General features: G+C 65.7%; 49 protein-coding genes and 2 tRNA genes (1 of these 51 cut by a window edge). 24 read left to right on the top strand and 27 right to left on the bottom strand.

The genetic code is table 11. From position 1 onward, the window contains the following. Both EPD66_RS14140 and mutS read right to left on the bottom strand, forming a co-directional pair. Positions 1-1260, bottom strand: partial view of a methyl-accepting chemotaxis protein gene (locus EPD66_RS14140; protein ID WP_142849159.1) — the 5' portion only. It extends 423 nt beyond the left edge of the window; only the first 1260 of its 1683 coding nucleotides appear in the window; the start codon lies at positions 1258-1260; its stop codon lies beyond the left edge, outside the window. Between the two features lie 143 nt (positions 1261-1403). After that, entirely contained in the window at positions 1404-4010 is a 2607-nt protein-coding gene (gene mutS / locus EPD66_RS14135) for a DNA mismatch repair protein MutS (RefSeq protein ID WP_142849238.1), read from the bottom strand. Positions 4011-4217: 207 nt separating this feature from the next. Here mutS and EPD66_RS14130 point away from each other — a divergent pair, with 207 nt between their 5' ends. Together EPD66_RS14130 and EPD66_RS14125 are read left to right on the top strand one after the other, a co-directional pair. After that, complete coding sequence (locus EPD66_RS14130) at positions 4218-4721, top strand: hypothetical protein (protein WP_142849158.1); 504 nt, start codon at positions 4218-4220, stop codon at positions 4719-4721. Between the two features lie 39 nt (positions 4722-4760). After that, complete coding sequence (locus EPD66_RS14125; protein WP_142849157.1) at positions 4761-7028, top strand: NADP-dependent malic enzyme; 2268 nt, start codon at positions 4761-4763, stop codon at positions 7026-7028. A 177-nt stretch (positions 7029-7205) separates the two neighbouring features. Here EPD66_RS14125 and EPD66_RS14120 read toward each other — a convergent pair whose 3' ends face one another. Both EPD66_RS14120 and EPD66_RS14115 read right to left on the bottom strand, forming a co-directional pair. Next, positions 7206-7571: a MarR family transcriptional regulator gene (locus EPD66_RS14120; protein WP_142849156.1), complete on the bottom strand. Its 366-nt coding sequence runs from the start codon at positions 7569-7571 to the stop codon at positions 7206-7208. An 88-nt stretch (positions 7572-7659) separates the two neighbouring features. After that, entirely contained in the window at positions 7660-9042 is a 1383-nt protein-coding gene (locus EPD66_RS14115; RefSeq protein WP_142849155.1) for a M17 family metallopeptidase, read from the bottom strand. A 98-nt stretch (positions 9043-9140) separates the two neighbouring features. Here EPD66_RS14115 and EPD66_RS14110 point away from each other — a divergent pair, with 98 nt between their 5' ends. Beyond that, positions 9141-9797, top strand: coding sequence for a glutathione S-transferase family protein (locus EPD66_RS14110; RefSeq protein WP_370511884.1), 657 nt, complete (start codon positions 9141-9143; stop codon positions 9795-9797). Here the strand turns inward: EPD66_RS14110 and EPD66_RS14105 are convergent. Further along, positions 9787-10836, bottom strand: coding sequence for a TAXI family TRAP transporter solute-binding subunit (locus EPD66_RS14105; RefSeq protein WP_142849153.1), 1050 nt, complete (start codon positions 10834-10836; stop codon positions 9787-9789). The genes EPD66_RS14110 and EPD66_RS14105 overlap by 11 nt on opposite strands. A 268-nt stretch (positions 10837-11104) precedes the next feature. Here EPD66_RS14105 and hyfB point away from each other — a divergent pair, with 268 nt between their 5' ends. From hyfB to EPD66_RS14065, 8 genes are all read left to right on the top strand, one after another. Continuing rightward, a complete protein-coding gene (gene hyfB / locus EPD66_RS14100; protein ID WP_142849152.1) occupies positions 11105-13105 on the top strand; it encodes a hydrogenase 4 subunit B in 2001 nt (666 codons plus the stop codon). Further along, positions 13102-14049, top strand: coding sequence for a respiratory chain complex I subunit 1 family protein (locus tag EPD66_RS14095; protein ID WP_142849151.1), 948 nt, complete (start codon positions 13102-13104; stop codon positions 14047-14049). The genes hyfB and EPD66_RS14095 overlap by 4 nt, the downstream gene beginning before the upstream one ends. A gap of 229 nt (positions 14050-14278) precedes the next feature. Continuing rightward, positions 14279-14944 (top strand): hydrogenase-4 component E, encoded by a 666-nt coding sequence (locus EPD66_RS14090; RefSeq protein WP_142849150.1) that lies wholly within the window; start codon positions 14279-14281, stop codon positions 14942-14944. Next, positions 14941-16413, top strand: coding sequence for a hydrogenase 4 subunit F (locus tag EPD66_RS14085; protein WP_142849149.1), 1473 nt, complete (start codon positions 14941-14943; stop codon positions 16411-16413). Before EPD66_RS14090 ends, EPD66_RS14085 begins: the two co-directional genes overlap by 4 nt. Before the next feature lie 4 nt (positions 16414-16417). After that, the gene (locus EPD66_RS14080) at positions 16418-17941 is read left to right on the top strand and encodes a nickel-dependent hydrogenase large subunit (RefSeq protein ID WP_142849148.1); all 1524 of its coding nucleotides are present in this window, start codon (positions 16418-16420) and stop codon (positions 17939-17941) included. Between the two features lie 148 nt (positions 17942-18089). Continuing rightward, entirely contained in the window at positions 18090-18611 is a 522-nt protein-coding gene (locus EPD66_RS14075; protein ID WP_370511885.1) for an NADH-quinone oxidoreductase subunit B family protein, read from the top strand. Between the two features lie 76 nt (positions 18612-18687). Beyond that, entirely contained in the window at positions 18688-19083 is a 396-nt protein-coding gene (locus EPD66_RS14070; RefSeq protein ID WP_142849146.1) for a VOC family protein, read from the top strand. Between the two features lies 1 nt (position 19084). Beyond that, positions 19085-19630, top strand: a complete 546-nt coding sequence (locus EPD66_RS14065) for a GNAT family N-acetyltransferase (RefSeq protein WP_142849145.1) — start codon at positions 19085-19087, stop codon at positions 19628-19630. Positions 19631-19785: 155 nt separating this feature from the next. On the opposite strand, the gene EPD66_RS14060 is transcribed toward EPD66_RS14065, so the two are convergent. Continuing rightward, positions 19786-20217: a hypothetical protein gene (locus EPD66_RS14060; protein WP_142849144.1), complete on the bottom strand. Its 432-nt coding sequence runs from the start codon at positions 20215-20217 to the stop codon at positions 19786-19788. A gap of 125 nt (positions 20218-20342) precedes the next feature. Between EPD66_RS14060 and nth the strand changes: the two genes are divergently transcribed. Continuing rightward, positions 20343-21014 (top strand): endonuclease III, encoded by a 672-nt coding sequence (nth, locus tag EPD66_RS14055; RefSeq protein ID WP_370511883.1) that lies wholly within the window; start codon positions 20343-20345, stop codon positions 21012-21014. 54 nt (positions 21015-21068) lie between these two features. Here nth and phoU read toward each other — a convergent pair whose 3' ends face one another. The 3 genes from phoU to EPD66_RS14040 form a co-directional block, all read right to left on the bottom strand. Further along, positions 21069-21797 carry a phosphate signaling complex protein PhoU gene (gene phoU, locus EPD66_RS14050; protein ID WP_142849143.1) on the bottom strand — a complete coding sequence of 243 codons (729 nt, stop codon included), beginning with the start codon at positions 21795-21797 and terminating at the stop codon, positions 21069-21071. A gap of 16 nt (positions 21798-21813) precedes the next feature. After that, the gene (gene pstB / locus EPD66_RS14045) at positions 21814-22623 is read right to left on the bottom strand and encodes a phosphate ABC transporter ATP-binding protein PstB (RefSeq protein WP_255448498.1); all 810 of its coding nucleotides are present in this window, start codon (positions 22621-22623) and stop codon (positions 21814-21816) included. A gap of 62 nt (positions 22624-22685) precedes the next feature. Then, complete coding sequence (locus EPD66_RS14040; protein ID WP_142849141.1) at positions 22686-24125, bottom strand: ATP-binding protein; 1440 nt, start codon at positions 24123-24125, stop codon at positions 22686-22688. 155 nt (positions 24126-24280) lie between these two features. Here EPD66_RS14040 and EPD66_RS14035 point away from each other — a divergent pair, with 155 nt between their 5' ends. The 3 genes from EPD66_RS14035 to EPD66_RS14025 all read left to right on the top strand — a co-directional run bounded on the left by EPD66_RS14035 (position 24281) and on the right by EPD66_RS14025 (position 26963). Then, on the top strand, positions 24281-24883 hold the full coding sequence (locus EPD66_RS14035; protein WP_142849140.1) for an HD domain-containing protein: 603 nt from the start codon (positions 24281-24283) through the stop codon (positions 24881-24883). 80 nt (positions 24884-24963) lie between these two features. Continuing rightward, on the top strand, positions 24964-25998 hold the full coding sequence (locus EPD66_RS14030) for a glycosyltransferase family 9 protein (RefSeq protein WP_255448497.1): 1035 nt from the start codon (positions 24964-24966) through the stop codon (positions 25996-25998). Further along, positions 25998-26963 (top strand): mitochondrial fission ELM1 family protein, encoded by a 966-nt coding sequence (locus tag EPD66_RS14025; RefSeq protein ID WP_255448504.1) that lies wholly within the window; start codon positions 25998-26000, stop codon positions 26961-26963. Before EPD66_RS14030 ends, EPD66_RS14025 begins: the two co-directional genes overlap by 1 nt. A gap of 4 nt (positions 26964-26967) precedes the next feature. On the opposite strand, the gene EPD66_RS14020 is transcribed toward EPD66_RS14025, so the two are convergent. The 5 genes from EPD66_RS14020 to EPD66_RS14000 all read right to left on the bottom strand — a co-directional run bounded on the left by EPD66_RS14020 (position 26968) and on the right by EPD66_RS14000 (position 31769). Further along, positions 26968-28668 carry a cation:proton antiporter gene (locus tag EPD66_RS14020; RefSeq protein WP_142849139.1) on the bottom strand — a complete coding sequence of 567 codons (1701 nt, stop codon included), beginning with the start codon at positions 28666-28668 and terminating at the stop codon, positions 26968-26970. Between the two features lie 114 nt (positions 28669-28782). Beyond that, positions 28783-30732, bottom strand: a complete 1950-nt coding sequence (locus tag EPD66_RS14015) for an acetoacetate--CoA ligase (protein WP_142849138.1) — start codon at positions 30730-30732, stop codon at positions 28783-28785. 189 nt (positions 30733-30921) lie between these two features. Then, positions 30922-30997: transfer RNA gene (locus EPD66_RS14010), tRNA-Ala, on the bottom strand. 174 nt (positions 30998-31171) lie between these two features. After that, positions 31172-31247, bottom strand: a tRNA-Ala gene (locus EPD66_RS14005). Positions 31248-31406: 159 nt separating this feature from the next. Then, the gene (locus tag EPD66_RS14000) at positions 31407-31769 is read right to left on the bottom strand and encodes a TIGR02300 family protein (RefSeq protein ID WP_142849137.1); all 363 of its coding nucleotides are present in this window, start codon (positions 31767-31769) and stop codon (positions 31407-31409) included. 222 nt (positions 31770-31991) lie between these two features. Between EPD66_RS14000 and aroA the strand changes: the two genes are divergently transcribed. From aroA to EPD66_RS13980, 4 genes are all read left to right on the top strand, one after another. Then, positions 31992-33329 (top strand): 3-phosphoshikimate 1-carboxyvinyltransferase, encoded by a 1338-nt coding sequence (gene aroA / locus EPD66_RS13995; protein WP_142849234.1) that lies wholly within the window; start codon positions 31992-31994, stop codon positions 33327-33329. Continuing rightward, positions 33329-33973: a (d)CMP kinase gene (gene cmk / locus EPD66_RS13990; protein ID WP_142849233.1), complete on the top strand. Its 645-nt coding sequence runs from the start codon at positions 33329-33331 to the stop codon at positions 33971-33973. The genes aroA and cmk overlap by 1 nt, the downstream gene beginning before the upstream one ends. A 135-nt stretch (positions 33974-34108) precedes the next feature. Then, positions 34109-35821, top strand: coding sequence for a 30S ribosomal protein S1 (rpsA, locus tag EPD66_RS13985; RefSeq protein ID WP_142849136.1), 1713 nt, complete (start codon positions 34109-34111; stop codon positions 35819-35821). Between the two features lie 507 nt (positions 35822-36328). Then, a complete protein-coding gene (locus EPD66_RS13980) occupies positions 36329-36919 on the top strand; it encodes an exopolysaccharide biosynthesis protein (RefSeq protein WP_221930988.1) in 591 nt (196 codons plus the stop codon). Between the two features lie 74 nt (positions 36920-36993). On the opposite strand, the gene EPD66_RS13975 is transcribed toward EPD66_RS13980, so the two are convergent. Continuing rightward, positions 36994-37971: a sensor histidine kinase gene (locus tag EPD66_RS13975; protein ID WP_142849135.1), complete on the bottom strand. Its 978-nt coding sequence runs from the start codon at positions 37969-37971 to the stop codon at positions 36994-36996. A 71-nt stretch (positions 37972-38042) separates the two neighbouring features. Between EPD66_RS13975 and EPD66_RS13970 the strand changes: the two genes are divergently transcribed. Further along, positions 38043-38402: a response regulator gene (locus EPD66_RS13970; RefSeq protein WP_221930987.1), complete on the top strand. Its 360-nt coding sequence runs from the start codon at positions 38043-38045 to the stop codon at positions 38400-38402. 198 nt (positions 38403-38600) lie between these two features. Here the strand turns inward: EPD66_RS13970 and ggt are convergent, their stop codons facing one another. Beyond that, positions 38601-40325, bottom strand: a complete 1725-nt coding sequence (gene ggt, locus EPD66_RS13965) for a gamma-glutamyltransferase (RefSeq protein ID WP_142849133.1) — start codon at positions 40323-40325, stop codon at positions 38601-38603. 46 nt (positions 40326-40371) lie between these two features. Between ggt and EPD66_RS13960 the strand changes: the two genes are divergently transcribed. After that, positions 40372-41376: a class I SAM-dependent methyltransferase gene (locus tag EPD66_RS13960; protein ID WP_142849132.1), complete on the top strand. Its 1005-nt coding sequence runs from the start codon at positions 40372-40374 to the stop codon at positions 41374-41376. Continuing rightward, positions 41373-42071, top strand: coding sequence for a pseudouridine synthase (locus tag EPD66_RS13955; RefSeq protein ID WP_142849131.1), 699 nt, complete (start codon positions 41373-41375; stop codon positions 42069-42071). Before EPD66_RS13960 ends, EPD66_RS13955 begins: the two co-directional genes overlap by 4 nt. A gap of 202 nt (positions 42072-42273) precedes the next feature. Here EPD66_RS13955 and EPD66_RS13950 read toward each other — a convergent pair whose 3' ends face one another. The 6 genes from EPD66_RS13950 to EPD66_RS13925 all read right to left on the bottom strand — a co-directional run bounded on the left by EPD66_RS13950 (position 42274) and on the right by EPD66_RS13925 (position 50088). Then, positions 42274-43905 (bottom strand): ABC transporter ATP-binding protein, encoded by a 1632-nt coding sequence (locus EPD66_RS13950; RefSeq protein WP_142849130.1) that lies wholly within the window; start codon positions 43903-43905, stop codon positions 42274-42276. Next, positions 43902-44930, bottom strand: a complete 1029-nt coding sequence (locus tag EPD66_RS13945) for an ABC transporter permease (RefSeq protein WP_185961422.1) — start codon at positions 44928-44930, stop codon at positions 43902-43904. The genes EPD66_RS13950 and EPD66_RS13945 overlap by 4 nt, the downstream gene beginning before the upstream one ends. Before the next feature lie 75 nt (positions 44931-45005). Continuing rightward, a complete protein-coding gene (locus tag EPD66_RS13940) occupies positions 45006-46100 on the bottom strand; it encodes a microcin C ABC transporter permease YejB (protein ID WP_142849128.1) in 1095 nt (364 codons plus the stop codon). Between the two features lie 17 nt (positions 46101-46117). Beyond that, positions 46118-48349, bottom strand: a complete 2232-nt coding sequence (locus EPD66_RS13935; protein ID WP_221930986.1) for an extracellular solute-binding protein — start codon at positions 48347-48349, stop codon at positions 46118-46120. A 104-nt stretch (positions 48350-48453) separates the two neighbouring features. Then, a complete protein-coding gene (hisN, locus tag EPD66_RS13930; RefSeq protein WP_142849127.1) occupies positions 48454-49242 on the bottom strand; it encodes a histidinol-phosphatase in 789 nt (262 codons plus the stop codon). 180 nt (positions 49243-49422) lie between these two features. Then, positions 49423-50088, bottom strand: a complete 666-nt coding sequence (locus EPD66_RS13925) for a cytochrome c family protein (RefSeq protein WP_185961417.1) — start codon at positions 50086-50088, stop codon at positions 49423-49425. Positions 50089-50259: 171 nt separating this feature from the next. Between EPD66_RS13925 and EPD66_RS13920 the strand changes: the two genes are divergently transcribed. Both EPD66_RS13920 and EPD66_RS13915 read left to right on the top strand, forming a co-directional pair. Next, positions 50260-51015: a 3-deoxy-manno-octulosonate cytidylyltransferase gene (locus EPD66_RS13920; protein WP_142849125.1), complete on the top strand. Its 756-nt coding sequence runs from the start codon at positions 50260-50262 to the stop codon at positions 51013-51015. A gap of 10 nt (positions 51016-51025) precedes the next feature. Next, positions 51026-51892, top strand: coding sequence for a prephenate dehydratase (locus EPD66_RS13915; RefSeq protein ID WP_142849124.1), 867 nt, complete (start codon positions 51026-51028; stop codon positions 51890-51892). Positions 51893-52220: 328 nt separating this feature from the next. On the opposite strand, the gene EPD66_RS13910 is transcribed toward EPD66_RS13915, so the two are convergent. The 5 genes from EPD66_RS13910 to EPD66_RS13890 form a co-directional block, all read right to left on the bottom strand. Further along, the gene (locus EPD66_RS13910; protein WP_185961416.1) at positions 52221-53015 is read right to left on the bottom strand and encodes an exodeoxyribonuclease III; all 795 of its coding nucleotides are present in this window, start codon (positions 53013-53015) and stop codon (positions 52221-52223) included. Beyond that, entirely contained in the window at positions 53015-53695 is a 681-nt protein-coding gene (locus EPD66_RS13905) for a fumarylacetoacetate hydrolase family protein (protein WP_142849123.1), read from the bottom strand. Before EPD66_RS13905 ends, EPD66_RS13910 begins: the two co-directional genes overlap by 1 nt. A gap of 253 nt (positions 53696-53948) precedes the next feature. After that, a complete protein-coding gene (locus tag EPD66_RS13900) occupies positions 53949-54725 on the bottom strand; it encodes a gamma-glutamyl-gamma-aminobutyrate hydrolase family protein (RefSeq protein ID WP_255448496.1) in 777 nt (258 codons plus the stop codon). 189 nt (positions 54726-54914) lie between these two features. Next, positions 54915-55577, bottom strand: coding sequence for an outer membrane lipoprotein carrier protein LolA (locus tag EPD66_RS13895; RefSeq protein WP_142849122.1), 663 nt, complete (start codon positions 55575-55577; stop codon positions 54915-54917). Positions 55578-55624: 47 nt separating this feature from the next. Next, positions 55625-57256, bottom strand: a 1632-nt coding sequence (locus EPD66_RS13890; RefSeq protein WP_185961415.1) for a DNA translocase FtsK, incomplete at its 5' end; no start/stop codon positions are given.

Here is a 57256-nt window from a genome sequence, read left to right as displayed (position 1 = left end):
CGCCCGCGCCGCCTCGATCGTGGCGTTCAGCGCCAGCAGGTTGGTCTGGCTGGCGATGTCGTTGATCAGGCTGACCACGTCGCCGATGCGCCGGGCATCCTCGTCCAGGCGCTGCATGATGGATTGGGCGCGTTGGACGTCGGAGACGGCGTTGCGGGCCGCGAGGTCGGAGCTTTCCACCTGGCGGCCGATCTCGCCTACCGAGGTGGCCAGTTCCTCGGCGGCCGAGGCCAGGACCTGCACATTGGCCGCCGCTTGTTCCGACGCCGCCGCGACGGCGGTGGCCTGCTGGGTGCTGGTGCCGGCGGTGGCCGACAGCTTCGCCGCCGCCTGCTCCATTTCGCCCGCAGCACTGCCCAGGGTTTCGACGATGGCGCCGATGGCGGCCTCGAAATCCGCAGCCATACGCTCGCGCAGGGCCTGGCGTTCCTGGGCACTGCGATGTTCCGCCTCGATCTTCTCCTGGTTCATGCGCTCGACCTTGAGGGCATTTTCCTTGAAGATTTCCACGGCTTGGGCCATGGCGCCCACTTCGTCGCGGCGGTCGCGGCCGGGGATGGTCACGTCATGCTCTCCCACCGAAAGGCGCTGCATGACGGAGGTCATGTCGGCGATGGGGGTGGCGATGCTGCGGGAGAGGCCCCATCCGGCGAAGACGGCGACCAGGGTCGAAATGGCGGCGATTCCCAAGGTGATGGCGAAACTGGAGGAAAAGGCGGCCTGGGCTTCCGCGTTGCGCTGACGCAGCAGGGACATCTCCGTCTGGATCAACTCGTCGGCCTTGGCGCGCAGCACGTCCATCGCCTCCTTGCCCTTGCCCGAGGCTTCGATGGAACGGGCGAATTCCAGCCTTTCGTCGCGCATGGCCGCCAGGATGCGTTCGGCCGTCTCGCGCCATTCGGCGGCGGCGGCTTCCAGTTCCGCCAGGCGCTGCTGCTGGATCTCGTTCCCGGCGGTCAGGACCTTGGTACGGGCAAGGCTGTCCTGGAACATCTGCTGGCCGGGGGCATAGGGGGCCAGGAAGGATTCCTCCGCCGAGATCAGATAGCCGCGCAAGGCGTTTTCCTGGTTGATGATGCCGTCGACGATCCCGGAGGCGGCGTTCAGCACCTCGTAGGCATGTTCGGTGGTTTGGGTGTTGCGCTCGATGCTGCTCAGGCTCCCAAAACTGAGCAGGCTGCTCAACAGGATAAGGCCCACGAGCACGGCGAAGGAAAGGGTCAGTTTCACCCTGATCCGCAGATCCACAAGTCGCTTCATCTTGTAGTGTTTCCCCGCATTTCTACAGATAAACGGCCGCCACTTCCGGTAGGAAATGGCGGCCTATGAATATCCGTGGCGGGGAATGGCCGGGATTGTAGTTTGATGAAATATGAACAAGCGGACTGGGATATACCCTTTTTTCAGATCATCCCGCGCAGCCGGTAGAGCGTTTCCAGCGCCTCGCGCGGGGTCAGGTCGTCGGGATTGAGTCCCTTCAGCGCCTCTTCCACCGGTGACGGCTTGGCGGGCTTGGCCGGACCGGATTTCGGCTTGGCCAGCGCGGCGAAAAGCGGCAGGTCGTCGGCCAGTTTGCCGACGGAGGTGTTCTGTTCACCCGATTCCAGGTTTTGCAGCACCTGCTCGGCCCGTTCGATCACGGCGGCGGGCAGGCCCGCCAGCTGGGCGACATGGATGCCGTAGGAACGGTCGGCGGCGCCGGGGCCGACCTCGTGCAGGAAGACCACGTCGCCCTGCCATTCCTTGACCTTCATGCAATGGTTGGCGAGGTGCTTCAGCTTGGGCGCCAGGGCCGTCAGTTCGTGGTAATGGGTGGCGAACAGGGCACGGCAGGAATTGACCTCGTGCAGATGCTCGACCACCGCCCAAGCGATGGACAGGCCGTCATAGGTGGCGGTGCCGCGTCCGATCTCGTCGAGGATGACCAGGGCGCGGCTGCTCGACTGGTTGAGGATGGCCGCCGTCTCGACCATTTCCACCATGAAGGTGGAACGTCCCCGCGCCAGATCGTCGGCGGCGCCGACGCGCGAGAACAGCCGGTCCACCACGCCGATATGGGCGCTGGCGGCGGGGACGAAGCTGCCCATCTGGGCGAGCACGGCGATCAGGGCATTTTGGCGCAGGAAGGTGGACTTGCCGGCCATGTTGGGGCCGGTGATCAGCCACAGGCGCTGGCCCTCGCCCAGGTCGCAGTCATTGGCGACGAAAGTCTCGCCGCCTGAGCGCGCCAAAGCGGCCTCGACCACGGGATGGCGCCCGCCCTTGATGTCGAAGGCCAGGGAATTGTCCACAACCGGGCGGGTCCAGCGGCATTCCTCGGCCAGTTCGCCCAGGGCGGCGGCGACGTCGATGGCGGCCAAAGCGCGGGCGGCGGCGGCGATGTCCTCGGCCCGGCCCGTCACCTCGCCCACCAGATCGGCGAAGAGTTCCATCTCGAGCGCCAGTGCCTTGTCGGCGGCGCCGCGCAGCTTGCCCTCCAGCTCGCCCAGCTCGACGGTGGTGTAGCGCACGCCGCTGGCGATGGTCTGGCGGTGGATGAAGGGCTCGCCCATGCGCTCGGCCTGCTTGGGCGGGACCTCGATGTAATAGCCCAGCACGTTGTTGTGCTTGATCTTCAGCGTGGCGACGCCGCTGATCTCGGCATAATTGCTTTGCAGGGCGGCAATCAGGCGGCGGCTTTCATCGCGCAGCGCGCGCAATTCGTCCAGCGCCGGATGATAGCCCGGCGCGATGAAGCCGCCGTCGCGGGTCAGCACCGGCAAATCGGCCGCCAGGGCACGGGTCAGGCGCTCGACCAGCCCGTCATGCTCGCCCATGGCCTTGGCGCAGGCGGCCAGTCCTTGCGGCGGGGCGGCGGAGGCGGAAGCCAGCAGGCTGCGCATGCGGGGAATCTGGCCCAGCCCGTCACGGATGGCGGCCAAGTCGCGCGGCCCGCCGCGCCCCAGCGTGATGCGCGACAGGGCCCGTTCCAGATCGGGGCAGAGCTTCAGGGCGGCACGGATATCCTCGCGCAGGCGGGGCTGCTCGACGAAGAATTGCACCATGTCCAGGCGCTGGGCGATGGCCCCCGGATCGGTCAGGGGCGCTGCCAGATGCTGGGCCAGCAGACGGGCGCCGGGGCCGCTGATCGTGCGGTCGATGCAGGCCAGCAGCGAGCCCTTGCGCTCGCCCGTCAGGGTTTCGGCCAGTTCGAGATTGCGCCGCGTGGCGGCGTCGATCTCCATCACCGCCCCCTCGGCCAGGCGCCGGGGAATGCCCAGGCGCGGCAGGCGGCCCTTCTGGGTCAGTTCCACATAATCGACCAGGGCCCCGGCGGCGGCCGTCTCGGCCCGCGAGAACTGGCCGAAACCGTCCAGCGCGCCGACGCCGTAAAGGGATTGCAGCCGCAGGCGGGCATTTTCCGCATCGAAACGGGCGCCGGGCAAGGGCGAGAGGATGGATTTCCACTCGGCCAGAAGCTCGAACAGGCGCGGATCGCCGCACAAGCGGTCGGCCAGCAGCAACTCGCCCGGCGACAGGCGGGCCAGCGCCGCGCCCAGATTGGCCAGTTCCACCGTCTGCACCTGGAAATCGCCGGTGGACATGTCGAGCCAAGCCAGGCCCAGGCTGCCCCGCGCCTCGGCCAGGGCGGCAAGGTAATTGTGGGAACGCGCGTCGAGCAGCGAATCCTCGGTGATGGTGCCGGGCGTGACGACGCGGATGACGTCGCGGGCCACCACCGATTTGCCGCCGCGCTTCTTGGCCTCGGCGGGATCTTCGGTCTGTTCGCAGACAGCGACCTTGAAGCCCTTGCGGATCAGCTTGGCGAGATAGCCCTCATGGGCGTGGATCGGCACGCCGCACATGGCGATGTCCTCGCCCTGATGCTTGCCGCGCCGCGTCAGCGTGATGTCCAGCGCCTCGGCGGCCTTGACGGCATCATCGAAGAACAGCTCGTAGAAATCGCCCATGCGATAGAACAGCAGGCAATCAGGGTAATCCCGCTTGATGCCCAGATACTGGGCCATCATCGGCGTGGCATCGTCGGGAATCGAGAGGTCGGGCGTCTGTTGAACGGTCACGGACGGCAAGGCCTTGGCATGGGATCAGGGGAGAATGACGGGTGGGGACACTATCACGTCGACCCGACAGGGTGCAAAAGTCTCAAAACCGCCTATGAATCGCAAAAAGCCTCGGGCAGAATGATTTCCCCCCGCAGCCAACCAACGGGAAAAGCCGTGAACGATAGCAATCATCCGGTCAGCCGCGAAGTCGTCGGCATCCTGTCCGACCGCGCGCAATTCGAACGCACCATCGCCGCCCTGAAACAGGCCGGTTTCGACACGGCCGATCTGTCGGTCCTCACCTCGCACGAATCCATAGACGCCGCCGGCAAGCCGGGCAAGTCCTGGCGCGACAGCCTGGTCGGGCTGGTGGGCGAGCTGCGCTACGAAGGCCCCCTGGTCGCCGCCGGGCTGATCGCCCTGGCCGCCGGTCCGGTGGGGGCGGCCATCGCCGGCCTGGTCGCCGCCGGTGTCGGCGGCGCCGCCGCCAAGGAATTGCTCGACGAAGTGTCGGCCCAGCCCCATTCCGAGGATTTCGCCCGGGCGCTGGAAGCCGGCAGCGTCATCCTGTGGGTCTATGCCCCCGACCCCCTGCGCGAAGGACGCGCCAAGACCATTCTTGCCGAGAACGGCGCGACGAACATCCACGTCAACGACCGCAAGACCTCCACTCTTTAGCCCCCTCCCTTCCCCTGTTTTCCGAAGGCCCCTGCCGATATGGACGAGACCACTCCGAACCGTAACCTCGAACGCGAATCCCTGCTCATGCATGCCTCGGGCCGCCCGGGCAAGATTGAGATCATTCCGACCAAGCCGCTGACCACCCAGCGCGACCTGTCGCTGGCCTATTCCCCCGGCGTTGCCGCTCCCTGCCTTCACATCGCCCGCGACCCTTCGCTGGCCTATGATTACACGGCCAAGGGCAACCTGGTGGCGGTGATCTCGAACGGGACGGCCGTGCTGGGCTTGGGCGATCTGGGCGCCTTGGCGAGCAAGCCGGTGATGGAAGGCAAGGCGGTGCTGTTCAAGCGTTTCGCCGACGTGGATTCCATCGACCTGGAAGTCGAGACCCGCGACGTCGACGAATTCGTCAATTGCGTGCGGTTCCTGGGCGCGTCCTTCGGCGGCATCAACCTGGAAGACATCAAGGCGCCGGAATGCTTCATCATCGAGCAGCGCCTGCGCGAGGTGATGGACATTCCGGTCTTCCATGACGACCAGCACGGTACGGCCATCATCGCCGCCGCCGGCCTGATCAACGCCCTGGCCCTGACCGGGCGCGACATCAAGACCACCAAGATCGTCGTCAACGGCGCCGGCGCCGCCGCCGTGGCCTGCGTCGAGCTGGTCAAGGCCATGGGCGTGGCCACCAACAACGTCATCATGTGCGACACCAAGGGCACCATCTACAAGGGCCGCACCGAGGGCATGAACCAGTGGAAATCGGCCCATGCGGTCGAGACCGATGCCCGCACCCTGGAAGAAGCCATGAAGGGCGCCGACGTCTTCTTCGGCCTGTCGGTGAAGGGCGCGGTGACGCCGGAAATGGTGGCGCAGATGGCCGATCGTCCGATCATCTTCGCCATGGCCAATCCCGATCCGGAAATCACTCCGGAAGAGGTCAAGGCGGTGCGCAGCGACGCCATCGTCGCCACCGGCCGTTCGGATTATCCGAACCAGGTCAACAATGTCCTGGGCTTCCCCTATATCTTCCGCGGCGCCCTGGACGTGCGCGCCTCGACCATCAACGACGCCATGAAGATCGCCGCCGCCGAGGCCATCGCCGCTCTGGCGCGCGAGGACGTGCCCGATGAGGTGGACCGCGCCTATTCCGGCCGCCGCCTGCGCTATGGTCCGGAATACGTCATCCCCGTGCCTTTCGATCCGCGTCTGATCGCCGCCATTCCGCCCGCCGTGGCGCAGGCCGCCATGGATAGCGGCGTGGCGCGCAAGCCGATCATCGACATGGACGCCTATCGCCGCGAACTCTCGGCCCGCCTGGACCCGACCACGGCGACCATGCAGGCGATTTCGGAACAGGTGCACAACAATCCCCGCCGGGTGGTCTTCGCCGAGGGCGAAGAGGAAAAGACCATCCGTGCCGCCCTCGCCTTCCGCAATGGCGGCTTCGGCACGCCGATCCTGATCGGCCGCGAGGACCGCATCCGCAAGACCATGGAAGCCAGCGGCCTGGGCGGCACCGACGGCCTGATCATCGAGAATGCGAGGCTGTCCTACCACACCAAGGAATATACCGAGCTGCTGTACCGGCGCTTGCAGCGCAAGGGTGCCCTGCACCGCGACGCCCAGCGCATGGTCAACCAGGAACGCAATATCTATGGCGCGCTGATGGTGCTGGCCGGTGATGCCGATGCCATGGTGACGGGCCTGACCCGCACCTATTATGCCGCCTTCGACGAGATCAGCCGCGTGCTCGATCCCAAGCCGGGCCAGCGTCCCATGGGCGTGACCATGCTGCTGTCGCGCGGGCGCACCGTCTTCATCGCCGATACCACGGTGCATGAGACGCCGACCCCGGAAGAACTGGCCGACATCGCCGTCCAGGCCGCCGCCAAGGCGCGCCAGATGGGGCATGAGCCGCGCGTGGCGCTGCTGTCCTATTCCAATTTCGGCAATCCCACTTCGGACAAGTCCCATCGCGTCCGTGAAGCGGTTGCCATCCTGGACAAGCGCCATGTCGACTTCGAATATGACGGAGAAATGGCCGCCGACGTGGCCCTGGACCCGGAAATGATGAAGGTCTATCCCTTCTGCCGCCTGTCCGGCCCGGCCAACGTGCTGGTGATGCCCGGCCTCTATTCGGCCAACATCACCTCGAAGCTGCTGCAGAAGCTGGGCGGCGGCACGGTGATCGGCCCGGTCCTGCTGGGCCTGTCCAAGCCGGTCCAGATCACCTCGATGGACGCCACCGTCTCCGACATCGTCAACATGGCCGTGCTGGCGGCTTATGATTCGGTGAAGTAAGGATCAAGGGGGCATGGCGGGGAACGCCGTGCTCCCTTTTTCAGACTATTGCAGGGCGCTGCCCTGCACCCGCCAAGAGGCTCGCCTCTTGAATCTCCTGAAAATAGAACGGGCTCAAAGGGCCCAAGGCCCTTTGCGGGTTTGGGCAGAGTCCAAGCGGGAGCTTCTCGCTCCGCTCTATGTTTCACGTGGAACTTTTTCCGCCTCCTGGGCGGCGGCGACGATGATGTCGCCGAATTCGCGCAGGAAGACCGAGCCCTTGACCGTGCGCTGGATCAGGACCGAGCGGCGGTCCGCCTCGTCCTGCTTGCGCTTGAGCAGGCCGAACTCGGAGAGGCGGTCCAGGGCGCGGGTGATGGCCGGTTTCGAGACATTGAGGCTGGCCGAGAGCCCCCGCACGGTATGAGGCGGCGGGGTCAGGTAGACGGTCAGCAGCAGGGCCATCTGGCGGGCCGACAGGTCCGGGGCGTCGCGGCGGACGCTTTCGACGATGGCTCCGCGCCAAAGGTCCAGGGCCTGCACGGCCTTGAGGTCCACCCCCATCTCGCCCCTCGTTCGTTTTGCTGCCGAAACCTGTTATCTCACCCAGGGAAGCGGAGCAATGGGAAGTTGCCCCGCTTCCGGACCTCTTCTATTTCTGGAACCGCCCGGCGATCAGGCTGTAGGCGGCCCGCAGGGTCATGGCTTCGCCGCCGTCGGGACGGCCGGGGCGCGAGGAGGTGTTCCAGGCCATCATGTCCACATGGGCCCAGGGCGTCTCGTCGCTGACGAATTCCTGCAGGAACAGTCCGGCGACGATGGCCCCGGCATAGGGGCTGTCGGAGACGTTGTTGATGTCGGCGACCTTGCTGTCGAGCATCCGGCGGTAGGAGCGCCAGAGCGGCATGCGCCACAGTGGATCGCCTTCGCGTTCCCCGGCGGCCAGGAAATCGTTGGCCAGGGCGTCGTTGTTGCTGAACATGGCCGGCAGTTCGACGCCGAGTGCGCTGCGGGCGGCGCCGGTCAGGGTGGCGAAGTCCAAAAGCATCTCGGGCTTCTCCTGGTCCGCCTCGTACAGGGCATCGGCCAGGATCAGGCGGCCTTCGGCATCGGTATTGCCGATCTCGACGGTCATACCCTTGCGGGTCTTGATGACGTCGCCGGGCCGGAAGGCGCTGCCGGAGACGGAATTCTCGACCGCCGGAATCAGCACGCGCAGGCGGACCGGCAAGTCGGCACTCATGATCATCTGGGCCAGACCCAGGGCATGGGCGGCCCCGCCCATATCCTTCTTCATCAGCTTCATGCTGGCGGCGCCCTTGAGGTCCAGCCCGCCGGTATCGAAGCAGACGCCCTTGCCGACGATGGTCACCTTGGGCGCCTCGGGGGCGCCCCAGCGCAGGTCGATCAGGCGCGGCGCACGGGGGGAGGCGCGGCCCACGGCATGGACGGCCGGCCAGTTCTCGTGCAGCAATTCCTCGCCCTGGATGATGCGGCAGCGGGCATTGTGGCGGTTGGCGAGGCTGCGGGCCGTTTCGGCCAGTTCCTCGGGGCCCATATGCGAGGCCGGAGTATTGATCAGGTCGCGGACCAGGGCGGTGGCGGCGGCGGTCCGCTCGACCCAGGCGCGGTCGGCATTTTCGGGCCAGAGCAGGCTGGGGAAGTCGTGGCCGCCATTGCTCTTGAAGCGTGTGAAGCGATAGGTGCCCATGGCCCAGCCGAAAGCGGCGCGGCTGGCCATTTCCGGCGCCAGGCCCGAAACCAGCCGATAGCCGCCCTGGGGCAGCTTGGACGGCAATCCGGCGAAGGCCCACAGATCGTCGTCCTCGCCCAGCCCCAGCAGGATGGTGGCGGGGCGGCCGTTTTCGTCGGGCAAGGCCAGTGTCCTGCCGGCATCGGCCTTGAAACGGTTGCCCGAAACCCATTGGGCGACCCGGGACGGCTGTTCGGCCAGCCAGGTCTCGAGGTGCGATTTGCGCAATGGCACGATCACGGCGGCTTCGTCGTTGACGCTGTTGATCAGATGCTCCAGCACGGCAGTCTCCTTTTGCGGCGACCATAAGATGGCCGAGTCGAGGGCTGCGGAAAAGACAAAACCTCTTCCCCTTGCCCGTTCGGTCGGCCTTGCCCATCATGGCCGCGGTCTCGCGGACAGGAGAGGGGCAGATGGACGAATTTGTCTTGGTAGTTGGTACGAAACGCTATTCTACTTGGTCTCTAAGGCCTTATATGGCCCTCCGCCACGCCGGTGCGACCTTCCAAGAGGAAGAGGTGACGCTGCGCCAGCCCGATACCAAGGCGCAGATCCTGGCGCACTCGCCCTCGGGCAAGGTGCCGCTGCTGATCCATAACGGGCTGAAGGTCTGGGATTCGCTGGCCATCTGCGAATATGTGGCCGAGCTTTTTCCGGAAGCCGGGCTGTGGCCCGCGGAACGGGACGCCCGCGCGGTGGCCCGGGCGGTTTCGGCGGAGATGCATGCCGGATTCCAGGCCCTGCGCCAGGTCATGCCGATGGACATTTCCCTGCATGCGCCCATGTCCGGGATCCCGCCCGAGGTTCAGGCCGATATCGACCGCGTCACCGCGATCTGGCGCGATTGCCGCGCCCGTTTCGGACAGGGCGGCCCCTTCCTGTTCGGCCGCTTCACCATCGCCGATGCCATGTATGCCCCGGTGGTCAGCCGCTTCACCACCTATGGCGTCGGCGTCGATGACGTCTCGGCGGCCTATATGCAGGCGATCTGGGACCTGCCGGCCATGCGCGACTGGGCCGCTGCGGCTACTGCGTGACCAGTTCGGGGGCCGGGCCCTGTTCGAGATAATAGGTTTCCGCGCCGGCATGCAGGGGAAGGTCCAGCCGGTCGGTGACCGATTGCAGCTCGATCATCCGGCCCCGCATGGTGCCGTTGCGCAGGATCTTCTGCGTGCTGCCATGCCATAGGGCGCGGGTGATGCCGTGGACGAGGCTCTGTTCCAGATGTTCCCCGGCCAGCAGCACGACCGGGATGTTCAGCGTCGGGATTCCCCGCTCGACCCCCTGATAGCTGTTCGGCGGCACCTGACCGGCCGTCAGGAAGGGGTATTGCTTGATCAGCTCGCGGGCCGGTTCGCCGTCCAGCGGCACCAGGTCGATCTCGGCGCGCCGGGCCAGTTCGGCGACGGCGGGAGAGGTCCAGCTGTCGATGATGAAGAAGGCGTCGATCTCGCCGGCCGCCAGGGCATCGGCGGCAGCCGGACCGCGCAGATGCTCGACCGCCTTCAGCGATTTCTCGGGCACCTTCCAGGCGTCCAGGATGGTCTTGGCGTTGATCTGCGTGCCGGATTCCAACTCGCCCAGCGAGACGCGCTTGCCTTTCAGGTCCTCGACCGCGTCGATGCCGGCATCGCGCCGGACCACCAGCTGGATGCTGTCGGGATAGAGCATGGCGAGGGCCCGCATGTTCTTGACGGGGCCGTTCTGAGCATAGGGTCCGGTGCCGTGGAAGGCCCAATAGGCCATGTCCGCCCGGGCCAGCCCGATATCCAGGCGCTTTTCCGACAGGGCCTGGATATTGGCCCTGGAACCGGCGGTGGACTGGGCCACGGCGATGAGGCCGGGCACGCCGCAGCTGCCGCCTTTCTCGCATTCGCGGGAACCGGGGGGATTGGAGAAGACGCTGGCCAGGGCGCCGCCGATGGAGAAATGGCTTTCTCCCGTGGGGCCGGTGCCGATGCGCAGGAAGCGCAGGTCGTAGGCGACCGAGGAGGTCGGCAGCATGGTGGCGCCGATGGCAACCAGGGCGACGATGGCGACGGCAACCTTGATCAGGGTCTTCAACGAAAAGGGCACTTCCTACTCCCGGTATGCTTCGGTCCGAAGACCGAGTCGGCGGGTCTGGCTTTTGGGAAGACCTCTTCTTTCGTCTAGGAAAGGGAAGCCCTCGGCCAGGCGGGTATATATCCTGCGGTCAGGGTTTTGCCAGTAGGGTTACCCCCTCTTGTGTACCGCGAGAGGGATGTTAGACTTTCGTGACCTCGCCTTTCAAGACGAGGCTGAACGGGGGACCCAAGGTGTTTCGGGAGCAATCCCTTTGCGTGCTGTTGGGGGGTGAAACGGCATGACCGCCGGAGCTGCATTGCTCCTTCTGCTGGTCGCGTCCCTGGTTCCCCTGGGGGCCGGACATCTGGCGCGCGCCCATCAGGCGGCCTACGGCCTGTGCCTGGGCAGCGCCCTGGTGCTGGCGCTGGTCGCCCTGGTGCATCTGGCGGCGGGGGATGCGGCGCGGCTGGCGGTACTGCCCTTCGGCCTGCCTTGGATGGCGGCGCATTTCCGCCTGGACCAGCTTTCGGCCTTCTTCCTGCTGGTCATCAACCTGCCCGCCGCCATGGCCGCCCTCTATGGCATCGGCTACGGCCTTCATGCGCCGGAATACCGCCGCGTCACGCCCTTCTTTCCGCTGTTCCTGCTGGGCATGAACGTGGTGGTGCTGGCCGACGACGCCTTCGTCTTCCTGGTCGGATGGGAATTCATGTCGCTGGCCTCCTGGCTGCTGGTCCTGTCCAACCACCGGGACCAGGAAACCCGCCGGGCCGCCCATCTCTACCTGATCATGGCTTCCTTCGGCGGGTTCTGCCTGCTGCCGGCCTTCGGTCTGATGGCCGGAGAGGGCGGCGATTTCCGGTTCGAGGCCATGCGCGCGGGGGAATTCGGCCCCGTCGCCGGTTTCCTGGTGGTCTTGCTGGCGCTGCTGGGGGCGGGATCGAAGGCCGGGCTGGTGCCGCTCCATGCCTGGCTGCCCCAGGCCCATCCGGCGGCGCCCAGCCATGTCTCGGCCTTGATGAGCGGCGTCATGACCAAGGTCGCCCTCTACGGCCTGGTGCGCATCCTCTTCGACCTGCATGGCGCGGTGGACTGGCGCTGGGGCGCGGCGCTGATGCTGATCGGCGCGGCCAGTGCGGTGATCGGGGTGCTCTATGCCCTGATGCAGACCGACCTGAAACGGCTTCTGGCCTATTCCACCGTCGAGAATATCGGCGTCATCGCCATCAGCCTGGGGCTGGCCCTGGCCTTCAAGGACCAGGGGCGGCAGGCCCTGGCGGCCCTGGCGCTGGTCGCGGCCTTCTATCACATGCTCAACCATGCCGCCTTCAAGACCCTGCTGTTCCTCGGCGCGGGCGCGGTCCAGGCCGCGACGCATGAGCGCGAATTGAACCGGCTGGGCGGGCTGATCAAGCGGATGCCGGTGACGGCGCCGGCCTTCCTGCTGGGCGCCATGGCGATTTCCGCCCTGCCGCCGCTGAACGGCTTCGTCTCGGAATGGCTGATCTTCCAGTCCCTGTTCCGGGGGCCGGAACTGCCGCACTGGACCATGAAATTCGGCGTGCCGGTGGTCGGCGCCCTGCTGGCCCTGGCGGCGGCGCTGGCGGCGGCCTGTTTCGTGCGGGCCTTCGGCATCGCCTTCCTGGGCCGCGCGCGCTCCGCTGCCGCCGCCCAGGCCGCAGAGGTCGTCGCGCCCATGCGCGCCGCCTTGGTCCTGCTGGCCGTGCTTTGCGTGGTGCTGGGGGTGATCCCGGTGACGGTGACCGGTGCCCTGGCGACCATCGCCGAGCCGCTGGCGGGCGCGGCGCTGGAACCGGCGGTGGGGCTGGGCTGGCCCTGGCTGAGCCCGGCGGATGGCGAGCGCGGTTCCTATGCCGCCACCGTTCTGGTGCTGGCGGGGCTGGTCCTGGCGGGCTTGCTGCTTTGGGCCACACGCCGCCTCAGCCCGCTTCCCGTGCGGGTGGCGCCGTCCTGGGATTGCGGTCAGCCCGATCCCAGCCCGGCAACGCAATATACCGCCGACAGCTTCGCCCAGCCCCTGCGCCGGGTCTTCGGCACGCGGATTTTCGGCGCGCGCGAGACGGTCGAGATGCCGCCGCCCGGAGACCCGCGTCCGGCGCGTTTCTCGCTGCGGATGCGCGACCCCATCTGGCAGGGCCTTTATCTGCCGCTGGCGGCAGGGGTGGATTGGCTGGCCGAGCGCATCAACCGGATGCAGTTCCTCAGCATCCGCCGTTACCTGATGCTGATGTTCCTGACGCTGGTGGTGCTGCTGGTGGTCGTCGGGGTGCGGCAATGAGCGCGGCCCTGTGGCAGATCCTCCAGATCGCCCTGGCCCTGGCATTGGCCCCCGGCCTGACCGGGCTGGTGCGCTGGCTGAAGGCGGTGCTGCAGGGGCGCGGCGGGCCGTCGTTGCTGCAGCCCTATCGGGATTTGTACCGGTTGTTGCGCAAAGAGCCGGTGGTGTCGGAGGATTCCTCCTGGCTGTTCCGCCTCGCGCCCTATGGCTGCTTCCTGGCGGTGCTGCTGGCCGCCGCCATCGTGCCCACCTTCACCACCCATCTGACGCTGGTCCATGCCGCCGATTTGATCGCCTTGGTGGCGCTGCTGGGCATCGCCCGCTTCCTGACGGCCCTGGCCGGGATGGATGCGGGGACGGCCTTCGGCGGGCTGGGCGCCAGCCGCGAGATGATGATCGCCTCGCTGGCGGAACCGGCCATGCTGATGGTCACCTTCAGCCTGTCGCTGCTGGCGGGTTCCACCCTGCCCGCCAATATCGTCGGCTTCGTGCTGGGCGGCGGGATCGGGCTGGAAGTCTCGATGGGCTTGGCCTTGGCCGCCCTGACCATGGTCGCCATCGCCGAAACCGGCCGCATCCCCATCGACAATCCGGCCACCCATCTGGAACTGACCATGGTCCACGAAGCCATGGTGTTGGAATATTCCGGGCGTCACCTCGCCTTGATGGAGGCGACGGGCATGCTGCGGCTGTGGCTGTTCGCTTCGCTGATCCTGTGTCTCTTCCTGCCCTGGGGCATCGCCCTGCCCGGTGGCGGCTTCCTGGCGATCCTGCTGGGCCTCGTCACTTACGTGGTCAAGCTCGCGGGCATCGCCGTCGCCCTGGCCGTGTTCGAGACCAGCATCGCCAAGATGCGCCTGTTCCGCGTCGCCGACTTCCTGGGCGGCGCCCTGCTGCTGGCCCTGCTGGGCACCATCTTCCTGTATGTCTCGGAGGCGGTGTGATGGCGGGATATCAAGTTTACGGGCTGCCGCCCGGACCCGCTTGGGGCCTTCAGGCCCCAAGCCCCATTCCTCATTTCCGTCACTCCCGCGAAAGCGGGAGTCCAGTACCGCCGTCTGTCCTGGATTCCGGGTCTCCGCTCCGCTGCGCCCGGAATGACGACAACGGGGTTTGGGGCCCAAGGCCCCAAGCGGGCGCGGGCGGCAGCCCGCAAGATCCCGGACTTCCATCATGACCGCGACGCTGACCTATGACCTTGCCCATCTGATCGGGGCGACGGTGCTGATGATGGGCTTCGCCCTGCTCTATCAGCGCCGGGTGTCGTCGGTCATCCGCATCTATGCCTTGCAGGCCTTGGCCCTGGCGGCGGCGGCGGCGTGGCAGGCCTATATCCAGGATGCGCCGCATCTCTATCTGACGGCGGCCATCGCCCTGGTCTTCAAGGCCATCATCGTGCCGCTGGCCCTGTCCTGGCTGGTGCGGCGGCTGGGGATGCATCGTACCATCGAGACGGCGCTCGGCATCGGCCCGACCTTGGTGATCGGGGTGGGGCTGGTGGCGTTGTCGATCCTGCTGGTCCTGCCGGTGACGGAAGGGGCGGCGGCCCTGGCGCGGGAAAGCCTGGCCCTGGCGATGTCGGTGCTGCTGCTGGGCCTGCTGATGATGATCACCAGGCGTAATGCCGTGACCCAGGTCATCGGCTTCATGGCGCTGGAGAACGGCCTGCTGCTGGCCGCGGTCAGCGCGCAGGGCATGCCGCTGGTGGTCGAGATCAGCGTCGCCTTCGCCGTGCTGGTGGCGATGATCCTGTTCGGCATCTTCTTCTTCCGCATCCGCGAGCGTTTCGACAGCCTGGACGTGGAGACCCTGGACCCCTATCGCGGAGACCGGCCATGACCGCGCTTCAGGCCGCCAATCCGTTGCTCTGGCTGCTGGCCGCGCCCTTGATCGGCGCGGGTGTGCTGTTCCTGCTGCCCCATTGGCGGCTGGCGGCATTGACCAATATCGCCGTCTCTGCCGTCACCTTCGGCCTGTCGCTGGTTCTGGTGGGGCAGCGGCCAGAGCCGACGGCGCTGCTGTTCATCGATGATTTCAACGTCTTCCTGGTGGTGCTGACGGCCTTCGTCGGGCTGGGCAGCAGCATCTTCTCGGCCGCCTATATCAGCCGCGAGGGTAATGCCAAGCGCCTGGCGCCGCCGCAGATGCGCCTTTACCATGCCATGTACCAGGCCTTCCTCTTCACCATGCTGCTGGCACTGACGGCCAACAATATCGGCCTGCTGTGGGTGGCGATCGAGGCGGCGACGCTGACCACGGTGATGATGGTCAGCCTGTACCGCACCCGCCCGGCCATCGAGGCGGCGTGGAAGTACTTCATCCTCTGCTCGGTGGGGATCGGGCTGGCACTGTTCGGCACCATCCTGGTCTACATGGCCGCGCAGCCGGTCCTGGGCGCTGGCAGCCAAGCCATGGCCTGGACGGCGATGATCGGGCAGGCGGGCGACTTCCAGCCGGCGCTGCTCAGCCTTGCCTTCGTCTTCATCCTGGTCGGCTACGGCACCAAGGTCGGGCTGGCGCCCTTGCACAACTGGCTGCCCGACGCCCATGCCGAAGGCCCCACTCCCATCGCCGCCGTGCTGTCGGGCCTGCTGCTGAACGTGGCGCTCTATGCCATCCTGCGCATGAAGATGATCGTCTCCGCCAACGACGGCGCCATGGACCCCGGCCCGTTCATGATCGCGATGGGCCTGTCCTCGCTCTTCGTGGCGGCCTTGATGCTCTATCGGCGGCGCGACATCAAGCGGCTGTTCGCCTATTCCTCGATCGAGCATATGGGCATCATGACCTTCGCCTTCGGCATGGGCGGGGCGCTGTCCAACTTCGCCGGGCTGTTGCATATGACCATGCATTCCCTGGCCAAGTCGGCGGTCTTCTTCGCCGTCGGGCTGGCGGTGCAGACGGTGGGCAGCGCGCGCCTCAGCGACATCCGCGGGCTGACCGTCAGCCGCCCGGTGCTGGGCTGGGGATTGGTAATCGGCGTGGTCGCCATTGCCGGCCTGCCGCCTATGGGCATCTTCATGAGCGAATTCCTGGTCGTCGCCTCGGCCTTCGCCCAACAGCCGCTGCTGGCGGTGCCGCTGATCCTCGCCTTGCTGTTGACCTTCGGGGCGCTGGTGATGCGGCTGCAAAGCTTGGCCTTCGGCGAGCCCTCGCCCCTGCTCGGCTATCCGGTGCCCAATCCCTGGGTCAATGGTGTCGCGGTGGCGCCCATGGTGCTGCATCTGGCCCTGGTGGTGATTGCCGGGCTGTGGCTGCCGCCGGCCCTGGTGGCCTGGTTCGAATCCGTCGCGGCGATGTTGGGATGAGGCCATGATTACCGGCAAGACCACCCTGCTGCATTATCTCTCCTTCTCCCGCCCGGTGGCGGCGCACCAGCCCTGGCCGCGCTTCGTCCTGGACGAAGCAGCCTGGCGCGGTTTGGTGGCGGAACTGGCGGTCGAGGATTGGGACGTGCTGGGCCTGTGGGCGGACGGCAACGAGATTCATTGCGCCCTGCGGGACGAGGAAACGGGCGAGATCGCCGTGGCCTCGCATTCCTGCACGGACCGCCGCTTCGCGTCACTGTCCCAGGTCCGGCCCGGTGTCTTGCGGCTGGAACGCGCCGTGGCCGACCTCTATGGCCTGCAGGCGGCGGGCAATCCCGACGGGCGTCCCTGGCTCGATCACGGGCGCTGGGGTGTGACCCATCCGCTGGCCTTGGCCCGCCGGCCACCTCCGCCGGCACCCTATGCCTATTCCTTCCTGCCGGTGGAAGGCGAGGGGCTGCACCAGATCCCCGTGGGGCCGGTCCATGCCGGCATCATCGAGCCCGGCCATTTCCGCTTTCATTGCGCAGGCGAAACGGTGGTGCGGCTGGAGGAACGGCTGGGCTGGGTTCATCGCGGCCTGGAAGGGGCGCTGATCGGCAAGCCTGTCGCCCAGGCGGCCAAGCTGGTGGGGCGCGTCTCGGGCGACAGTACGGTGGCCTATGCCATCGCCTTCGCCCGCGCCGTCGAAGCCGCCAGCGGCGCCGAGGCCCCTGCCCGTGCCCATTGGCTGCGCGCCCTGATGGCCGAGTTGGAGCGCATCGCCAACCATATCTTTGACTTCGGCGCCATCTGCAACGACGCCGCCTTCGCGCTGATGCTGGGCGAATGCTCGGTTCTGCGCGAGGAAATCCTGCGTATCTGCGAAAGCTGCTTCGGCCATCGCCTGATGATGGATGCGGTGGTCCCCGGCGGCGTGGCTTGCGACCTGACGGCGGAAGGCGCGGCTCTCCTTCAGGACATGCTGGCCCGCCTGCGGCCCCGTTTCGAGGAATTGGTCGAACTTTACGACAACAGCCCCAGCCTGCTCGACCGCACGGTGGGGACGGGCGTCTGCACCCCTGCCTTGGCGCGCCAGTTCGGCGCCACCGGCTTCGTCGGCCGTGCCTCGGGCCGCGCCGTCGATGCCCGCCGCCTTCCCGGTTATCCGCCCTACGACCAGATGGAACTGCCCGTGCCGGTGCGCCAGGACGGTGACGTCAATGCCCGCATCTGGATCCGCATCGAGGAAATACGCGCCAGCCTGGACCTGATCGGGCGCATCCTGAGCCAGATGCCCCCCGGCCCCCTGCATACCCCCATCCCGACGCGCGGCGGCGAGGGCATGGCGCTGGTCGAAGGTTTCCGAGGCGAGATCCTGGTCTGGGTGCGGCTGTCCCAGGTGGGGCGCATCGTCCGCTGTCATCCCCGCGATCCCTCCTGGTTTCAATGGCCGCTGCTGGAGGCTGCCATCGAAGGCAACATCGTTGCCGACTTCCCCTTGTGCAACAAGTCCTTCAACTGCTCCTATGCGGGGGTGGACCTGTGACGCGGCAAGAATTCGGGATCTCGTTGCTTTCAATCGTCATTCCCGCGCAAGCGGGAATCCATGCCGCCGCAGCATCTTCCTCGGCTGAGAGGGACTGCTGCTTTCGCGGGAGTGACGGAACAAGGAAGGGACGGAGGCGGTCATGTCCTTGCTGAAGATCCTCGCCCGCGATCTGTTCTCGCGCCGCCGCACCGAGACACCGCCGCCGGTCGATGGCGAGACGCTGCAGCAATTGGCCGCGCGCCTGGGCGAGACGGCGCGGCTGTCCCTGGGGCGGTCGCTGTCCATCCGCGAGGTGGATGCCGGGTCGTGCAATGGCTGCGAACTGGAAATCCACGCCCTGAACAATCCCGTCTACCAACTAGAACGCTATGGCCTTCGCTTCGTCGCCAGCCCGCGCCATGCCGATGTGCTGCTGGTGACCGGCCCGGTGGCGCTGAACATGGCCGAAGCCCTGAAGCGGACCTATGACGCCACGCCTGCGCCGAAATGGGTGGTGGCGGCGGGCGATTGCGCCTGTAATGGCGGGCTGTTCGCGGGCTCCTATGCCTGCCTGGGCGGGGCGGATAGGATCCTGCCGGTGGATATCGCGATTCCCGGCTGCCCGCCCTCGCCCCGCGCTTTGCTGTCGGGCCTGCTGACTCTTTTGGAGCATGTTGCGGTGCGGTGAGAATGCTGGACGGCGATAGGGGAGTGCTGTACTGCTTTAAGCTGTTCCCCGATCTTCCAGGACAATAGTACCGCCGATGGCGCATTACGCACTCGATCCTTGCATCGTTACCCGCCGGATCAAGGAGACGCGGGACTTCTACACCCGGCATTTCAAGGCCGAGATATTGTTCGACAGTCCCTGGTACCTGGTGCTGCGCCTGGGCGAGGAGGAAGGTGCGCCCGAAATCGTCTTCATGCTGCCTCAGCAGGGCCAGACCGAATTCACCGGCCAGGGCGTGGCCTTCAACATTCGGGTCGATGACGTGGACGAGGAATACCGTCGCCTGGTGGCTGCCGAGGTGACGGTCCTGCTGCCGCTGGAGGACCATGATTGGGGGGATCGCGGTTTCACCATCGCCGATCCCAACGGTGTCGCCCTGTATTTCTACACGCCCATTTCACCCGAAGATCAATTTCACATGTTGTTCTGACATGGTTGGCGGTTCCACGCTCAAGACCAAGCGGCTTCTGCTGCGGCCCTGGCAGGATGAGGATCTTGTCCCCTTCGCGGCCCTGAACGCCGATCCGCAGGTGATGGAATTCCTGCCCTCGGTGCTGAACCGGGCCGAAAGCGACGCCCTGGCCGCCAAGATCCGCCAGCGGATGGACCAGCGGGGATTCGGCTTCTGGGCGGTGGAAGTGCCGGGCGAGGCCTCCTTCATCGGCTTCGTCGGCCTATCCGTGCCCGGCTTCCGCGCCCATTTCACGCCTTGCGTCGAGATCGGCTGGCGCCTGGATAGGGCCTTCTGGGGACGCGGCTTCGCCACCGAGGCGGCCCTGACCGCCTGTTCCTTCGCCTTCGACGCCCTGGGGCTGGCGGAAGTGGTCGCCTTCACCGTGCCGCGCAACCGCCGTTCCCGCGCGGTCATGGAACGGCTGGGGATGACCACCCGGCCCGAGGATGATTTCGACCATCCCCTGCTGCCCGAAGGCCATCCCTTGCGCCGCCACGTCCTTTACCGGCTGGCGGTGGAATAGGGCGTGTTTCTGGCCCGCCTCGCCTTTCGAGACGCCGCAAGGCGGCTCCTTAAGGCACGAGGCTAATTCATTGATGGTTTTTAAAAAACGAACCTCATGCCTGAGGAGGCCCCGAAGGGCCGTCCCGAAGCATGGATCGGCGCTCAGCCCTTCCTTCACTCCGCCTGCGTTTGCGCGGGGAAGTGCAGGATGGTCTGTTCGGGGGTGCGCTCGATGCCGAAGACGGCCTCTTCGCGCGGAGCGCAGCCGTCGCCATGGGTCACGACCGAGACAAGGGGCGGCAGGTTCATCAGGAAATCGCGCTGGCTGCCGTCGACGTTATGGACGGTGACGCTGTGGGCGGGGCCGTCGACGCAGGCCCGCTGCCAGCCGAAATTGGCAAGGTCGGTCATGGCCGCCTGGTCCCAATCCTCGCGCAGGGCCTTGCCCAGGGACTTTTCGAAGCGCCATTGCTGCGGATCGGTGATGCGCGCCGCGATGTCCAGCGCGACGAAGACCACCAGGGCCGCCGTCACCAGCACCGCCACGCCCAGCAGCACGGTCCACATGACGCTCAGGCCTCTTTTCACCAAATTGCTATCGGCCATGGAACTCCCCCACAAAGACTAGGGGCGGAGCCTACCACCATGGCGGACGGAAGCGAAGCGGCGGGACGGCCTCTTCCGCTGCGCCTCCGTCATTGCTACCTTGCGTTCCGCGCAAAGGAGGAATCATGGCCAGCCTTACGACCCGCCGCCGCATGTCCGCCAAGGCGGTGGACAATTTCTTCGCCCGTCTTGCCGCGGACAATCCCGAGCCGAAGAGCGAACTGGAATACGTCAATCCCTACACGCTGCTGGTCGCGGTGGTGCTGTCGGCCCAGGCGACGGATGCGGGGGTGAACAAGGCCACCAAGGCCCTGTTCCAGATCGCCGATACGCCCGAGAAGATGGTGGCGCTGGGGCTGGAGGGGATCCGCGAGCACATCAAGACTATCGGCCTGTTCAACACCAAGGCCAAGAACGTGCTGGAGCTCAGCCGCATCCTGGTCGAGCGCCATGGCGGTGAAATCCCGCGCGAGCGCGAAGAGCTGGAAGCCCTGCCCGGTGTCGGGCGCAAGACCGCCAATGTGGTGCTGAACGTCGCCTTCGCCATGCCGACCATGGCGGTGGATACGCATATCTTCCGCGTCTCGAACCGCACCGGCCTGGCACCGGGCAAGACACCCTTGGCGGTCGAGCAGGAATTGCTGCGCGTCATCCCCAAGAAATGGATGCTCCACGCCCATCACTGGCTGATCCTGCACGGCCGCTACATCTGCAAGGCCCGCCGCCCCGAATGCTGGCGCTGCCCGGTGTCCGAGTGGTGCAAATATCCCGACAAGGTGCTGGCCCCGGCGGCCTGACCGGCCTGCCCCCCCGCTCGCGCGGGGGCAGCATCGGAGCGGGCGCCGGGCCTTCTATTCCTGGACCTTCGGCCCTTCGGGGTCGCCGACGAAGGGCGTGGTGTCGCCCTTGGGGCGTTCTCCGCGCAGCGAGACGCCCTTGGCCATGTAATAGGTCAGTTCGGCGATATTGGTGGCGTGGTCGCCGACGCGCTCGATATTCTTGGCGATGAACATCAGGTGCGAGCCCGGCGTGATGTTGCGCGGGTCTTCCATCATGTAGGTCAGCAATTCGCGGAACAGGCTGGAATAGAGGTCGTCGACCTCCTGGTCGCGCTTCCATACGTCCAGCGCCCGCTCCACGTCCCGTTCCAGATAGGCGTCCAGCACTTCCTTGAGCATGGACAGGACCTGCGAGCCCATGCGCACCACCGCCCGCACCGGCGGGATCGGCGGGGACTGGTTCAGCACCAGGGTGCGCTTGGCGGCATTGGCGGCGTAATCGGCCACGCGCTCCAGCGTGCTGGCCACCTTCAGCGCCGTCAGCACCGTGCGCAGGTCGTCGGCCACCGGCGCCCGCAGGGCCAGCAGGCGCACCGTCTGGTCGTTGATGAGGGCTTCGAACTCGTCCACCTTGCTGTCGCCGCCCATGACCCGTCCGGCGAGGTCGCTGTCGCGGTTGAGCATGGCCTGCATGGCCGCGGAAAGCTGTGCTTCGGCGAGGCCGCCCATGCGAGCGATCGTCTCGTGCAGCTTGTTCAGCTGAGCGTCGTAGGAAGCGACGATATGCTTCTGCGTGGGCATGGTGGTGCTCTCCCTGTTAGCCGAATCGGCCGGTGATGTAGCCTTCGGTCAAGGCCTGGCCTGGGTTGGTGAAGATCTGTTCCGTCTCGCCCACCTCGATCAGGTCGCCCAGATGGAAGAAGGCGGTGCGCTGCGAGACGCGGGCGGCCTGCTGCATGGAATGGGTGACGATGACGATGGTGTAGTTGCGGCGCAATTCATCCATCAATTCCTCGACCTTGGCCGTGGCAATGGGGTCCAGCGCCGAGCAGGGCTCGTCCATCAGGATCACTTCCGGACTGACGGCGATGGCGCGCGCGATGCACAGGCGCTGCTGCTGGCCGCCCGACAGGCCGGTGCCCATCTCGTGCAGGCGATCCTTGACCTCGGCCAGCAGGCCGGCCTTTTCCAGGCTGCTCAGCACGATATGGTCCAGCTCCGCCTTCGAGTCCGCCAAGCCGTGGATGCGCGGCCCATAGGCCACGTTGTCGTAGATCGACTTGGGGAAGGGATTGGGCTTCTGGAAGACCATGCCGACCCGCGCGCGCAGCTGCACCGGATCGACCTTGGAGCTGTAGATATCCTCGCCGTCCAGGGTGATGGTGCCGGAAAAGCGCGTCCCCTCGATGGTGTCGTTCATGCGGTTGAGGCTGCGCAGGAAGGTGGACTTGCCGCAGCCCGACGGGCCGATCAGCGCGATCACCTGGTTGGCGTTGATGTCCAGGTTGATTCCGTTCAGCGCCTGCTTGTCGCCATAGAAGACCCGCACGTCCCTGGCGCTCATTTTGACCTGGGGCGGGTGGTTGGACAATGTGGCGTCGTCGAGGCTGGCGGCGGCATCTTGCATGAGCATTTCCCGTGGCTTGTGTCGCTACGCGCATACACTCGCGCAAGCGCGGAAAGCAATGCCTAAAACGGAGCGGCCGATGTCGCCGTTTGCATAATCGCCGCTTCGGCCTTGGCCGGCGGCAGGTAGACGGTGAAGATGCTGCCTTCTCCCAGCGTGCTGTCGATGGCCAGCAGGCCGCGATGGCGGTTGACCACATGCTTGACGATGGCCAGCCCCAGCCCGGTGCCGCCCATCTTGCGCGAACGGGCCGAATCGACGCGGTAGAAGCGTTCGGTCAGGCGCGGCAGATGCTCCTTGGGAATGCCTTCGCCATGGTCGCGCACATGCACCGCCAGGACCGGCAGCCCCGCCTTGCGGCCCGGCAAGGCGGGCCCCTTGTCCAGGCGCCGCACGGTGACCTCGATGGGGGTGCGGTCGCGGCCGTATTTGATGGCGTTGTCGAGCAGGTTCTGGAAAAGCTGCGCCAGTTCGTCGCGCTGGCCCATGACCTGGGGCAGGTTGTCGGGCATGTCGAGCTTGATCGTCATGTCCTTGGCCCGCGCCAGGGGTTCCAGGGTTTCGGCCACACGCTGGACGATGGGGGCCAGTTCGGCCTTTTCCAGCGGCTGGCTGTGCTCGTTCAGCTCGATGCGCGACAGCGACAGCAGGTCCTCGATCAGCCGGGCCATGCGCGATCCCTGCTCGAACATGATGCCGAGGAAGCGGTCACGGGCCTCGACGTCGTCGCGGGCGGGGCCGCGCAGGGTCTCGATGAAGCCTAGCAGCGTGGCCAGCGGCGTGCGCAATTCGTGGCTGGCATTGGCGACGAAATCGGCGCGCATCTGCTCCATGCGCTTGAGCGGCGTCACGTCGTGCAGGGCCAGCACCATGATGGTACCGTCCACGGCGGGTTCGGCCAGGGGTTCGATGCGGGCGGAGAAATAGCGTTCCACCGGCAGGGCCATGGCGAATTCCACATGACGGCCGGGCTGGCCGGCGATGATCTGGTCGCAGGCCTCCAACACGGCGGGATCGCGCATCACCGCCGCCAGATCGCGTCCCAGGTCCTCGCGCCCGAAAAGCTGCCGTGCCGCCAGATTGGCCCGTACCACCCGCCGCTCGGCATCGATCATGAACAGCGGATCGGGCAGGTTGTCCACCACGATCTCCTGCGAGGCGAGGCGCGCCTGCAGGTCGGCAAGGCGCTGTTCCTGGGCGCGGCGGAACTGCGTCAGCGAAATCAGCAGTTCCTCGGACGCGCCGCTGCCGTGCAAGGGCGGCGGCTCGGCCTGGCTATCGTGCGCGAGCATGCGGATATAGGCGCAAAGCGCGCCAAAATCGCGGAAATAGGGCCGGATCAGCAATCCCGTCAGCACCAGGATCAGCAGGGCTGCGGCGAAGGCCGGCAGGAAGGACAGGGCATCGGCGACCACCAGCACCCCCAGGGCACCCAGGGCCGGGGTCGAAACCGCCAGGGTGGCGAGCACGAGGCGGCGGGGGGTCGAACTGGAACGGGGCATGGCGGCTTCGGCCTCTCTAAACAGGCCGAAGACTCAAGCCTTCTCCGCGCTGGATTGCAAGAGAAGCTTTGAAGACAAAGAGGGGGCGGCGGGATGATTGCCTCGCGCCGCCGGGGCGGCCATAGTGCGGGACTGTTTGAAGGGAGACTCCAAGCATGACGACCGACCGCCTTGCCGCCCAAATCGATTTCATCCTGGAAATCGACCGCCTGAAGCTGATCCTGCGCCAGAACTGCCTAGTCACCGACCGCAGTCACCGAGAGAACTCGGCCGAGCATTCCTGGCATCTGGCGGTCATGGCGATTCTGCTGGCCGAATATGCCGACGAGCCCGTGGACGTGACCCGCGTCATGAAGATGCTGCTGATCCACGACATCGTCGAGGTCGATGCCGGCGATACCTTCATCTATGACGAAGCCGGCCATGCCGACAAGGAAGAGCGCGAACGCGCCGCCGCCGACCGCCTGTTCGGCATGCTGCCCGAAGACCAGGGGACGGAGCTGCGCGCCCTGTGGGATGAATTCGAGGCCTCAGAAACCGCCGATGCCCGCTTCGCCAATGCGCTGGACCGCCTGCAGCCGGTACTGCTGAACACCGCCACCGAGGGCGAGCGCTGGCGCGCCAAGGGCGTGGTCGCCGAACAGGTGCTCGAGCGCAACAGCCGCATCGGCCGCAGTTCGCAACGCCTGTGGGAACTGGTCCGCGGCCGGATCGAACGGGCGGTCGAACTGGGGCACTTGCCGAGGCGGCACGGTTGAGGAACGGGCAGAATTTCATCACTGAGTGTTGAACGGCTGTGGCATCATCCGCTTCTTTCCAAGCGGATGATGCGACTTGAATGATGGTGCAGAGCGACACGCCGAAATCAGTGCTGGTCTATGTTTCCAGCACTCCCGATGATGCGTTGGGCGAGAACCTGATCAAGCTTCCCTTCCTGCAGGCCATCCGCGACATCTGGCCCGAGACACGGTTGACACTAGTGCCGGGAGTAGGACCTGCGCATTTCCAGAACGTCCTCCGCCCCTATGCGGAAGGGGTGATCGACGATTTCATTACGGATCTGGATATCGGTAAGAATTGGCGCGAGATTCTGCGCAATCCCTTGCCGGGGCGACGCTTCGACCTGATCCTCGATACTCAGCATGTGTTGCTGCCCACCTTGGCGCTGCGGCGCATTCCCCATCGTCGTTTCATTTCTTCCACCGGACGTTTCATCCTCTCTGATGCACGGCCGCCCCGCAGCATGGGAAAACCGGGCAGCCTGCTCGACAAGCTGATGCAGCTTCTGTCTGCGGCTGCCGGCCGGCCGGTCGTGGCGCGTTTCGGCTGTTCCTTGCCGGAGGAATATGATCAGGCGGCGAAGGTTTTGCTGCCGGTTGGGCCTCTTTATGTCGGTTTGGCTCCCGGTGCAGGCAACACCACGCGCGGCAAGGTCTGGCCCTTGGGCAATTTTTTGGCCTTGGCCAGGGAGCAACTGGAGAAAGGGCGGGTCCCTGTCTTTCTATTGGGGCCGGCGGAAGAGAAGAGCCGCCAGATCATCTCCCAGGCCATGCCTCAGGCGCTGATGCCGCGGCTGGATGGGCAGGATGGGCATCCGGGCGGCCCGGCCCTGACCACGGCCCTGGCCCGGCGCTTGGCTGTGGCTGTCGCCAATTGTTCCGGCACCGGACATATGATGGCGCTGGGTGAGGCCCCGCTGGTCAGCTTGTTCGGTCCGACCTCGGCCCGGAAATTCCGTCCCTTCACGCCTTTCCTAACGGCACTCAGGGCGCAGGATTTCGGAGAGGGAGCGGCAATCGAGAATATTCCCGTTGCGGCGGTGGCTGCCGCCGTGGATGCCCATATCGCGCGTTGGCGAGGGCATAACGCGTGATGGAAAAGGAAGGGACTTTCTGCTGGGCCATGACCACCGGCGAGGCGGGGATGGTCAGTCAGGTCAGCGGCCTGGCGGAGGCCGTGGGGCTGCCTTGGGAATTGAAGACGGTGGCGCTGCGGGCGCCGGGGCGCTGGCTGCCGGGGCATGTGGCGGCGCGGATTCCCCTGCCCTGGCTTCTCGGCCCGCGGAGCGACCGGCTGGAGCCTCCCTGGCCGCGCCTGCTGATCGCCTGTGGCCGCCGCAGCATCGCGCCCGCCCTGGCGGTCCGCCGGGCGAGCGGGGGGCGGTGCTTCACCGTCTATCTGCACGATCCGCGCATCCCGACCCATCATTTCGACCTGGTGGCGCCGCCGCGCCATGACGGGGTGGTGGGCGCCAACGTGGTGCCGACGCGCGGCGCCTTGCATCGTGTCACGGCGGCCAAGCTGGCCGAGCAGGCGGAACGCTTCCGCCCGCTGCTGGGCCATCTGCCGCGTCCGCTGGTGGCGGTGCTGATCGGCGGAACCAGCAAGTCCTACCGCTTGACGCCCGAGATCATGGCCGATGTCGCGGACAAGCTGGCCGCCTTGTCGCGCGCCACCGGCGCAGGGCTGATGGTTACCGCGTCGCGCCGCACCGGGGCCGAGAACGAAGCGGTGCTGCGCCGTGCGCTGGAGGGCCTGCCCGCCTATGTCTGGGACGGCCAAGGCGAGAATCCCTATTTCGGCATGCTGGGCCTGGCCGACCATGTGGTCGTGACCGAGGATTCCGTCTCCATGGTTTCGGAGGCCTGCTCCACCGGCAAGCCGGTCCATGTCATCGCCTTGGAAGGCGGCAATGCCCGCTTTCGCCGCTTCCACGAGGAATTGCGGCGCGACGGCATTACCCGCCCCTTCGACGGCAGTCTGGCCGAATGGAGCTATCCGCCGGTCAACGACACGTTCGAGATCGCCCGCCTGATCCGCGAGAAGCTGGCGCTATAGCTTGTCACGCCAGATGCTCCGGCTGGTGTTCGTGCGGCGGCGAGCCCCGGCGGTAGTCCACCACGGCTTGGACGGCGTGATGGGCGGCATCGGCGAAGGGCAGCAGGACGAGGTCCGCCCCCGCTTCCTTCAGGTCGTGGATATCCATGGGGCGCTGGGCGGTGATGGCGATGCGGCCGCGATAACCCGCCGTCCGCAGGCTGCGCAACAGGGTGCGGGTGGCGTCGCTGTCGGACAGGGCGCCGCGCTGGGCGGGCACGGCGGCGATCACCCATTGGTCGTCATGCAAGGGCAGATGTGAGGCGAAGTTGGGGTCGTTGGCATCGCCGTAGAGGGCGGTGTAGCCCTGGCTCTGCCATTGCCGGACGGCTTCGGGGTCGAAGTCGATCCCCAGGACGCTGAGGCCCTGCTGGCGCAGCCCACGGGCCATGTTGCTGCCGTAGCGGCCGAGGCCGAACAGGATCACGTCCCATTTCTCGCTGCCCGCCTGTTCGCCCTTGCCGGTTTCCCGGTAGGGCATGCGGCGCTCGAAAATGCCCAGGAAGGGGGCCAGCCGGGCATAAAGCTGTTGGGAATAGAGGATCATGTAGGTCGACAGGGCGATGGTGATCAGGCCGACCAGCGTCACCAGCCCCACCATGTCGGCATCCAGATGGCCGATGCTCATGCCCATGGCGGCGAAGATCAGCGAGAATTCGCTGATCTGGGCCACCGTCAGCCCGGCCAGGAAGCCGGTGCGCTTGCGATAGCCCATCAGCCCCATGATGATCATGACGATCAGCGGATTGCCGATCAGCACGAAGGCCGACAGGATCAGGGCCGGGACGATCTGGGCATGGATGGTGCTCAGGTCCATATGGGCGCCCAGCTCGATGAAGAAGAACAGCAGCATGAAGTCGCGCAGGCTCATCAGGCGCGAGCCGATGATGTCGCGGAACGGCGTCGAGGCCAGGGTCACGCCGGCCAGGAAGGCGCCGATCTCCTTGCTGAAGCCCAGGATGTCGCTGACCGAGGCCAAGGCCACCGCCCAGCCGACGGCGAACAGCACCATCAATTCCGGCGAACCCGCCAGGCGGTCGAGCAGCGGGCGTGCGCCCCAGCGGATGAAGGCGGCGATCAGTCCCAGGAAGAGGACGCCTTTCAGCAGCATCAGGGCCAGTGCCAGGGCCATGCCGTTCTCGGTCTCGGCGCCCACGCCCATGGCCGACAGGACGATCATCACCAGCACCACCACGATGTCCTGGACGATCAGGAAGCCCAGCGCCACACGGCCGTGCAGGGCATCGATCTCGCCTTTGTCCGACAGCAGCTTGACCACGATGATGGTCGAGGAAAAGGTCAGGGCGACGGCGATATATATGCTGACCAGGGGGCTGAGGCCCAATGCCAGGCAGATGAAGTAGCCGACGACCGAGGTGAAGATGACCTGCCCGAGCCCCGTGGTCAGGGCGACGATACCGGTGGTGCGGATCAGGTGCAGATCGAGCTTCAGCCCCACCACGAAGAGCAGCAGCGAGATGCCCAACTCGCTCATCAGGTCGAGATAGCCGGTTTCTTGAACGAGGTTGAGCACCGACGGACCGGCCAGGATGCCGGCGGCGATGAAGGACACGATCAGCGGCTGGCGCAGACGCAGCCCGATGAAGGCCACCACCGCCGCGAAAATCAGGATTGCCGAAAGCTCGTAGAAAACCGATCCGAACATTTCTTCGCCTGGTCTTGCCCGTTTTGTGGAGGGCACCATAACACGACTATGCGCGGATGGTGCCCTCCAGGCGGGAAAATCCAGGATGTTTTTTAAGGCTTTTCCGACCCCAGCTTACCGGGTCAGTTCGGGAATATCCTCGTAAAGGTCCAGCGCCTCGGGATTGGCCAGGGATTCCTTGTTCTTGACCGGCCGGCCGTGGACCACGTTGCGCACCGCCAGTTCGACGATCTTGCCCGATTTCGTGCGCGGGATGTCCTGGATCTGGATGATCTTGGCCGGGACATGGCGAGGCGTGGTGTTCTCGCGGATGGTCTTTTTGATGCGGGCCGTCAGTTCCTCGTCAAGGATGAGGCCGTCGCGCAGGCGGACGAACAGCACGACGCGGACGTCGTTGTCCCAGTCCTGGCCGATGACCAGCGATTCGATGACCTCGTCCAGCTTCTCGACTTGGCGATAGATCTCGGCGGTGCCGATGCGCACGCCGCCGGGATTGAGGGTGGCGTCCGAGCGGCCATAGACGATGATGCCGCCATGTTCGGTCAGTTCCACCCAGTCGCCATGGGTCCAGACATTGGGGAAGCGGTCGAAATAGGCGGCGTGATACTTGGCGCCGTCGGGGTCGTTCCAGAAGCCGACCGGCATGCAGGGGAAGGGCGCCGAACAGACGAGTTCGCCCTTCTCGCCCTGCACCGGCCGCCCGTCCTCGTCGAAGACCTCGACCTTCATCCCCAGGCCGCGCGCCTGGATCTCGCCGCGCCAGACCGGCCCGATGGGATTGCCCAGCATGAAGCAGGAGACGATGTCCGTGCCGCCCGAGATGGAAGACAGCAGCACGTCCTTCTTCACCTTCCCGTAGACGTAATCGAAGCCTTCGGGGGCCAGGACGCTGCCGGTCGAGGTGATGGTGCGGATCGAGGAAAGGTCGTGGCTTTCCATCGGCGCCAGGCCCTGCTTGGCGATGGCGTCCAGCCATTTGGCCGAGGTGCCGAAGAGGGTGATCTTCTCGGCCTGGGCATAGTCCCACAGGATATTCGAGCCGAGATGGCCGGGCGAACCGTCATAGAGCATCAGGACGCATTCCGAGGCCAGGGCCGAGACCAGCCAGTTCCACATCATCCAGCCGCAGGTGGTGAAGTAGAAGGCGCGGTCGCCGGGCTTCAGGTCGGCGTGGAGCTGATGTTCCTTCAGATGCTGGATCAGCACGCCGCCGGCGGAATGGAGGATGCATTTCGGCACGCCCGTCGTGCCCGATGAGAACATGATGTAGAGCGGATGGTCGAAGGAAAGCTGGGCGAAGTCGATGGTGCCGGCCTGGTAGGGGGCGATGAAGTCTTCCAGCAGGCTGGCCTTGGGCAGGCCCGACACATCCGGCGCCGCGCGGGTATAGGGCACGACCACCAGCGCCTGGACACTGGGCAGGCCGGCCATGATGCCGTCCAGCCGCTGCAGGGAATCATGGGCCTTGCCGCCATAGAAGTAGCCATCGGCCGAAATCAGGATCTTGGGTTCGATCTGGCCGAAGCGGTCGAGGACGCCCTGCACGCCGAAATCGGGCGAGGCCGAGGACCAGATGGCGCCGATGCTGGCCGCCGCCAGCATGGCCGCCACGGTTTCCGGCATGTTGGGCATGAAGCCCGCCACCCGGTCTCCCGCCACCACGCCCTGGGCGCGGAAGGCCTGGGCGAGGCGCGAGACCAGGGCATAAAGCTCGGCCCGGGTCAGGCGGCGCTTCACCTTGTCCTCGCCCCAGAAGACGATGGCATCACGGTCGTCGGGAGCCTTGAGCAGGTTTTCGGCGAAGTTCAGGCGGGCTTCGGGGAACCAGCGGGCACCGGGCATCTTGTCGAAATCCTCGACCACCGTCTCGCCGCGATGGCTGGCGATGAGGCCGCAGAAATCCCAGACCGAGAGCCAGAATTTTTCGGGTTCTTCCACCGACCAGCGCCACAGGGAATTGTAATCCTCCGCCGCCGCGCCCCAGCGCTCGCCGACATGGTTCAGGAACGCCGTCAGATTGGCCTGCGCCACCCGCTCCGCCGAAGGTTCCCAAAGCTTCGTCATTACCCTGCTCCCTGATTCCTGAGTTTGTTTCTTTTGTGGCTACTTATCCTGGCACGACAAGCCCGGCGGTCGCCCCCCTTACGGGGGGAAAAACGGGGGAGAGGGATTTTCCGGTCGAGCGGGTGCCTGCTTCCGGCTTTGCCCGGAAAGACGAAAAGCCCGGCCATTGCTGACCGGGCTTTTCTTTTTTGGTGGAGCCAAGCGGGATCGAACCGCTGACCTCTACAATGCCATTGTAGCGCTCTCCCAGCTGAGCTATGGCCCCGAACCTGTATCCGCCGCCTGGGATGCGGCTTCAATTGTGTGCGGCGGGTTTATAACCAAGGCGGCAAGGCTTTGCAAGCCCTCCGTACATCCGTCCGCACACGAATTCGAGGAGGGGCGGCGAGCGGAAAGGGTAAAGAAAAAAGGCTCGAAGCAATGCTTCGAGCCTTCAATTTGGTGGAGCCAAGCGGGATCGAACCGCTGACCTCTACAATGCCATTGTAGCGCTCTCCCAGCTGAGCTATGGCCCCGAACCTGTATCCACCGCCTGGGATGCGGTTTCAATTTCGTTACGGCGCTGTGCCGTGTAGGAGCGCGGTTATACGGAGATCGGGCCGTCGTGGCAAGAGGAAATTTGCATCCCCTTCCCGCTTTTTTCGGCCCGGCCCGTGGCCGCGGAAGCCGAGATCCTAGACCTCGTCCTCGAGATCGCCGTCGACATGTTCCATGACCTCGGCCATGTCGTCGTCGTCCTCGCCCAGATCCGATGCGTCTTCGATCAGGCCGCTATCGTCTTCGTCGTTGTCGTCGACATCCGCGACGTCATCTTCGTCATCGGCCACGTCGTCCACCAGAAGGGCAGCCGCCGCTGCCTTCTTCTCGGCAGCCAGCCTGCTTTTGTCCGCTGCGGTCGGACGCTTCACCTTGAAGGGTGCTTCGGGATCGAGCGTCGTGCCGCATTTGGGGCAGGTGATGGGCGAGCGCAGCATATCGTAGAAGCGGGCGCTGCAACTCAGGCAGGTGCGCTTGGTTCCCCATTCCGGTTTCGCCACCTGTCATCTCCTCTAGAATGAGTGTCGCTTGGGTTGGCGGGCATTTGCCACGATCATTCCAGCCTGTCAAAACGAAAAAATGGGCAGGGGGGTCAGGGAAAACACCTGGACGGTGGTCTTGCCCCCTACCTCGACCCGGCTGACTGTGATAGAGGACCCCTCGTAAATCTTTTCGCGGGGAACCTTTCGCGGGCAAGGCCCGTCTTCAAGGATGTTGGAATGATGGCCAAACCACTCCGTTCGACGCAAGCCTCTTCTCTCTCCGGCATGGTCAAGGTGCCGGGGGACAAGTCGATCTCCCACCGCGCCCTGATGTTCGGTGCGATGGCCCTGGGGGAAACCGTGGTCGAGGGGCTGCTGGAGGGCGAAGACGTTCTCTGCACCGCCGCCGCCATGCGCGCCCTGGGCGCCGAGGTGGTGCGCGAAGAAGGGGCCGAGGGCCGCTGGCGCCTGTGGGGCCGTGGCGTGGGCGGCCTCAGCGAGCCCGCAGGGGTGCTCGACATGGGCAATTCCGGGACTGCCGCGCGCCTGCTGATGGGGCTGGTGTCCAGCCATCCCTTCACCAGCTTCTTCACCGGCGACGCCTCGCTCTGCTCGCGTCCGATGAAGCGCGTCGCCGAGCCCTTGTCGCGCATGGGCGCGCAATTCGTCACGCGCAGCGGCGGACGCCTGCCGCTGGCGGTGATGGGCACCGCCTCGCCCCTGCCCATCACCTATGAACTGCCGGTCGCCTCGGCCCAGGTGAAATCGGCGATCCTGCTGGCCGGGCTGAACACGCCCGGCGAGACCACGGTGATCGAGCCCCATCCCACCCGCGACCATTCCGAAACCATGCTGCGCCATTTCGGCGCCGAGGTGGCGGTCGAGCATCTGGCGAATGGCGGGCGTTCCATCACCGTCAAGGGCTTCCCGGAATTGAAGGGGCGCGACGTCAAGGTCCCGGCCGACCCCTCCTCGGCCGCCTTCCCGGCCGTTGCCGCCCTGCTGGTGCCCGGCTCGCGCATCACGCTGCAGAATGTGGGGACGAACCCGCTGCGCTTCGGCGTCTTCGAGACGCTGAAGGAAATGGGGGCGGATATCCAGGTGGTGAATCCGCGCGTCGAGGGCGGCGAGCCGGTGGCCGACATCATCGTCGCCTATTCCGAACTGACCGGTATCGACGTGCCGGAAGACCGCGCCCCCTCGATGATCGACGAATACCCGGTCCTGGCCGTGGCCGCCGCCTTCGCCAAGGGCACCACGCGCATGTTCGGCCTGTCGGAATTGCGGGTGAAGGAAAGCGACCGCCTGGCCGCCACGGCGCGCGGCCTGGCCGCCTGCGGCGTCTCGGTCGAGGAAGAGGGCGATACCCTCATCGTCCACGGCACTGGCAAGGCGCCCCGGGGCGGCGCGACCATCGCCGTCAACCTGGATCACCGCATCGCCATGGCCTTCCTGGTGCTGGGCATGGGTGCCGAGGAAGCGGTGACGGTGGACGATGCCGCCGCCATCGAGACCAGCTTCCCCGGCTTCGCCGACCTGATGAACGGGCTGGGCGCCAAGATCGGGGCCGGGCAGTGATGCGGGACAGGCTGGTCATCGCCATCGACGGTCCCGCCGCCGCCGGCAAGGGAACCTTGGCCCGCCGTCTTGCCGAAGCCCTGGGTCTTGCCTATCTGGATACCGGTGGGCTGTACCGGGCCGTCGGCCTCTCTCTTCTGCGCGAAGGGGGTAGTCCGGATGATCCGCAGGCCGCCGAGGCCGCTGCCAAGCGCCTGGACCCGGCCCTGCTGAACGACCCCGAGTTGCGCGGCGAGGCCACCGGCAATGCCGCCTCCAAGGTGGCGGCGATTCCCGCGGTGCGGGCTGCCCTGTTGGATTTCCAGCGGAATTTCGCTTCCAACCCGCCCGAGGGGGCCAAGGGAGCGGTGCTGGACGGCCGGGACATCGGCACCGTGGTCTGCCCCGATGCCGATGCCAAACTCTTCGTTACCGCGAGTCTGGAAGCGCGTGCAAAGCGTCGCGTGAAAGAGTTGCGAGAGAAGGGCATCGATATTATAGAAGAGACCGTTCTGCAGGAAATGAGGGACCGCGACATTCGCGACAGCCAGCGAGCCGTGGCTCCTCTGGTTCCGGCCAAGGATGCCTTGGTGCTGGATACCACCGAACTTGATGCGGATGCCGCCTTTAGGGCCGCCTTGCGCTTCATCGAAACGCGGAACTAAGCCGCCGGGCCGGCTGACAGTGACCAAACGCCCCCGCTTCGGCGCGGGCGCCACGCCCGTTTTTAAATTCTGAAAAGACCGCCGGACCCAACCGGCTGGCCGGAAAAAACGATGTACTGAAAGGACTATGCTCACATGGCCAATGTCGCCACCCAGAACGAGTTCGAAGATTTTGCTTCGCTTCTCGAAGAATCCTTTGCCGCCGCCGACACCTTCGAAGGTTCGGTCGTGCGCGGCACCATCGTCGAAATCGACGGCGACGTCGCCGTCATCGACGTTGGTCTGAAGTCCGAAGGCCGTGTGGCCCTCAAGGAATTCGCCGCTCCGGGACGTCCCGCCGAACTGAAGGTCGGCGATCAGGTCGACGTCTTCGTCGAGCGCTATGAAGACCGTCACGGCGAAGTCGTGCTGTCGCGCGAGAAGGCCAAGCGCGAAGAAGCCTGGACCCAGCTCGAGAAGTCGTTCCAGAACAACGAGCGCGTCACCGGCGTGATCTTCGGCCGCGTCAAGGGTGGCTTCACGGTCGACCTGTCGGGCGCCGTCGCCTTCCTGCCGGGCAGCCAGGTGGACATCCGCCCCGTGCGCGACATCGGCCCGCTGATGGGCAGCCCGCAGCCCTTCCAGATCCTGAAGATGGACCGTTCGCGCGGCAATATCGTCGTGTCGCGCCGCGCCGTCCTGGAAGAGACCCGCGCCGAACAGCGCTCCGAGCTGATCGAAAGCCTGAAGGAAGGCCAGATCCTCGAGGGCGTGGTCAAGAACATCACCGATTACGGTGCCTTCGTGGACCTGGGTGGCGTCGACGGCCTGCTGCACGTCACCGACATCGCCTGGAAGCGCATCAACCATCCGTCCGAGGCCCTGACCATCGGTCAGACCGTCAAGGTCCAGGTCATCCGCTTCAACCCGGAAACCCAGCGCATCTCGCTCGGCATCAAGCAGCTTGAAGCCGATCCGTGGGAAGGCGTGGAAGCCAAGTACCCGGTGGGCACCAAGTTCACCGGCCGCGTGACCAACATCACCGATTACGGCGCCTTCGTGGAGCTGGAGCCCGGTGTCGAAGGTCTGGTCCACGTCTCCGAAATGAGCTGGACCAAGAAGAACGTCCATCCCGGCAAGATCGTCTCCACCTCCCAGGAAGTGGAAGTGATGGTGCTGGACGTCGATCCGCAGAAGCGCCGCATCTCGCTGGGCCTGAAGCAGTGCCTGTCCAATCCGTGGGAAGATTTCCTGGAACGCTTCCCGCAGGGTTCGGAAGTCGAGGGCGAGGTCAAGAACATCACCGAATTCGGTCTGTTCGTCGGCCTGCCGGGCGACATCGACGGCATGGTGCATCTGTCCGACCTGGACTGGGAACGTCCGGGCGAACAGGTCATCCAGGAATACAAGAAGGGCGACGTCGTCAAGGCCAAGATCCTGGACGTCGACGTGGAGAAGGAGCGCATCTCGCTTGGCATCAAGCAGCTCGGCTCCGATCCCTTCCAGGATGCCACCAGCAACATCAAGAAGGGTGACGTCGTCACCTGCACCGTGACCCAGGTCACCGAAAACGGCATCGAAGTCTCTGCGGACGGCCTGTCGGGCTTCATCCGCAAGAACGAACTGGCCCGCGAACGCGGCGACCAGCGCCCCGAGCGCTTCGCCGTCGGCGAAAAGGTCGATGCCAAGGTCACCGCGCTGGACCGCGCCGCCCGTAAGCTGACCCTCTCGGTCAAGGCTCGCGAGATCGACGAGGAAAAGCAGGCCATGGCCGAATACGGCTCGTCCGACTCGGGTGCCTCGCTCGGCGACATCCTGGGCGCGGCCTTCCGTCAGGCTCGCGAAGACAAGGCCAACGAAGAGAAGTAATTCTCCTCGCTCTGGTCCTGCCGGGGCATCCCCAGGGATGCCCCAAGCAGCCAAGAAAACCCCCGTCCCCGTGGCGGGGGTTTTTTCATGGGCGGCTTCTTCATGCCGCAGGGCGCCACCTAACCATCAAGGTTTTGGACTCATGGCGGCGAGCGTTAACAGGCTGCGGAAAAACACCTGTTTTCATCATCATTCCTGCTTGCAATGGATCGTCACCCCCGAGAAAGCGGGGGCCCATGGAGATCTAAGCCACCAGAGAGGAATGAAGCGGTTCCATGGACTCCCGCTTTCGCGGGAGTGACGTGGAAGAAAGGCTTTGTCAGCAGTCTGTTGGAAGTCTCAGCGCTATGAAAACCAAAGCCTTGGCGTCTTTGTGTCTTGGTGGCTTTCCCATAACCGCAGGAAGCCATCAAACAGCAGGGCCTTCCTTCCTCTTAAGATTTCTTGCCCCGCCGAAAGCCTAATCCCACCTCAAAAGTCGTTCTTACTGCTGCAAAGGGTGGAAGCGTGGCGGAGGACTCCGAGAAGATTGGCCTCGACGATGTCATCGACGGCATGGCCGATATCGGCAGCCAGAAGGACCGGGTCTCGGTGGGGGATATCCAGGAAAAGATCGGCGAGCGCAGCTTCGGGCCGTTCCTGTTCATCCCGGCGATGATCGAGATTTCGCCGGTCGGCGGCATCCCCGGCCTGCCGACCATGCTGGCCGTGATCGTCATTCTGGTCTCGGCGCAAATGCTCCTGGGCCGCAAGCATTTCTGGCTTCCGGCCTTTCTCGCCAACCGTTCGGTTTCGGGCAACAAGCTGAAAAACGCCATGGACCGCATCCAGCCCCTGGTGCGATGGACGGACAAGATCATCCATGAACGCCTGAGCTGGGCCACCGAGGCGCTTTACATGCGCGTGGTGGCCTTGCTGTGCATCCTGCTGGCCCTGACGGTTCCCCCTTTGGAGCTGATCCCCTTCGCCAGCACCGCGCCGTTCGGCACGATCGGCCTGTTCGGCTTGGCGCTGATGGCGAAGGACGGCCTGCTGGTCCTGATCGGCATGGCCTTTGCGGCGGGGGCCTTCATTCTGGGCTATGTCAGCCTGGTCTGAGGAAAAGGACGTTTCTTCAGGAATGAAGATGCAGGCCGCCGGGACCGCGCGCCGTCTCTCCCTTTCCTCGGCTGTCAGGCGGGGAGGAGAAGGATTTCGGCCTTCATGCCTTCGCTGTCGTCGAAGCTGACGCGGGCATTGGCTTGTCCCGCCAAGCCGGCGATCAGCTGCTTGCCCAGGGACCGTGCCGAGGGAGCCGCCGCCTTGTCGGCCGACCTGCCGATGCCGTCATCGGCCACGGTGATGGCGGTGGTTCCATCCTCCTTGCGCGCCAGGGACAGGGTGATCGTGCCGCTCCGGCCGTCGGGAAAGGCGTGCTTGGCGGCATTGCTCAGCAATTCGTTGACGATCAGCCCCAGCGGAACGGCGCGGTCCAGCGGCACCTGCGCGGGTTCGGCGTGGAATTTCAGGGTGATGCGGTCGCGCGGGACGAGATGCCCCACGGAATTGAGCAGGGTCTCCAGGTAGTGCGACAGGTCGATGGCGCTGAAATGCGTGCCGTCATGCAGGGCTTCCTGGGCCAGGGCGATGGAGCGCACCCGCTGCCCGGCTTCCTTCAGGCTTTCCTTGACCACGGGTTCGGGGCTGCGCGTGGCTTGCAATTCCAGCAGGCTGCAGACCAGTTGCATGTTGTTGCGCACGCGGTGATGGACCTCGCGCAGCAGGACATCCTTGTCCTCCAGCGCCTGCTTCATGTCCGTCACGTCGATGCAGGAGCCGAAATAACCGGCGAATTCCCCGTTGCTGTGATAATAGGGGCGACCATTGTCCAGAAGCCAGCGATAGCAGCCGTCATGGCGCAGCAGCCGGTAAGGCATGGAGAATTCTTCGCGGGCATCGAAAGCCGTGGTGTAGATGCGCAGGCATCGGTCGAAATCGTCGGGATGAACCCGTTCGCTCCATCCCATGCCCATTTCTTCGGCCGCCGCCCGCCCGGTGAACTCAAGCCACGGTTTATTGAAGAAATCACACATTTTATCCGGAGAAGAGCGCCAGATCATGACAGGAGCATTGTCTGCCAATAGCTTGAATTGCTCTTCCTGGTCATTCATATTCTTCAATCCCAAACGATCCTTGTGTTATGCCTTTATCATGTAGGTCCGGGATGGACGAAACAAAAGATTTGCGTCTCCGCCTTTTGGTGGTGGAAGACGAATTCATTACGGCGTTGATGCTCCAGGACATGCTGGCCGAACTAGGGCATGAAGTCGTGGCGGCGGTGGGGGATGCCCAAAGCGCCGTCGAGGCCGCGCAGACTCACCGGCCCGATCTCGTCCTCATGGACGTGACGCTGGGCAACGGTCCGGACGGAATCGAGGCGGCGCGGGAAATCCGCCATTCCACCGGCATCCCCTGCATCTTCGTGACGGCCTATTCCGACAAGGCGGTGAGGCAGCGCGCCGAAACCGTCTCTCCCCTCGGCTTCGTCCTGAAGCCATTTTCCACCAAGGAAATCAAGGCCGCCCTCAGCGGGGCCTTCTAGCAGGATGCGGAAAAACCCGCGTCATTCCCGCGCAAGCGGGAATCCATGCATCCACCAATCAATATCTTGCGGCAAGTCCTCAGCATTGCCCCAACTTGGATCCCCGCTTCCGCGGGGATGACGGGAAATTGGGAGCTATGGATGTTTTTCGGCATTTTGCTCGTCCTACTGCGTCACGATTAGGGCGGCCCGCCCTCCTCATTCCCCCACGGCCAAGCCTTCCCTGCGCGGATCGACGCCGCCGATCCAGCTCTCGCCCCGCCGCAGGATGGGATGCAGGCCGCTGGTCATCTCGCGGATCTCCACTTCATGCCCCAGGGCTTGCAGGGCCGGGGCCAGGGCCTCGGCGGGTGTGCCGGCCTCCAGTTCCGTCGCGCCGTTGCGGTTGAGGACATGGGGCAGCGCCGCCGCGTCCGCCGGGTCCATGCCCCAGTCGAGCATGGCGACCAGGCTGTTGGCGGTGAAGCCGATGATGCGGCTGCCGCCGGGCGAGCCGGTGGCGGCGATCAGGTCGCCTTGCGCATCCAGCACCAGGGTCGGGGCCATCGAGGAGCGGGGACGCTTGCCGGGCTCGACCCGGTTGGCGACGGGCTGGCCGTCCACCTCGGGGCGGAAGGAGAAGTCGGTGAGCTGGTTGTTGAGCAGGAAGCCCCGCACCATCACCCGCGAGCCGAAGGCATTCTCGATGGATGTCGTCATGGAGACGGCATTGCCGAAGGAATCCACCACCGACAGATGGGTGGTGGAGGGCAGTTCCAGCGTCTCGCCCACCGGCCAGGCTTCCCCCCGGCGGTGGGGCGGCTCGCCCGGTTCGGCGCGCTCCATGGCGCGGTCGGTGCGGATCAGTCCGGCCCGGCCCAGCAGATAGCCGGGATCGAGCAGGCCCTGCAGGGGAACCACCACGAAATCGGGATCGGCGACATAGGCGTCGCGGTCGGCGAAGGCCAGCTTGCCCGCTTCCGCCAGCAGATGGGCCGTTTCCGGGCTCATCGGGCTTAACGTCGGCATGTCCACCGGGACCAGCATGCCCAGCATCTGCAACACCGCCAGCCCGCCCGAAGACGGCGGCGGCATGCCGCAGATGGTGAAGACGCGATAGGCCCCGCACAGCGCGTCCCGCTCCAGCGCCTGATAGGTGGAAAGGTCGGCCAGGGTCAGGTCGCCATTGGCCTCGTAGACCGCCGTCACGATATCCTGCGCGACGGGACCCTGATAGAAGGCATCGGCCCCCTGCTCCGCCACCGCGCGCAGCACTTCGGCCAGTTCGGGATTGTGCAGGCGCGTCTTGGGGCTGCCGTCCGGTTCGTAGAAATAGCTGCGGGCGCCGGGCATGCGGCTTAAGTGGTCGTCGCCTTCCAGCAGGGCGCGCAGGCGGGGGGACACCTCGAAGCCTTCTTCCGCCAGACGGATGGCGGGCTGGAACAGGGCGTTCCATTCCAGCCGGCCATGGGCCTGATGGGCCATTTCGAGCATGCGCAGCAGGCCGGGCACGCCGACCGATTGTCCCCCCACCACGGCCTCGAAGAATGCCATGGGGGTGCCGTCCGGCCGCAGGAAGCGGTCGGGGCGGGCCGCCGCGGGGGCCGTCTCGCGGCCGTCATAGGCCTGGACGGCGCGGCCTTCGGCATCGAAATGCAAAAGGAAGCCGCCGCCGCCGATGCCCGAGCTTTGCGGCTCGACCAGGTTCAGCACCATTTGGGCGGCGATGGCGGCATCCACGGCGCTGCCGCCCTGGCGCAGCATCTCCGCCCCGGCCTCGGCGGCCAGGGGATGGGCGGCGACCATCATGAAGCCGGAGGACGCGGCCTGCCCGCCCCCGTCCCGCCCGGTGAAGGCTTCGGGTGCGACGGCATCGGCCTGGGCCAGGGCGGGCAATGGCAGCGCCATCACCAGAAGAATCGCCAAGGCATTGAGGATACGCATGTTTGCCTCCCTTCCCTTTCGCGTCAGGTTACGCTAAGAGCCCCCTATGGAAGAAGCCGCCCTTGACACGTTGTTCCTGCCGCTCGACCGCGGCGAGATCGACATCCCCGACCGCTCGCTGTTCCTGCGGGCGCGACTGCATCCGTTCCTGGCCCAATTGCCGGGCCTCGTCTGCCAGCAGAGCTTCCGCCCCTGGCACGATGCCCTGGCGGCGCGGAACATCGCCATCGAGGAGGCGCCACAAGGCGGCTACCCGCTGGTCCTGTTCCTGCCGACCAAGCAGCGTGACGAGACCCTGGCCGGCTTCGCCCGCGCCTTCGACCTCTGCGCGCCGGGCGGAACCGTGCTGTGCGCCATGTCCAACACGCTGGGGGCTTCCCGGTTCGAGGCGCAGATGAAGAGCCTCGCGGGGGAAGTGGGCAGCCTGTCCAAGAACAAGTGCCGCGCCTTCTGGGCCCGGCGCACCGACGCGCTGGACCAGGAAGTATTGGCCGAGTGGCGCGATCTCGACAAGCCCCGCCCCATCCTGGACGGGCAATTCGTCTCGCGGCCCGGGCTTTTCAGTTGGGACCGGGTGGATACCGGATCGGCCCTGCTGGCCCGCCATCTACCGGAAGAGCTGAAGGGCAAGGGCGCGGAACTGGGCTGCGGCTGGGGCTTCCTGGCCGATGCCATCTTGAAATCCTGTCCCAAGGTCAAGTCGCTGGACCTGTACGAGGCCGAAAAGCTGGCGCTCGATGCCGCGCAGACCAATCTGGCAGGCAGGGAGACGCCGCTGCGTTTTTTCTGGGCCGATGCCACCCAAGGCCTGGAAGGGGGGCCTTACGACTTCATCGTCACCAACCCGCCCTTCCACCAGGGCCGGGCCGACGAGGCCGCGCTGGGCCAGGGCTTCATCCGCGCCAGCGCCAAGGCCCTGAAGAAGGGCGGCTGGCTGCTGCTGGTGGCCAACCGCCACCTGCCCTATGAAGAGGTGCTGCGCGCCGCCTTCTACCGCACCGAGACCATCGCCGAAGAAGGCGGCTACAAGATTCTGCGAGGCGTCAAATGAGACTGGAAAAGCTGCTGGCCAATCTGGGCTATGGCTCGCGCCGGGACATCGCCCGCATGTGCCGCGACGGCTTCGTCACCGATGCGGCGGGCAATCCCATCACGGTCAATTCCGACCTTCAGCCCGAGCAGATCCGTGTCGAGGGTGAACCGCTCGACCCGATCGCGCCCTTCACCATCCTGCTGAACAAGCCCGACGGCTATTCCTGCACCACCGAGGATCCGGGCCGCGTCATCTACGACCTGCTGCCCGAACGCTATCGCTACCGCAAGCCGCTGCTCTCGCCGGTCGGCAGGCTGGACAAGGACACGACGGGGCTGCTGCTGATGACCGATGACGGCCAGCTTCTGCACCGCATCATCTCGCCCAAGGCGGAGATCGCCAAGACCTATGAAGTGATCCTGGACCGGCCGCTCAGCGGCGAGGAGGGGAAGATCTTCGCCAGCGGCGAGTTGATGCTGCGTTCGGAAAAGACGCCGCTCAAGCCCGCCGTGCTGGAGGTGCTGGACGAGCGCCGCGCTTTGCTGACCATCCGCGAAGGCCGCTATCATCAGGTCCGCCGCATGTTCGCCGCCGTCGGCAATCATGTGCAATCCCTGCGCCGTGTGCGCGTCGGCGCACTGGACCTGGGCGACCTGCCGGAAGGCGAATGGCGCGCGGCGACGGAAGAGGACGTGGCGAAGGTCTTTGAATAGGGGGCGCTTCGTCTCGCAGGGCTCTGCCCAAACCCGCTGGGGCCTTGGGCCCCAGACCCGGGAACTTTGGCCCGCCCCGCCCTTCGAGACGCCGCTTCGCGGCTCCTCAGGGCGAGGCTAATTCCTTATTCTTCTCAATAAGATAAACCTCATGCTGAGGAGCCCCGCAGGGGCGTCTCGAAGCATGAATAAGCGCTCAGGCCTAGCCCTCCACCACCTCGCTGGCCCCCGGGGCGACATCCAGGTTGAAGGCGGCGGCCATCAGGGCTTGGGTATAGGCGGTCTGGGGGGCGGCGAAGATGTGGTCGGAGCGGCCGGATTCGACGACCTTGCCGTCCTTCATCACGATCAGGTCGTCGGCCAGGGCGCGAACCACCCGCAAATCGTGGCTGATGAACAGATAGGCCAGCTTGTAGCGGGTCTGGAGGTCGCGCAGCAGGTCGACGATCTGCGCCTGGACCGAGACGTCCAGCGCGCTGGTGGGTTCGTCCAGCACGATCAGGCGGGGCTTGAGCACCAGGGCGCGGGCGATCGAGATGCGCTGGCGCTGGCCACCCGAGAATTCATGGGGATAGCGGTCCTGCACCGCCGGGTCGAGGCCGACCTCCTGCAGGACCTGTCCGACGAGGGCGCGGCGCTCGTCGCGGTTGCCGCCCATGCCGTGGACCTCCAATCCTTCCGCCACGATCTGTCCGACCGACAGGCGGGGGCTGAGGCTGCCGAAGGGGTCCTGGAAGACCATCTGCATCTGGCGACGCAGGGGGCGGATTTCCTTGGCGGGCAGGCGGTCGAGCGGCTTGCCGACGAAGACGATGGGGCCGTCGCTGCGGATCAGGCGCAGCAGCGCCAGGCCGAGCGTGGTCTTGCCCGAGCCCGATTCGCCCACCACGCCGACCGTATGGCCCTCGCGCACGGTGACGGAAATGCCGTCCACCGCCTTGATATGGCCGGCCACGCGCTTGATGATGCCCTTGCGGATGGGAAACCAGACCTTCAGGTCCTCGGTCCGCAGCACCACCGGCGCATCCTCGGGCGGGCGGTTGGGCTTGCCCTTGGGCTCGGCGGCCAGCAGGCGGCGGGTATAGGGATGCTGGGGATTGTCGAGGACGGCCAGGGTCTTGCCGGATTCGACCACTTCGCCCTTGTTCATGACGCAGACCGTGTCGGCCATCTTGCGCACCACCCCCAAATCGTGGGTGATCAGCAGCAGGGCCATACCGAAACGCTGCTGCAGGTCCTTCAGCAATTGCAGGATCTGCGCCTGGATGGTGACGTCCAGTGCCGTGGTCGGCTCGTCGGCGATCAGCAGGTCCGGCTCGCAGGCGAGCGCCATGGCGATCATCACGCGCTGGCGCTGGCCGCCGGATAGTTCATGCGGCAGGGCGTTGAGGCGGCTTTCCGGATTGGGGATGCCGACCAGATGCAGCAATTCCAGCACCCGCTCGCGCACCTGCTTGCCCTGCATGCCGCGATGGATCTGCAAGACCTCGCCGATCTGGCGCAGCACCGGATGCAGCGGATTCAGCGCCGTCATCGGTTCCTGGAAGATCACCGCGATGCGGTCGCCGCGCACTTGGCGCAGCAGCTTTTCCGGTGCCCCCACCAGTTCCTGTCCGTCGAAGACGACGCTGCCCGAAGGATGATGGGCCAGCGGATAGGGCAGCAATTGCAGGATGGACATGGCGCTGACCGACTTGCCCGAGCCCGATTCGCCGACCAATGCCAGGGTCTCGCCCTTGTCCAGCTCGAAGGAGACGTTGCGCACGGCCTTGAATTCGCGGTCTCCCCTGCCGAAGGAAACGGAGAGGTCGCGGACGCTGAGAAGCTTCGTCATGCTTTGGTCTTTCGCGGATCGAAGGCATCACGGACAGCCTCGCCGACGAAGACCAGGAGGCTGAGGATCAGCGCCACGGCGACGAAGCCGGTGATGCCGAGCCAGGGTGCCTGCAGGTTCTCCTTGCCCTGGCGCAGCAGGTCGCCGAGAGAGGCCGAACCCGGCGGCAGGCCGAGGCCGAGGAAGTCCAGCGCCGTCAGCGCGACGATGGAGCCGTTGAGAATGAAGGGGGTGAAGGTCAGGGTCGCCACCATGGCGTTGGGCAGCACATGCTTGAGGATGATCTTGCCGTCGCTCATCCCCAGGGCGCGGGCGGCGCGGACATAGTCGAAATTGCGTGCGCGCAGGAACTCGGCGCGCACCACGCCGACCAGCTGCGTCCAACTGAACAGGACAAGGACGCCCAGCAGGGTCCAGAAGCCCGGGACGATGATGCTGGAGACGATGATCAGGATGAAAAGCTGCGGCAGGCCGCCCCAGATTTCCAGGAAGCGCTGGAAGAACAAATCGACCCAGCCGCCGAAATAGCCCTGCACCGCCCCGGCGGCAATGCCGATGACCGAACTGACGACGGTCAGCGCCAGGCCGAACAGGATCGAGATGCGCAGGCCGTAGATCAGGCGGGCCAGCACGTCGCGGCCCTGGTCGTCGGTGCCCAGCCAGTTCTCGCTGGTGGGCGGCGAGGGGGCGGGCTCTTCCAGTTCGTAATTGATGGTCTGGTAACTGTAGCGGATGGGCGGCCACAGCATCCAGCCCCCGGCCTGGGTGATCTGTTCCTGGATATAGGGATCGCGGTAATCGGTGAAGCTGAGGAAGTCGCCGCCGAAGGTGGTTTCGGGATAGTCCTGGACCACCGGGAAATAGAGATCGCCCTGATAGCGCACCAACAACGGCCGGTCATTGGCGACGAATTCGGCGAAGAGCGTCACCACGAAGATGACCAGGAACAGCCACAGCGACCAGAAGCCCCGCCGGTTGGCGCGGAAGCTGCGCAGGCGGCGGCCGGTGACCGGGGTGATGCGCATTCCCAGGAAACGCTCGCCGGTGGGATCGCTGCCCAGGGGCGGCTGGGAGATGGGGGTTCCGCTGCTGCCCATGGATCAGGCCTCGCGCTTTTCGAAGTCGATGCGCGGATCGACGATATGATAGGTGATGTCGCTGATCAGGTTGAGGAGCAGCCCGATCAGGCCGAAGGCGTACAGGGTGCCGAAGATCACCGGGTAGTCGCGGTTGATGACGGCCTCGAAGCCCAGCAGCCCCAGCCCGTCGAGCGAGAAGATCACCTCGATCAGCACCGACCCGGTGAACAGCATCCCGACCAGGGCGCTGGGGAAACCGGCGACGATCAGCAGCATGGCGTTGCGGAAGACATGGCCGTAAAGCACTTGGCGCTGGGTCAGCCCCTTGGCCTTGGCGGTGATGACATATTGCTTGTTGATCTCTTCCAGGAAGGAATTCTTGGTCAGCATGGTCAATCCGGCGAAGCCGCCGATGACCATGGCCGTGACCGGCAGGGTCAGGTGCCAGATGTAATCGAGGATGCGCTCGGGCCAGCTCATCAGGTGCCAGTCCAGCGAGGTCAGGCCGCGCAGCGGGAACCAGTCGAGGAAGCGCCCCCCGGCGAAGAGAACGATCAGCAGGATGGCGAACAGGAAGGCCGGGATGGCATAGCCGATGATCACCATCCAACTGGTCGTCACGTCGAATTTCGAGCCGTCCGACACCGCCTTGCGGATGCCGAGGGGGATCGAGACCAGATAGATGATCAGCGTGCTCCACACCCCCAGCGAGATGGAGACCGGCAGCTTCTCCAGCACCAGGTCCACCACGCTCTGGTCGCGGTAGAAGCTGGAGCCGAAATCGAAAGTGGCGTAGTTCGCCATCATCTGGAAGAAGCGTTCATGGGCCGGCTTATCGAAGCCGAATTGCCGCTCCAGTTCCGCGATGAAGTCGGGGGGCAGGCCCTGTGCTCCCCGATAGGGTCCTTCCGTGGCGCGGGTATGGGTCTGGGCCGCTTCCCCGCCGCCGGTTCCGCCGATGCGCGCCGTCGCGTCCACCGCCGTGCCTTCGAGTTGGGCGAGAACCTGCTCGATGGGTCCCCCCGGAGCAAGCTGCACGAAAACGAAGTTCACCACCATGATCCCGAAAAGGGTGACCGGGATGAGCAGGAGGCGGCGGACGATGTAGGCGAACATGCGGCGTCAGGTCCTCACTACTTGCGGCGGCCGCGCATGCGGCGCAGTACCAGGATGGCAACGATGCCCAGGATCAGCACGATCCAGATGATCGGGCTGCGTCCGGGCTCTTGCGCCGCCGGGGTCGGCACCGCCTCGCGCGGGGCCAGGTCCTGGGTCTGCCCGGCCGGAGCCGTGGTTTCCTCGCCGGGCGGCGTGACGGGGGCTTGGGTCCCCCCGACCGGCGGCGGCTGGTCGCCCAGGTCGAAGGTGGGATCGGTCTGGTCCTGGGGCACGGGCTGATGGTCGCCCGCGCCTTCCGGCGGCACCGATCCCGGCGAGGCCGAGCCTTCGGGCGGCTGGCGGGTGCCTTCGGTGGCCGGACCCGGCGCGGTTTCCTGGGCCAGGATGATGTTGCCGCCCAGGCCGGGCGCGGCGGGCACGCCCCGGCGGCTGCCCTGGACGATCTGGTCGGGCTTGGCCCACCAGGTCATCAGCTGGGTGCCCTGGACCGGCGTTTTCTCGGGATGGCCGAACTTGTTCCAATAGGCCACGCGATCGTAGCTGATATGCCATTGCGGGATGACGTAATGGCCCCACAGCAGCGCCCGGTCGAGGGCACGGGTGCGGGTGATCAGCGATTCGCGGTCCGGGGCGGCGATGACATGCTCGATCAGCGTGTCGATGGCGGGATTCTGGATGCCGATGATATTGCGGCTGCCCGGCAGAGTGGCGGAATGGCTGCCCCAGAATTCGCGCTGTTCGTTGCCCGGCGACAGGCTTTGCCCCCAACTGCCGACGACCATGTCGAAGTCATAGGCATCCACCCGGTTCTTGAACTGGGCGGAATCCACCGTGCGCACGCGGGCTTCGATACCCAGGCGCTGCAGGTTGCGGGCAAAAGGCAGGGACACGCGCTCGAAGGTCGGCTGGACCAGCAGGATCTCGAAGTTGAAGGGCTGGCGCGTTTCCTGATGGATCAGGCGGCCGTTCTCGATGGCCCAGCCCGCTTCCTCCAGCAGGGCCATGGCCTTGCGCAGATTGGGCCGGACGCCGCCTTCGGCGGTGTTGGGCGCGTGATAGGCGGTGGTGAAGACCTCTTCGGGCAGATGCTCGCGCAGCGGCTCCAGCAATTCCAGCTCGGCTTCGCTGGGCAGGCCCTCGGCGGCCAGCTCGGAATTGGCGAAATAGCTCTCCGAGCGGGTGTACTGGCCGTAGAACAGCGCCTGGTTGGTCCATTCGAAATCGAAGGCATGGGCCAGTGCCCAGCGTACCCGGCGGTCCTGGAATAGCGGGCGGCGGGTGTTCATCACGAAGGCCTGCATGCCGGCGGGGCGGTCATGTTCGAGGCTTTCCAGCACCACGCGGCCCTGATGCACTGCCGGAAAATTATAGCCGGTCGCCCAGTCCTTGGCCGAGTTCTCCAGGCGGAAATCGTACTGGCCCGCCTTGAAGGCCTCCAGCGCCACGGTCCCGTCACGGTAATAGTCGTAACGAATCTGGTCGAAATTGTAATGGCCGCGATTGACCGGCAGGTCCTTGCCCCACCAATCTTCGACCCGTTCGTAGGTCACGTAGCGGCCGGGCTCGAAGGCGGCGACGCGGTAGGGGCCGCTGCCCAAGGGCGGGACCAGGGTGGTCTGCTCGAAATTCCGCCCCTCCCAGTAATGCTTGGGCAGGATCGGCATCTGGCCGACGATCAGCGGCAGTTCGCGGTTGTTGCCCTCGGTGAAGGTGAAGCGCACCTTGCGCTCGCCCACCACCTCGGCCTTGGCGACGCTGCCGTAATAGAAGCGGAAGAAGGGGGCGCCCTGGCTCTTCAGGGTTTCCAGCGAGAAGACGACGTCCTCGGGCGTGATCGGCTGGCCGTCATGCCAGCGGGCCTCGGGACGCAGGGTGAAGGCGACCCAGGAACGGTCCTCGGGATATTCCACCGATTCAGCGATCAGGCCGTATTCGGTGAAGGCCTCGTCCGCCGAACTGGTCAGCAACGTCTCGAAGGGCATGGTGGACCCGGCAGGGGCCTGGCCGCGCACGATATAGGGATTGAGACTGTCAAAGCTGCCGATGGAATGGAGGCGCAGCATGCCGCCCTTGGGCGCATCGGGATTGACGTAATCGAAATGGGGGAAGTCGGGGCCGTATTTGGGCTCGCCATGCATGGCGATGCCGTGCGCGCTATGCACCGTTTCGGCATTGCCAGTACCGGCGCCCAGTAGCGGGGCTGTGATCAGCAGCAGAGCGGCGAGGGTTAATCGCGCGTGTCGCATGACCTTCTCCGGCGGTTGGACCTGTTAGAGGTGGATATATGGAACCGCACAGGGCGAATACACGCCGATTGCTCCCCTTTCCCGAATTCGTGTGCCGGAAAGACTTAACCGGCTAATATCCTTATGGCTTCGGCATGCGCGCGGGAGTCACCCGCCGCCAGGACTCGGCCATCCGATTTCATGCCGCCCAGGCGCTGCCCCTGCCAGTCGGTGACCAGGCCGCCAGCCTCTTCGATCACCGGGATCAAGGCACAATAGTCGTAAGGCTTGAGCCCGCTTTCAACCACCAAATCCGCAAAACCGGACGCAACCAGTGCGTAATTGTAGCAATCCCCCCCATACATGGGGAGTTTGGCGGCATCGCGCAGCCTGTGCCAAGAGTCCAGGTCTCCGGGGCCGCGCAGCAATTCCGGCGCGGTGGTGCAGATCGTCGCCTGGGACAGGCTGGGGCAGGCGCGGGTCGAGATCTTCTTGCCGTTGAGGGTGGTGCCCCGGCCCTTGGCGCCCAGCCAGCGCTCTCCGGCGATGGGCTGGTCGATGATGCCGAGGATCGGCACGTCGCGGTGCAGAAGGCCGATCAGCGTGCCGAAGATGGGCTTGCCGGTGATGAAGGACTTGGTGCCGTCGATGGGGTCGAGCACCCAGACATAATCGGCGTCCAGGCGTTCCGAGCCGAATTCCTCGCCGAAGATGCCGTGCTCGGGAAAGGTTTCCGCGATCAGGCGGCGCATGGCCGCTTCGGCCTCGCGGTCGGCGATGGTGACGGGGCTGTCGTCGGATTTGTCGTCGACGCCGACGGCAGTGCGGAAATAGCCGCGGATCACCGCCCCGGCGGCATCCGCCAGTTTCTCGGAAAGGGCGATGAAATCGGCGGGGCAGGCGGTCTCGGCCATGTCAATTCCCTTCACGGAAGCCGATGGCGCCCGGCAGGAAGCGCGGTCCCGGCGCCCTGCCGGCCAAGCGGCATGATGGCGTTGCGGTCTGGAAGCGTCCGGCTGCCCCGGCGGGCTTTCGGCGCTGGCTGTCAAAAAAGAAGGCTGGTCCCTGCGGGGCATCCCGCAGGGACCGGAAGCTTATTGCGCCTGCTGGCCGTCTTCGGCCGGTTCCTCGGCCGCCGGTTCTTCCGCGGCGGGTTCCTCGGCGGCGGGTTCTTCAGCCGCCGGTTCTCCTTCCGCGGGGGCTTCCTCGGCCGGAGCTTCTTCAGCCGGCGCTTCCGGCAGCGGCGGAGCGTCGGGGCTGAGCGAGCGCAGGTAGATGATCAGATTGGCACGGTCCGCCGGATCGGAAATACCGGCGAAGGTCATCTTGGTACCGGGGATGTAGCTGGCCGGGCTCTCGATGAAGTGGTCCAGGTTCTCGTAATCCCAGGTGCCGCCATGATTCTGCATGGCGGGCGAATAGGAATAATTGTCGAGATGGGCGATTTCGGCCCCGATGATGCCATACAGGTTCGGGCCGACGCGGTTGGCGCCACCCTGTTCGAACGTATGGCAGGAGGTGCAGCGGCGCGCGACGCGCTGGCCGGCTTCGGGCGTGCCCTGGGCGAGCAGGACCTCGAAAGGCGGGGGCGCATCGGCCTCAGCCGCCGGAGCCCCACTGTCACCGGCGCCGGCGATGATGATGGCCGGCTGATCGAGCGTGCGCTCGGGGAACAGGACATTGCCGAAAAGGTTGATGCCGACAGCAAGGATCAGCGCCAACAGGATCGCACCCGCGATCTTCTGAAGGGTTATGGACATAACGACTCCTCGGGGACTCCAAATCATTAGCGCAGGACCGGCGGCATGATAATCGCCCCCGTCCCCTCTTCCAACCAAACATCTCCGCTCGGCGCCTTTGCCGCCGCCGACCTGTTGGGTATAGAGTGAAAGATCAGGTTTTTCATTGTTTTTTTCATGGATATAGAGCGAATGGCCGAGTCCCTTTCCCCCATCGTCGTCATTCCGGCTAGGTTGAAAGCCACCCGCCTGCCCAATAAACCTCTGGCTGACATCCATGGCGAGGCGATGATCGTGCATGTCTGGCGCCGCGCCGTCGAGGCGGCCATCGGTCCGGTGCTGGTCGCCTGCGCCGAGGAAGAGGTGGCCGAGGCCGTGCGCAAGGCCGGGGGAGAGGCGGTGCTGACCGATCCCGACCTGCCCTCCGGCTCGGACCGGGTCAGCCAGGCGCTGGAGCGTTTCGATCCCGAGGGCCGCTATACCGCCGTCGTCAATGTCCAGGGCGATCTGCCGACCATCGATCCCGGCATCATCCGCGCCGTCTTCGAGCCCCTGGCCGATCCCGCCGTGGACATGTCCACCCTGGTGACCGAGATCACGGTCGAGGAAGAGCGGACCAATCCCAACGTGGTCAAGGCGGTGGTCGGGCTGGCGCCGGGCCAGCGGACGGGGCGGGCGCTCTATTTCACCCGCGCCACCGCGCCCTGGGGCGAAGGGCCGCATTACCACCATATCGGCCTTTATGCCTTCCGCCGTGATTCGCTGAAGCGCTTCGTCGCCCTGCCCCAAGGCATCCTCGAGCAGCGCGAGAAGCTGGAACAGCTGCGTGCCCTGGAAAACGGCATGCGCATCGACGCCGCCCTCGTTGACACGATTCCGCTGGGCGTCGATACTTCCGCCGACCTCGATCGCGCCCGCGCCCTGCTGGCCCCCTCTTCCCGCAGCTAAGCCCCGAAAAATGACGAACGATCCCGCCAATACCATCGCCTTCCAGGGGCTGCCCGGCGCCTATTCCCATCTGGCCTGCCGCCATGCCTATCCCGACATGACCCCCCTGCCCTGCGCCGCCTTCGACGACGCCTTCCAGGCGGTGCGCGACGGCACGGCACGGCTGGCGATGATCCCCATCGAGAATTCGGTGGCCGGGCGCGTGGCGGACATCCATCACCTGATGCCCCATTCCGGCCTGCATATCATCGCCGAGCATTTTGAGCGGGTGAACCATCACCTGCTGGCGCTTCCCGGCGCCAGGATCGAGGATATCCGCGTCGTGCGCAGCCATGTCCATGCCCTGGGCCAGTGCCGCAAGCTGATCAAGGAACTGGGTCTGAAGGCGGTGGTGGCGGCTGATACGGCGGGGTCGGCCTCGGAAGTGGCGGCGATGGGCGATCCCACCGTGGCGGCCATCGCCTCGGAACTGGCGGCCGAGACCTACGGGCTGAAATCCCTGCGCGCCAATATCGAGGACGCCGAACACAACACCACCCGCTTCGTCGTCCTGGCCCGCGAGCCCGCCGTGCCGGCCGTGGGCAGCGGCCCGGTGGTCACCACCTTCGTCTTCCGCGTGCGTAACGTGCCTGCCGCCCTATACAAGGCCCTGGGCGGTTTCGCCACCAACGGCATCAACATGACCAAGCTGGAAAGCTATCAGATCGGCGGCGAATTCGTGGCCACGCAATTCTATGCCGATGTGGAGGGGCATCCCGAGGAACGCGGCCTGCGCTTGGCGCTGGAGGAACTCGACTTCTTCTCGCGCCAGGTCCACATCATGGGCGTTTATCCCGCCCATCCCTACCGTTTCGCCCACCGCTCTTTGGCGGAGTAGGTTTTTTCTCATGCGTCATGCCCATGGCTGTACCGGCCTCTTGGTGCCTTGGTGTCTTGGTGGCCCCCAGCGGTTATGGGAAAGCCACCAAGACACAAAGACGCCAAGGCTTTGGGCTGTATAGCGTCGAGCCTTTGCCGGCCAATTTCGGCAGACTGCCGACAAAGCCTTTTTTCCTCGTCACTCCCGCGAAAGCGGGAGCCCATGGAGCCGCTTCATCCATATCTGGCGGCTGACATCTCCATCAGCCCCAGCATGGGCCCCCGCTTTCGCGGGGGCGACGAATGTAGGTGGCGGACGTGGGCATAAGGCCCACGCCCTTTCTTTCTCAATCCCCCAGGGTCACCAGCACCGGCACATGGTCCGAGGGCTGGGGCCAGTCGCGGGCGTCGCGGAGGACCTTGGCGCCGGTCAGGGAGGGCGCCAGGGCCGGGGTGACCCAGACATGGTCCAGGCGGCGGCCCCGGTCGTTCTTCTTCCAGTCGGGCGAGCGGTAGCTCCACCAGCTGAAGAGCTTTTCCTCCGGCGGGATGAATTTGCGCACGCCGTCCACCCAGTTCAGGCTGGCTTGCAGGGCGTTGAGCTTTTCCACCTCGATGGGGGTGTGGCTGACCACCTTCAGCAATTGCTTGTGCGACCAGACATCCGTTTCCAGCGGGGCGATGTTGAAATCGCCCGTGACCAGGACCTTCTGGTCGGGGGAAAAGGCGGTTCGGTACCACTCCGTCAGTTCGTCGACGAATTGCAGCTTGTGGGCGAATTTGTCGTTCACTTCCGGGTCGGGGACATCGCCCCCGGCGGGGATGTAGACGCAATGGATTTCGATGCCGTCCACGGCGGCGATGAGGTGTCGGCAATCCTCGCGTCCGCACCAGTCGGGGGTATGGACGTCCGAGAGCGGGCGGCGCGACAGGATCGCCACGCCGTTATAGCCCTTCTGCCCGCGGATGGCGCGGTGGGTGAAGCCCAGGGCCTCGCAGGCCTCGTGCGGGAACAGGTCGTCGGTGACCTTGGTTTCCTGCAGGCACAGCACGTCGGGATTCAGTTCCTCGATGACGCGGGGCAGCAGGTCCAGGCGCTGACGGATGGAATTGATGTTCCAGGTAACCAGACGCAAAGCCATCAGACGACCGCCACCTTCATCTCGGCCACGCCTTCGACCACCGCGTGAAGCTGGTCGCCCCGGCGGATGGGGCCGACCCCTTCGGGGGTGCCGGTGAAGATCAGATCGCCCGGCGCCAGCGTCACCAGACGCGACAGATGGCCGATCATTTCGGAAACGGACCAGATCATCTCGGACAGGTCGCCCACCTGGCGGCGTTCACCGTTGATGTCCAGGCTGATGCGGCCCTTCGAGGGATGGCCGATCTCGCTGGCCCGGCGCAGGATGCCGCAGGGCGCGGAGAAGTCGAAGCCCTTGGCCATGTCCCAGGGGCGGCCGTTCTTCTTGGCTTCGGCCTGGATGTCGCGGCGCGTCAGGTCCAGGCCCACGGTGTAGCCGAAGACATGCTCCAGCGCGTTGTCCGGATCGATGGCCGCGCCGCCGCGTCCCAGCGCCACCACCATCTCGACCTCGTGATGCAGGTCTTCGGTGGCGGGCGGATAGGGGATCGAGGGCGCGATGCTGACGGCATCGGCGGGTTTGGAGAAGAAGAAGGGCGGCTCGCGGTCGGGGTCCTGGCCCATCTCGCGGGCATGGGCCGCATAATTGCGGGCCACGCACAAGACGCGGCGCACCGGGAAGAGGTCACCGCCAGCCACAGGCAGCACGGTGGGGTCGGGCATGGGGATGGCAAAAGACATGGGATATCCAGGCTGAAAGGCAGGAAGACACGGAAGTATAGCAGAGTCTTCCACTGGGGCTAACACCGCCGCGCCTGGAAAAAGGCAAAAAAGAAGCGCCCGGTCAGGGGGGTAACCGGGCGCCGCTATGCTCCTGCCGGAGCGTGAGAATGGCAGGGGAGACCATCCTCACCGGCCTTTACCATTGCGGTTCGGCCTTGATGCTAGGGTAGATGGGGAAAAGAATTCCCCACCGCAAGGGCCGCAAGACCGCTTAGCAAGAAATTTTTTGCAGGGCTCTCTGACGGACCGCCTCGCCGAAGGCGCGGAAGATGGCGGTGGACAGCCTGTCCTCGGCGAAACGCCATTCCGGATGCCATTGCAGGCCCAGGGCGAAGGCCGGCGCCCCGGTCACCGAGACCGCCTCGATGGTGCCGTCCTCGGCCATGGCCTCGACGGCCAAGCCCTCGCCCAGGCGGTCGAGCCCCTGGCCGTGGACGGAATTGACCATGGCTTCCTCCGTGCCCGCCAGGCGGTGCAGCAAGCCACCCGGCGTCAGGCGTACCGGATGGGCCAGGGCGAAGCGTTCGTCCGGCACGTCCCCCTTGGGGCGGTGATCGAAGCGGCCCGGCACCTGATGCAGGCGCGGATGCAGGCTGCCGCCCAGGGCGACGTTCAATTCCTGGATGCCCCGGCAGATCGCCAGAAGCGGCACGCCCGCCGCGATGGCCGCGCGGATCAACGGCAGGGTGGTGGAGTCGCGCGCCGCATCATAGGGCGGGGCCGGAGGCAGGTTCCCGGCACCATAGAGGGCTGGGTCCACGTTCGATTTGCTGCCCGTCAGGACCAGCCCGTCGATGCGGGGCAGGATGCGCGCCGGGTCCATGGCGGCGCCCAAGGCGGGTAGCAGCACCGGCAGGCAGCCGGATCCCTCGGCCACGGCGGTGATGTAGGGTTCGGGCGTGGCATGAAAGGGCAAGCCCTCGCCCACGACCGGCTTGATGCAGGCGGATAACCCGACCAGCGGGGTGACAGTCATTGCGGTTCCCATGGATACTTTCTCCGCAGGGCCCTGCCCTGCGTCCGTCAGGAGGTTCGGCCTCCTGGTGGGTTGGTCGCTGAGCATCCTTCGAGACGGGCCTTCGGCCCTCCTCAGGATGAAGATTATTTCATACCCTTATCTTATCTTGAGGAGGCCGCAAAGCGGCCATCTCGAAAGATGAAGGCGGGCCAAGATCCCTTACTGCTGCCAGGGCTGCTGCAGGAAGTTGGGATCGACGAAGGTGAAGAGCCTGCGGTCCAGCGGCATGCCGGTGCGGGTCTCGAACAACGACACCGTCGTGATCTGGCCTTGCGGGTCGAGGATTTCCCACTGGCGCAGGGCGAAGGGGCTTTCCGAGAAGATCAGGGTGATCTGCCCGGCGCTGGGATCGCTGCGCTGGACCAGCGAGATCTTGAGCACGCCCTGTTCGCGGCGGACGTCGGTGACCATGGCGTCGCGGCCGTTGAACTGGATGTTCTCGCGCACCAGCAGCCCGGCCGGGGTCTGGTTCAGGCCGACATGGCTGGTCTGCTTGAGCTGCTTGTCGTGGTAGATCAGGAAGCGTCCGTCGGCGACCACCAGGATCGGGGTCGGCGGGTCGTATTCCATGCGCAGCCGGCCCGGGCGGGACAGATAGGCCGTGCCCTCGGCATAGGAGCCGTCGGGCGCCACCTGCATGAAGCGCGCGGCCAGCGTGGTGATGGAATTGAGGTAGTTCTCGGCCCGCGCCACATCGGCCTGGTCCTGCGCGCTGAGCTGCGCCGGGCGGGCGGCCTCGGCGGAAGCGGTGGGCAGGACGAAGGCCAGGGCGACCAGCAAGGCGGCAGCCTTGCACGACCAGTTACGCCAGAAACGGCTCATATGCTCTCCCGACTGAACGAAGGGGCCTGATGATATAACGCGAAACGTCAGTAATCGTCCCCGCCGCTTCGCACGAGAACCTCGCGCTTGCCCACATGGTTGGCGCGGCTGACCACGCCTTCCGTTTCCATGCGCTCGATGATGCGGGCGGCGCGGTTGTAGCCGATCTGGAGGTGGCGCTGAATGAAGCTGGTCGAGGCCTTGCCTTCGCGCGCGACCAGGGCCACGGCCTGATCGTAGAGGGCATCGCCCGAGTCGCCGCGGCTTCCGGGCGTCTCTTCCTGGCCGCCGCCGTCCACCTCCTCGGTCACTTCCTCCAAATAGGTGGGCTCACCCTGGGCGCGCAAGTGCTCGACCACGGCTTCCACTTCGGAGTCCGAGACGAAGGGGCCATGCACGCGGGTGATGCGCCCGCCGGCGGCCATATAGAGCATGTCGCCCTGGCCCAGAAGCTGTTCGGCCCCCTGCTCGCCCAGGATGGTGCGCGAGTCGATCTTGCTCGAGACCTGGAAGCTGATGCGGGTCGGGAAGTTGGCCTTGATGGTGCCGGTGATGACGTCGACCGAGGGCCGCTGGGTCGCCATGATGATATGAATGCCCGCCGCGCGCGCCATCTGCGCCAAGCGCTGAATGGCCGCTTCCACGTCCTTGCCCGCCACCAGCATCAGGTCGGCCATCTCGTCGACGATGACGACGATGAAGGGCAGGGGTTCGAGGTTCAACTCCTGGTCTTCGTAGATCGGCTTGCCGGTGTCGGGGTCGAAGCCGGTCTGCACCGTGCGCGTCAGCGTTTCGCCCTTGCTCGCCGCTTCCTTCACGCGCTGGTTATAGCCGGCGATGTTGCGCACCCCCAGCTGGCTCATGGCGCGGTAGCGGTCTTCCATCTCGCGCACCGCCCATTTCAGCGCCACCACCGCCTTGCCGGGCTCGGTCACCACCGGGGCCAGCAGATGGGGAATACCGTCATAGACCGACAATTCCAGCATCTTGGGGTCGATCATGATCATGCGGCATTCCTCGGGCGCCAGCCGGTAGAGCAGCGACAGGATCATGGTGTTGATGGCGACCGACTTGCCCGAGCCGGTGGTCCCGGCGATCAGCAGATGGGGCATGCGCGCCAGATCGGCCATGATCGGCGTGCCGCCGATATCCTTGCCCAGCACCAGGGTCAGACGCGAGGGATTGCGTTCGTAGCTGTCGGAGGCGAGAAGCTCGCGCAGATAGACCGTCTCGCGCTCCCGGTTGGGAAGCTCGATGCCGATGACGCTGCGGCCCGGGATGACGGCGATGCGCACCGACAGCGCCGACATGGAACGGGCGATGTCGTCGGCCAGGCCGATCACGCGCGAGGTCTTGGTGCCGGGCGCGGGCTCCAGTTCATAGAGCGTGACCACCGGGCCGGGGCGGACTTTGACGATCTCGCCATTGACGCCGAAATCCTGCAGCACCGATTCCAGCAGCCGCGCATTCTGCATCAGCTGGTCTTCGTTGATGCTCTGGCCGCCGCTCTCGGGGGCAGGGGCCAGCAGGGCCAAAGGCGGCAATTCGTAGCCGTCTTCCGTCGCAGGCAGGGATTCGCGGGGCGCGTCGCGCCGGGCCGGCTGGGCGCGCGGCGCAGGCGCCTCGACCAGATCGGCCGGGGCCTGACGGGCCGGGCGCGCGGCCGGGGCGGCGGCGCT

Source organism: Telmatospirillum sp. J64-1 (assembly GCF_006980715.1).
Taxonomy (GTDB): Bacteria; Pseudomonadota; Alphaproteobacteria; order Rhodospirillales; family Magnetospirillaceae; genus Oleiliquidispirillum; species Oleiliquidispirillum nitrogeniifigens.
This window is presented reverse-complemented; position numbering and strand designations above follow the sequence as displayed.

Coding starts and splice junctions, on each gene's coding strand:
- nth (WP_370511883.1), top strand. CDS start 20,343: ATGGCCAGCCTTACGACCCGCCGCCGCATGTCCGCCAAGGCGGTGGAC.
- EPD66_RS14110 (WP_370511884.1), top strand. CDS start 9,141: ATGGCCGCGGTCTCGCGGACAGGAGAGGGGCAGATGGACGAATTTGTC.
- EPD66_RS14085 (WP_142849149.1), top strand. CDS start 14,941: ATGACCGCGCTTCAGGCCGCCAATCCGTTGCTCTGGCTGCTGGCCGCG.
- EPD66_RS13935 (WP_221930986.1), bottom strand. CDS start 48,349: ATGCGACACGCGCGATTAACCCTCGCCGCTCTGCTGCTGATCACAGCC.
- rpsA (WP_142849136.1), top strand. CDS start 34,109: ATGGCCAATGTCGCCACCCAGAACGAGTTCGAAGATTTTGCTTCGCTT.
- EPD66_RS13975 (WP_142849135.1), bottom strand. CDS start 37,971: ATGAATGACCAGGAAGAGCAATTCAAGCTATTGGCAGACAATGCTCCT.
- EPD66_RS13915 (WP_142849124.1), top strand. CDS start 51,026: ATGACGAACGATCCCGCCAATACCATCGCCTTCCAGGGGCTGCCCGGC.
- EPD66_RS14040 (WP_142849141.1), bottom strand. CDS start 24,125: ATGCCCCGTTCCAGTTCGACCCCCCGCCGCCTCGTGCTCGCCACCCTG.
- EPD66_RS14020 (WP_142849139.1), bottom strand. CDS start 28,668: ATGTTCGGATCGGTTTTCTACGAGCTTTCGGCAATCCTGATTTTCGCG.
- phoU (WP_142849143.1), bottom strand. CDS start 21,797: ATGCCCACGCAGAAGCATATCGTCGCTTCCTACGACGCTCAGCTGAAC.
- EPD66_RS14095 (WP_142849151.1), top strand. CDS start 13,102: ATGAGCGCGGCCCTGTGGCAGATCCTCCAGATCGCCCTGGCCCTGGCA.
- EPD66_RS13925 (WP_185961417.1), bottom strand. CDS start 50,088: ATGTCCATAACCCTTCAGAAGATCGCGGGTGCGATCCTGTTGGCGCTG.
- EPD66_RS14090 (WP_142849150.1), top strand. CDS start 14,279: ATGACCGCGACGCTGACCTATGACCTTGCCCATCTGATCGGGGCGACG.
- EPD66_RS13920 (WP_142849125.1), top strand. CDS start 50,260: ATGGCCGAGTCCCTTTCCCCCATCGTCGTCATTCCGGCTAGGTTGAAA.
- EPD66_RS14070 (WP_142849146.1), top strand. CDS start 18,688: ATGGCGCATTACGCACTCGATCCTTGCATCGTTACCCGCCGGATCAAG.
- EPD66_RS14125 (WP_142849157.1), top strand. CDS start 4,761: ATGGACGAGACCACTCCGAACCGTAACCTCGAACGCGAATCCCTGCTC.
- EPD66_RS13940 (WP_142849128.1), bottom strand. CDS start 46,100: ATGTTCGCCTACATCGTCCGCCGCCTCCTGCTCATCCCGGTCACCCTT.
- EPD66_RS13905 (WP_142849123.1), bottom strand. CDS start 53,695: ATGTCTTTTGCCATCCCCATGCCCGACCCCACCGTGCTGCCTGTGGCT.
- EPD66_RS13955 (WP_142849131.1), top strand. CDS start 41,373: ATGAGACTGGAAAAGCTGCTGGCCAATCTGGGCTATGGCTCGCGCCGG.
- mutS (WP_142849238.1), bottom strand. CDS start 4,010: ATGATGGCCCAGTATCTGGGCATCAAGCGGGATTACCCTGATTGCCTG.
- EPD66_RS14025 (WP_255448504.1), top strand. CDS start 25,998: ATGGAAAAGGAAGGGACTTTCTGCTGGGCCATGACCACCGGCGAGGCG.
- EPD66_RS14120 (WP_142849156.1), bottom strand. CDS start 7,571: ATGGGGGTGGACCTCAAGGCCGTGCAGGCCCTGGACCTTTGGCGCGGA.
- cmk (WP_142849233.1), top strand. CDS start 33,329: ATGCGGGACAGGCTGGTCATCGCCATCGACGGTCCCGCCGCCGCCGGC.
- EPD66_RS13950 (WP_142849130.1), bottom strand. CDS start 43,905: ATGACGAAGCTTCTCAGCGTCCGCGACCTCTCCGTTTCCTTCGGCAGG.
- EPD66_RS14035 (WP_142849140.1), top strand. CDS start 24,281: ATGACGACCGACCGCCTTGCCGCCCAAATCGATTTCATCCTGGAAATC.
- EPD66_RS14080 (WP_142849148.1), top strand. CDS start 16,418: ATGATTACCGGCAAGACCACCCTGCTGCATTATCTCTCCTTCTCCCGC.
- ggt (WP_142849133.1), bottom strand. CDS start 40,325: ATGCGTATCCTCAATGCCTTGGCGATTCTTCTGGTGATGGCGCTGCCA.
- EPD66_RS13910 (WP_185961416.1), bottom strand. CDS start 53,015: ATGGCTTTGCGTCTGGTTACCTGGAACATCAATTCCATCCGTCAGCGC.
- EPD66_RS14015 (WP_142849138.1), bottom strand. CDS start 30,732: ATGACGAAGCTTTGGGAACCTTCGGCGGAGCGGGTGGCGCAGGCCAAT.
- EPD66_RS13895 (WP_142849122.1), bottom strand. CDS start 55,577: ATGAGCCGTTTCTGGCGTAACTGGTCGTGCAAGGCTGCCGCCTTGCTG.
- EPD66_RS13900 (WP_255448496.1), bottom strand. CDS start 54,725: ATGGGAACCGCAATGACTGTCACCCCGCTGGTCGGGTTATCCGCCTGC.
- hyfB (WP_142849152.1), top strand. CDS start 11,105: ATGACCGCCGGAGCTGCATTGCTCCTTCTGCTGGTCGCGTCCCTGGTT.
- EPD66_RS13960 (WP_142849132.1), top strand. CDS start 40,372: ATGGAAGAAGCCGCCCTTGACACGTTGTTCCTGCCGCTCGACCGCGGC.
- pstB (WP_255448498.1), bottom strand. CDS start 22,623: ATGCAAGATGCCGCCGCCAGCCTCGACGACGCCACATTGTCCAACCAC.
- EPD66_RS14030 (WP_255448497.1), top strand. CDS start 24,964: ATGATGGTGCAGAGCGACACGCCGAAATCAGTGCTGGTCTATGTTTCC.
- EPD66_RS13945 (WP_185961422.1), bottom strand. CDS start 44,930: ATGCGCATCACCCCGGTCACCGGCCGCCGCCTGCGCAGCTTCCGCGCC.
- EPD66_RS14065 (WP_142849145.1), top strand. CDS start 19,085: ATGGTTGGCGGTTCCACGCTCAAGACCAAGCGGCTTCTGCTGCGGCCC.
- hisN (WP_142849127.1), bottom strand. CDS start 49,242: ATGGCCGAGACCGCCTGCCCCGCCGATTTCATCGCCCTTTCCGAGAAA.
- EPD66_RS14060 (WP_142849144.1), bottom strand. CDS start 20,217: ATGGCCGATAGCAATTTGGTGAAAAGAGGCCTGAGCGTCATGTGGACC.
- aroA (WP_142849234.1), top strand. CDS start 31,992: ATGGCCAAACCACTCCGTTCGACGCAAGCCTCTTCTCTCTCCGGCATG.